This is a genomic window from Exiguobacterium sp. 9-2 (assembly GCF_036287235.1).
In the GTDB taxonomy this organism is placed as follows: domain Bacteria; phylum Bacillota; class Bacilli; order Exiguobacteriales; family Exiguobacteriaceae; genus Exiguobacterium_A.
Window position 1 is genome coordinate 435,707 of sequence record NZ_CP142850.1, and the last position, 57,671, is coordinate 493,377.

Genomic DNA, 57,671 nt, shown 5'->3' on the forward strand with positions numbered 1-57,671 from the left:
CGCTGTAAGCCGGATGATTGAAAATGGGAACGTTGATCTCCGGATCACTTGCCAATTCACGTAAGACGTCGAGTCCGTATGTGAAGGTATTCAACAAGAAAGCAGTTGCTCCAGCGTCAATCAATCGTTTGGCTTGATCCTTGAGCGTAAAGACGGGACCACTAAGTGTGATCGCATACAACGCACGTTTACCGGTCCGGTGGAAATGAGCATCGATAACCTCACGTCCTATCCGTGCCCGATCAATCGTCGGTGTCAACGGATTGTCATATAGGATCTCATCGTCCTTGACGAGATCGATCCCACCAGCAAGTTGTCCTTCGAGTTGATCACGAAGGAACGATAAATCGCGTCCGATGACCCCTTTGAAGATGCTCATTAACAGTGGACGATCTTCGACACCAATCAAGGAACGAACCCCTTGGATCCCGAACTTCGCACCTGGAAAATCCGACGTGAATGTATCGGGTAGTAGCAGTTCTGTTAATTTGATTTCACCGTCGAGTGAGAGTTTCCCGAAGACGGTCGTCAAGATCGCAGAAAAGTCGCGCGATACATTGTGTTCCGGGTAACGAATCGTGATATAGCCTTTCCCGTCGCGCTCTTCCGTATGTACGACTTCTCCTTTGAATGAGGCGAGTTGTTGTTGCTCAAGATGATTCAGCTCCGTCCAGGAACCAACCGTCAGACCAAGCGCGAGTTGTTCGGCGCGTTGCTCCAGTCGATCGCGGGCGGTCAATTGATAAGTAGCTGTGATGTAAGCCATGTCTTTCCTCCTTCAATAAAAAAATGGTCTCTTGTCAGCGACAAGAGACCATGAATGATTCGAACGTGGACTCTTATCTGTCAGCTTAGTAGCTGCAAGAATTAGCACCGTGCCAAAAGGTCGGTTGCTGCGACATCGTAGGGCTTGTCCCTCCGTCTGCTCTTGATAAGAATTGGATGAAATTGTGAAATCTAATTGCAATTTTTACATGAGAGTCACGACTTGTCAAACTATTTTTAGAAAATTTATTTTTTTTGAAAATACTCTTTCTATATATGGAGCGAAAACGATATCCGTTTCTGCTTGATTTCGATTTGACAGCAGGGAAGAGGATTGCGTAAGATTCAAATCAATATCACACACGACAACTACATACGACTCTTATCGCGAGTTGGCAGAGGGAATTGGCCCGATGACGCCGCAGCAACCGACCACTTGGCACGGTGCTACATCCAACAGACGTTTCGTCTGAGAGATAAGAGGACGCAGTGACTTTCCTGCGCCTCTTTTCGATGACGAAAAGAGGCGCTTTTTCGTGTATCACACAGGGGGAACTGAGATGACATACAAAGCATTTACAGAACAGGACGCGATCGAACGGGTCCGCTCACTAGGACTGATCGGCGACGGAGCCGTCGAAGCAGAAGAGATTGGCGACGGCAATCTCAACCTTGTCTTTCGAATTCGAGAAGGTGAACATCGATTGATTCTAAAACAAGCACTTCCGTACGCGAAAGTCGTCGGTGAAAGCTGGCCACTATCACTCGAGCGGGCGTGGATCGAGCAATCCGCACTCCGTGAATTCGCCCGGCATGCCGTGCCGTTCGTACCGCGTGTCTTTCATGCTAGTCACGACGAGGCGTATACGGTCATGGAAGATCTTTCACATCTGACAATCGTTCGAAGCGGTTTACTCGCAGGTGAACAGTATCCGTTGCTTGCGGAACATATTGGTTCTTATCTCGCTCGGACTTTATTCCATACATCGGACTTTGCGCTTGGTCCGGTTGAAAAAAAACGTGTCGCCCGAACGTACTACAATCCGGACTTGTGCGACATCACGGAAAAATTAATCTTCACGGATCCGTTCCATGACGCGGAGACGAACGAGATTGAAGCCGGGCTTGAAGAAGAGGTGGCACGTCTATGGGCGGACGATGAGTTGAAACGCGAAGTCGCAAAACTCGAAGCGCTTTTCATCACGAAAGGAGATGCGTTGCTACACGGCGATCTACATACAGGAAGCATCTTTGCTTCGGCAACGGAAACGAAAGTCATCGATCCAGAATTCGCCTTTTATGGTCCATTCGGATTTGATGTCGGACAGTTCATCGCCCACTTATTCTTTGCAGCATACCCGGATTATTCAGCACTTCGTGATGCCCGGATTCGCGACATCGATACGTTCTGGCTGACGTTCGCTTCGACGTTCCGCGCCTTATGGGAACGCGAAGCCGTCGAACCATTCCGGACATCGGGACTCGTCGACGATGTACTGAGCACGATCTTGCAGGATGCCCTTGGCTTTGCCGGTTGCGAACTGATTCGTCGGACGATCGGACTCGCACCAGTCGCTGATTTAGAAACGATTAGTTCTATGACGGAACGACTAGAACGAAAACAACATGCTTTACGTTTAGGATCGGCGTTAATCAAACGTCGGACCGAATGCCGGACATTTGATGATTTACGAAACTTCGACGTAACGGAGGAACTTAGCCGATGAGTACATTCGTTCAAAGTATTCGTTATGAAGATCGTGCCTTGACGATTCTCGATCAGACACGTCTACCGCAGGAAGAACACTATGAAGTCATTACCGATCTTGCACAAGCGGTCGAAGCGATTAAACAACTGCGCGTCCGAGGGGCGCCTGCGATCAGTTTATTTGGCGGATTCGTACTCGTTCAAGAGGCGTACCGGTTTGAAGCAGAACTGTCGATCTATAAGCAGACTTTGCTTGAGACATCAGCGACGTTACTCGCGACACGACCGACGGCTGTTAACTTACGAAATGTCCTTGATCAATTGAATCCAATCATTCAAGACGGGACGTCGGTAGAAGAGATCCGCGAACGGCTCGAGCAGCGGACGATTGCCTTATACGATCAGGATGCGCAGACGTCACGTCAAATCGGGATTCATGCACTTGAATTGTTCCAGTCAGGTAACCGTATCCTAACGATCTGTAATGCTGGATCGATTGCGACCGCTGCTTATGGAACAGCACTTGCGCCGTTCTATATCGCAAAAGAACGCGGCATTGAATTATCTGTTTTTGCGAGTGAGACGCGACCATTACTGCAGGGAGCACGACTGACGACATGGGAGCTACAACGTGCCGGCATCGATGTCACGCTAATTACAGATAACATGGTCGCCCATACGCTGAAAGAAAAACAGATCGATGCAATCATCGTCGGGGCGGACCGGATTACACGCAACGGAGATACGGCGAATAAGATCGGAACGTTCCAACTAGCATTACTCGCTCAAGCTTTCGGTATCCCGTTTTACGTCGCAGCACCGCTCTCGACGTTTGATTTCTCACTTGTTTCCGGAGACGCGATCGAAATTGAAGAACGTGATCCGCAGGAAGTGACGACTGTCCAAGGTGTTGCGACAGCACCAGAAGGAGTTGCTGTCTTCAACCCAGCTTTTGATGTCACACCACACACATTGATCACGGGCATCATCACCGAACTTGGTATTATCACGCAACCGAATGAAGAAACGATTGAAAAATTAACGGGGCTTCAACCCCTCGGATAAGGAGACAATTCATGAAAAAATTAGCTTACGCCGTCCTAGCACCGGCCTTATTACTAGCGGCTTGTGCGAATGGAGAAGCGACGACGAAAGTCGTCAAGGATGTACCAAAAGGAGTTCAATCGGATGTCAAGATCGCCGTCATCCGTAACCTCGCATCGGACGACCATACGAAGCAATTCCTTGATGGCGCACGAAGTGAAGGAGAAGCGCTCGGCTTTAAAGTCAGCACGTTCATTTCGGAAGGTAACGATGTCAAGTTCAAGGAACTGGTCGCGCAGGCGATTCAGCAAGATTATGATGGGCTCATCATTTCGCACGGTAAGGAAGACTATGCCTATGACATGATCAAACCAGCAGTCGATAAAGGACTGAAGGTCGTGACGTTCGATACGGTCACGAAGAAAAAAGGGGCATCTCTACAAGACGTGACGGAAACGTTCCAAAACGATCATCAACTTGCGAAGCTATCACTCGATGAAGTGACGAAGGTGACGGACAAAAAGCCGGTCCGTGTCATCAAACTCTGGTTCGGACCAGGTTTTGCCCCGCTCGATCGTCGTCAGGAAATCTATAAGACGTACGAAGCAGACGGCAAAATCAAAACGCTTGAGACGGTTGGACCGACGAACTTCCAAGATGTCCAAGGGGATATCGCGACAAAGATGAATGCCATTCTCGCGAAATACCCGAAAGGAAGCGTTGATGCCGTTTGGGGAGCATGGGACGAAGTCGCAAAAGGCGCTTACAAATCGCTCAAGGATAATAAACGTCAAGAAATCCCATTGATCTCGATCGATGTCTCAAATCAGGACATCAACCTGATGCGTGAGAAAGGCAGCAACTGGGTTTCGACGAGTGCGGTGGATCCATTCCTGATTGGACAAACGGACATGCGACTACTGGCTAAGAAAATCGCCGGAGAGAAGACACCAGATAGCTTTGATCTCGATGCGAAACTCGTTGAGCAGAAGGCATTGAAGCAGGACACAACGATGTATAATCTCGATACGATCATCAAAGGTTGGAGTACGTCGGATAAATTCAATGAGCCGTGGATGGACCGGTTGCGTGACGTCCATAAAAAACAATGACGTCTATCAATCATCACCTGGAGATGACCGGGATTTCACTTGCGTTTCCGGGAGTCCAGGCACTCAAGCAAGTCTCCTTTGAGGTGAAGTCTGGTGAAATTCATGCGCTTGTCGGTGCGAATGGTGCCGGTAAGTCGACGCTGATGAAAGTCTTATCTGGAGCGGAAACAGCGGATGAAGGAATCATCCGTCTTGACGGGAAAGAACTGTCAATTCAATCTCCGCGTGATGCAAAACGAATCGGGATTGATCTCGTCCAACAAGAGGTTGATGTGGCGCTTGTCCCGTATTTGACGGTTGCTGAGAATATCTGTCTCGATCTGTTGACGGACGGAACAATGACGGGTTTGGTATCCCAACGCCGTTACATACAGCGTGCGAAAGAAGCGTTAGCAACATTACAGGCGGATATTTCCGTCAAGACACGTGTCGAAGAATTACGTCTTGCTGAAAAGCAACTCGTATTGATTGCACGCGCCCTCGTTCAGGAACGTCGTTTTTTAATTTTGGATGAACCGACGGCACCTCTCAGTCAGGCGGAAACAAGCCATCTCTTTTCAGTCGTGCGTCGTTTAGCGGAACGGGGACTTGGGATCATTTTCATTTCCCACCGCCTACAAGAATTGTATGACATTTGCGACTCCATCTCGGTCATGCGCGACGGTCAACTCATCTCGCGACATCTTTTGACAGACATCACGAAGGAAGCTGTCGTTGAGCAGATGCTCGGGCGTAAGCTTACGTCTGTCGCGAAAACGTCACGGATCAATGCGACGAACGTACTGACGGTCGAGAGTGCCACGAATGCGGACGTCCGCGACATCTCCTTGACGGTTCAAGCAGGGGAAGTCGTTGGTATCGCGGGTCTTGTCGGTGCCGGTAAAACGGAATTATGCAAAGCATTATTCGGTGATCGCCCGTTTCAGGAAGGGGAGGTTCGTATAGGTGGAAAAGCCCATCGCCTTTGCAATCCACAAGCTGCGATTCAAGCGGGAATCGGTCTCGTTCCGGAAGAACGGCGAAAAGAAGGAATTCTTGTTGCCGATTCTGTCGCAGAAAACCTGACAGCAGCGGCAGCTCATGATTTCGTCAACCGCTGGGGACTGATGGATCGTCGTAAAGAAGTCGAACAGGCATCGAAATGGGTCAAGGAGCTGGGCATCAAAGTGGCAGACGTGAAACAGGAAGTAGGTCAACTATCCGGTGGGAATCAACAAAAAGTCGCCATCGGAAAATGGTTACTGACCGATGTTTCTGTCCTCGTCTTAGATGAACCGACGAAAGGTGTCGATGTCGGAGCTAAACAAGATATCTATCGTCTGATTGACGAACTCGCGCAACAACAAAAAGGGATCCTTTACGCGACGAGTGAATGGGATGAACTTTTGACCGTCACGGACCGAATCTACGTCATGTTCGATGGACGAATTGTCCATGAAACGAAGACGGCGGATACATTAGAAGAAACCTTGTTGTGGTATGCGACAGGAGGAGGGCAACGATGAATGAGGTAGTATCAAAACAAATGAATCGGGGGAAAGGTTTACGTCCGGTCCTTGGATTCTTGAACGACTGGGGGATCGTCCTCGCGATCCTTGCCCTCGTCCTGTTTTTTGCGACGACGGCTCCAACATTCCTACAAGGGACGAATTTGATCAATATTTTACGAAGTATCTCCATCGTGACGATCATCGCGATCGGCTTGACGGTTTCATTGACGATCAATGGATTTGACTTATCCGTAGGATCAACTGCAACACTTGCAAGCTCCTTCGTCGTCTCATTCTTCGTCTGGTACAGTCTGCCACTCGGTGTCTCGATTGGTCTAGCACTCCTTCTGTCTTTAAGTGTCGCCTTGTTGAACATCTTACTTATCGTCTGGTTTAAGATTCCGGATTTGTTTGCGACGCTTGCGACGATGTTCATCGTCGAAGGTGCCGCGATGACGTATACTGGTGGTGGTTCAATCAGTGCCGGAATGCCGCGCTTAGACGGTACACCAACAGTCGGCACAATTCCGGAGGCGTTCGCGAAAATTAGCCAGGCGCCTTGGATCATCGTCATCATGCTCGTCGTCGTCGCTGTGACACATGTCTTTTTAAGTCATACGCGACACGGTCGTTTTCTCTATATCATCGGTGGAAATCCAGAAGCCGCACGACTGACGGGAATTCGTGTCAACCGCTACCGGGCACTCGCATATCTGATTGCTGGGTTACTCGCTGCAATCGGTGGGATTTTGCTTGCGTCACAAGTCGGATCGTCGCAAATCAACGCCGGGTCCGGTTACTTGATGCCAGCGGTCGCAGCTGCCTTCATCGGCTCATCGTTCGCAGGGCAAGGGAAACCGAATGCCCTTGGCACACTCGTCGGGGCTTGTCTCGTCGGGATTCTTGAAAATGGTCTTGTCATGTTGTCTGTTCCATACTATTCGTTGAATATCATCAAAGGGCTGGTCCTTGCGGTCGCACTCGCGACGACCTATGCGCGGTATCGGAAAAAATAATTAAAATTCGACGTTTCGTTTATAACATATTCGGTAATATTCAATATATGAAAGGATGGTGATGCACATGAATGATTACCAATGTAGAGGGAACGATCGCATGTCGCTTCTGAAAGAAGAGGATCACCGGACTTGACGAACGTTGTCCATTGACACGGATGTATTCGTGTTTTACGTGCAACTGCACGGTTCAAGAACGGATCACGGCATGTGTTCGTTCCTGAAACAAATAAGGGGAAACGCTACGGCGTTCCCCCTTTTTCACGTGCTTGAAACTGCTCGTATTTCTTTAAAAGTATAGCGGAATATGAGATGATATAAAAAGTCAGAAAATTCAACTACTATGAGAGCAAGGGGCCTGACAATGCGAACATACACTAAGGAGATTCAAGCGATTATCGACAACGTAGAGAAAGTCATCATCGGTAAGGAAGATGTCATCACACAATCATTGGCAGCATTACTAGCGGGCGGTCACGTTCTATTAGAAGACGTACCGGGAGTCGGGAAGACGATGCTCGTCCGTGCGTTCAGCCGATCGATCGGGTTGACCTTCAAACGTGTTCAGTTCACGCCAGACCTACTTCCGTCAGATTTGACGGGTGTATCGATGTATAATCAGAAAACAAGCCAGTTCGAATATAGACCGGGTCCTTTAATGGGAAACATCGTCTTAGCCGATGAGATCAACCGAACATCACCAAAAACTCAATCTGCCTTACTCGAGGGAATGGCGGAAGCGAACGTCACCGTCGATGGTGAGATTCATACGCTTCCGAATCCTTTTTTCGTCATGGCGACACAAAACCCGATTGAACATGAAGGAACGTATCCGTTACCAGAAGCACAACTCGACCGTTTTCTCGTCAAAGTCAAAATGGGTTATCCTGATTTCCAGCAAGAAATGAAGTTGCTCACGCGTTTTGAACGGGATGAACCAATCGAAACACTCGAAGCTGTAATTGGTCGCGAGCAATTGCTCCAAATGAAAGAAGACGTCAAGAACGTCCATGTCTCACAGCCTGTCAAAAAATATATCGTCCATCTCGTTCAAGCGACACGGACGAATGGGTCACTCTACCTCGGCGCGAGTCCTCGTTCTTCGATCGCCTTGATGAAGGTCGCGCAAGCGTGGGCGTACATGGAAGGACGCAGTTTCGTTTTGCCGGATGATGTTAAACATCTCTTGATTCCAGTCCTGTCACACCGCCTGATTTTGACAGCGGATGCGCGTTATCACGGTCAATCGTCGGAACGGATTTTAGAACAGATCAAAAAAGAGGTTGCTGTACCGATCCAACAAGACGTGGAGTCCCTATGACGAAGTGGCAAATTGGTTGGCGTTACGCTGTATTACTTTTGACGACGGCAGCCTTATGGGCATATGCGCGCGTTGATGGCGGAAATGTCGCTTCCTTGCTGTTTTACGTCATGGCTGGTCTGACCGTCTACTGGACGCTCTTCCTCGTTTGGCCCGTCACGCAGGCACTTGCGACGCGCGAAGTATCGAACAAGATGCTCGTTGCTGGAACCGATATCCCGGTTTCCTTACGGGTTCGTCGACGTTTTCCGTTTCTCGTCGGAGCCGTCGAAGTGACGGAGGTGATTCCGAACGAACTCAGTGAAGAAAAACTCGATATCAGCCGTCCACTCCGAGCCCATTACCGGAAGACGGAGCAAATCGATTACACGATACCATCGATTCGTCGAGGGGTGTATCAGATTCCAGGCTGTATCGTCGAAATCACGGATCCATTCGGGTTATTCAAGCGGAAGCGGATGTTTCCGGTCGAGACGTATCTTGCGATTGAACCAGCGCGCCTTGCCGTTCAGCTTCCCCATGAGGAAGACCGTGGCGATGGCGGGATCTCACCGGTGTCACTTGATCTTCGCCAGTCGTCCTTTACCGTCGTCGGGGTCCGGGAATACGTCAGTGGGGATCGGATGAATCAGATTGACTGGAAAGCGACAGCGAAACGCCAAGGGTTGATGACGAAGACGTTCGAACGAGAGCAAGAACGGGAGACGACGATCGTCTTTGATGAGGGAACGGAGGCGGGTGAAGCCTTCGAACGTGTCATCTCGATGCTCGCAGAAACGACGGATCAGTTGAACAAACGACGACTGAGCTATCGGATCCATCTCGTCGGGCATGCCGTTCAATCATTGTCGTTACCACTTGAAGGAGCGAAACTGACGCATTACCTGATGACGGCGCAACCGAGTCGGACGCGGACGTTCATCGAGTCATGGGAGTACTCGTCCAAGGCGCTTCGATTGAGCGGGAATGTCCTCTTTATCACACCGGATCTTGAATCAAACAATGAACTATGGATTTCGAAGATTAATCAAGAAGCCACCGTTCATGTCTATACACCAGAACGGAGGGGAGTGCGATGATACGACGATTAATCTGGAACGCCATCGCAGCAGCCCTTTTGACTTGTTTCATGCCACCACTTCTCGAACTGACTACATTCGAGCATCTTTGGTCCTTCTTACCGATGCTGTTCCTGCCTTTACTGTTATCGCATCTCGCGCGACGTTACTTCTTACTTGGCAGTCTCGCGGGGCTACTATTGTCGTTCTACTTGATTTTGACACCGGGTTCTGCACCGTGGGGAATTTTTACGGAAATCAGCTCGGATATTCGAAGTGTCATCAATGGTGAATTACCGGGACGACCAGCCTTTGCGCTGTCGATTGGTTTGATCAGTTTCTTGATCGCTTATCTCGCGCGCCGGACGTTCCCGAATCGTGGGTTCGTCTTCGGACTTGCCTTCGGAGTCATCGGGTTCATCGCCTATTGCGATACCTGGACGGATTACTCGGGAGAGACGTTCATTCTTTATCCGATCATCTTGTCTTTGGTATTGCTGTATGCGACGGAGGTCAATGAACGACCGCGTGCTTCCTACGTACGCCCACTAAGTGCCTTATTCATCATGGGGGCTGTTATCGTCGCTGCTGTCCAAAGTCCTGTCATCAATGCGACATGGCAAGACAGTTGGTATGATTTGACGTCTGATCTTGAAGGGGAAGGGGAGCCGACAAATGCGATTCAAAAGGTCGGATACGGTAACAACGATGAGCAACTCGGAGGACCATTCCAAATGGACGACCGGGAAGTCTTCCAAGTCGAAAGTGAAGGGAACCGCTACTGGCGAGTCGAGACGAAAGACATCTATACTGGTAAAGGCTGGGTCTTATCGAAGTCAAACCCTGAAATCGATGGACGTGGTTTTTTCTCGACCTTCGGTACAGAGGTCAAGACCCGCGAAGAGACAGCAACATTTGAAATGGCGCGTGAATTACCATTCGTGCCATATAATGGTGACAATGTACGGGTCGAAGTGAATCAACAACGACAAAATGTGTTGGTTGACCCCGAGAATCAAAAAATTTCGTATCTCGACGAGGCGGATCGTCAACGGAACTATCGAATCGACTATTCGTACCCACTCTTTACGGAAGAACAGCTCCAGACAGATGAACCCGTCAATTTATCTGAGAATGAAACGGAGCGGTATCTCCAACTGCCGGAAGGTTTACCGCAACGAGTTCGTGATTTAGCGGAACAAATCGTCGAGGGTGAGGAGACACCATGGGACAAAGCACGAGCGATTGAAAATTATTTCGAAGAAGAAAACTTTGAATACAATACAGAAGATGTTGCTGTACCGAAAGAAAATCAGGATTACGTCGATCAGTTCCTGTTCGAGACGAAACTCGGATACTGTGATAACTTCTCGACGTCAGCCACTGTGTTACTTCGGGCAGCTGGGTTACCCGCACGCTGGGTGAAAGGATTCACGGGGGGCGAATCCGACGTCATCGGAGCTGCCGTGACGAGTTATACAGTACGCAATAAAAATGCCCATTCGTGGGTCGAAGTTTACATTGAAGGACCAGGCTGGGTACCGCTTGAACCGACAGTCAGTTTCGATGGAGCAGGACAATACACGATCGATCGGGAAACGAACAACGAGACGGAACAAGCAAATCCGCAACGTGAGACAGAAGATAATACGGAGACAACGACGCCAAATCGCCCTCAAGAAAATCTTCTCGATGAAGAACAGACGACTAGCGCCGGACAGACGGAGCAGAAGTCAATTCCATTTTGGCCAATCTTCCTGACGGCACTTGCTCTCTTGTTCCTCTACTTGTTCAGAAAACCGATTATTCGGACGCTTGCGATTCTCTTCTTCCGGAGACAGATTGAACGACCGGAAGGATTCCGACGGATGTATCGGTATCTCTTGCGGCGTCTTGATAAAAAAGGATTCCATTATCAAGATGGTCGGACGCTTGCGGAACTTGCTCACGAAGTCGATGGGTACTACGAGACGTACGCGATGCGACCGTTGACGGATGCTTACGAGCGGATGGTTTATGGTGGAGAATCATTATCGGCTGATAAAAAACGTGAATATTTCGAAAATATCATTCGTCATGTAGAGGGTTGATATTTACGAAACGATACAGGTACAATGGGAACAACGTAAATCACACACATGCAATCTCCTTTGTATATACTCGCGAATATGGCGCGAGAGTCTCTACCGGGTCACCTTAAACGACCTGACTATGAAGGAGCAGACCCTTCGTATACATTTTTTTGTGAAGCGGCCTGCTCTTTTTCCATTTTATCCATGGGCGAAGAGCGGGCTTTTTTCATAGGGTACGCATGAAATCAGAAAGGCGGGAACAGATTTGGAAGCACATTTGGACCAGGAAATGATTCTCGTCCTCGATTTTGGAGGACAGTACAATCAATTGATCACACGTCGTATTCGGGACCTTGGTGTCTACAGTGAATTGCATTCGCATAAAATCACTGCAGCTGAAGTAAAAGAAATCGCACCTGCTGGTATCATCTTCTCAGGTGGTCCACGTAGCGTCTACGCGGAGGATGCGTACCGGTGTGACCCGGAAATCTTCGACCTCGGTATTCCAATCTTCGGAATCTGTTACGGCATGCAGCTCATGTCACAACATTTCGGCGGAACAGTGGAACGTGCGGGACATCGTGAATATGGAAAAGCCACATTGACGTTACAAGACCCGTCACCGATGTATGCGAACTTACCGCTAGAACAAACGGTCTGGATGAGTCACAGTGACCTCGTCACATCTGTGCCAAACGGATTCGTTATTGATGGGACGAACGTGTCATGTCCAATCGCTTCGATCAAGAACGAAGAGTTGAAAATGTATGGTGTGCAGTATCACCCAGAAGTAAACCATACGGTCTTTGGAAAAGAATTGCTCAAGAACTTCCTCTTTGAAGTCTGTAAATGTGCAGGCGACTGGTCAATGGAGAACTTCATCGAAATCGAAGTAGCGAAGATCCAAGAACAAGTCGGCGATAAAAAAGTTCTTTGTGCCCTTTCAGGTGGTGTCGACTCGTCTGTCGTCGCAGCCTTGATCCACAAAGCAATCGGTGATCAATTGACATGTATGTTCGTCGATCACGGTTTACTGCGTAAGGGAGAAGCGGAAAGCGTCATGAAGACATTCGCGGATCACTTCCACATGAACGTCATCAAGATTGATGCTCAGGATCGTTTCCTCGATAAACTCCGTGGTATTTCGGATCCGGAGCAAAAACGTAAAATCATCGGCAACGAGTTCGTCTACGTCTTCGATGAAGAAGCTTCGAAGCTGACGGATATGGACTTCCTTGCACAAGGTACACTCTATACGGATATCATCGAGAGTGGTACGGATACGGCACAAACAATCAAATCACACCACAACGTCGGTGGACTGCCGGAAGACATGCAGTTTGAATTGATCGAACCGATCAACACGTTGTTCAAGGATGAAGTCCGTGAACTCGGGAAAGAACTTGGTCTTTCTGATGAAATCGTCTGGCGTCAGCCGTTCCCAGGACCAGGTCTCGGGATTCGTGTCCTTGGTGAAATCACAGATGAGAAACTCGAAATCGTTCGCGAATCTGATTTCATTCTTCGTGATGAGATTAAAAAAGCTGGACTCGAGCGCGAAATCTGGCAGTACTTCACAGTCCTTCCTCCAATCCGTTCGGTTGGTGTCATGGGCGATGAGCGGACATACGACTATGCTGTCGGAATCCGCGCTGTTACGTCAATTGACGGGATGACTTCAGACTGGGCACGGATCCCATGGGACGTGCTTGAGAAGATCTCGGTTCGAATCGTCAACGAAGTCCAGAACGTCAACCGCGTCCTGTACGATGTGACGTCGAAACCACCTTCAACGATTGAGTGGGAATAAGGACTAGACTTGCTGAGAAAATTCGTCTCATGAAGCCTGTCCTACCAATGTGTTAAAGGGGATAGGTGAAATGAAGTCTGTTTCACCTTCAACAATTCGATTTCAAAATGAAGCTCTCTTTTGTTCACATTATTTGTGAATGGAAGTGAGCTTTTTTCGTAACCAATCGCATCGAACTGTTGGATGACATTAGACAAAATCAATTTATTCGAGAGATTCAATTAAGATGTATCGAGATGTTTTGTTAGTTTTTACTGGAATATATAATAAATCATTAAACGGATAGGATGCACGCTCTCATAATAGATTGGGCATGAGCTGAAGTCGATCGACTAGATTATGGTTTAGTCATAAATTTGACCATGCTATGATGTGGCTGTCTTTGTTTTTCATATCAATAAAAAATATTATCGTATAATTCCGGGGACAGGGTTTGAAAGACTTTACAGGAACACCGTAATGATTCCTACTATGGCTCACATACAACATCGTACCTTTATTGAAACGGCTTTTACTTCTTAGGTAAGGGTCTTTTCTTGTTGCGTAGCATGACTAAAACGTTTTAAACAGGAAAAATTTTAATAATGAACATGCTCTAGTAAACAGGATCAATACATTCCAAAAAGCCTTCAATAATCAAAAAAGATGTACAAAAAAATCAGGTTTAATCAGAAAAAAAGTAGGGGAAATTCAAACTGTTGGCATATAAGATTGATTTTCAAGAGCTAAATATTATTTTTTGTGGCATTTATTAAAAAGGAGGAAGAGATCATGACGAGAAAAGAAGATACATTTATCCAAGTATTTAATACCCAAGCGGAAGTACTGAGTAAAGTAAACGAATTGAAAGCGCAGGGATATGACGAAAGAGATATGTATGTCGTGGCTCAAGATAAACATTCCTTCTCCATGGTAGAGAATCAGACAAACGTCAATGTAGATACTGCCGGTGAACAAGAGCACCAAGGATTTATGGGGAAATTCATGGCTGCCTTTTCAGACGACTCTTCTACGGAAGCATTCCGCGGAATGGGCTTATCGCATGATGAATCAGAAGAATACCGTCGTCAGGTAGAAAGTGGCAAGCTGGTTTTATATGTAGACAGCGACTATGGCGATTCTTACGAAAAGCATAGTCAAAGCTACAACCAAACTTCTGGAGTAAACGATAATCAATATGATCGCACGGGAGTCGAAGCAAATCGGGATCACAACGACCATCTCTCTGATAACGGCTCTCTTTCCCGCACAGATCGAGACCAAGGCTACGACAACACTTTAAGTGCAGACCGAAGCCAAGACTATGACGATACTCCAGGGGTCGATCGGTCTGGCGTTACTGAAACGAACAGTGATACAGAAGAAGAACGCCTTCGCCTGCATGAAGAACGGTTAAATGTAGATAAAGAAAGAGTGCAAACAGGGGAGGTAAACGTCAGTAAACACGTAGTCGAAGATCAACAATCGATCGAGGTGCCGGTAGAGAGGGAAGAAGTTTATGTGGAACGACGTAAAGTGGATCATAATGCGTCGGGAACAGATGCTTTTGTAGATGAGAACGACTCCATTCACGTACCGCTTTCAGAAGAAAAGGTAGTAGTATCAAAAGAAGATGTAGTCTCTGAAGAAATTGTTGTTGGAAAACGTAAAGTGCGAGATACAGAAACTGTATCTGAAACGGTACGACGCGAGGAAGCAGATATTGATGAAGGTACGGATACGAGAACGGACGTAGACCGTGACGATCATAAACGACTGTAATGGACCAAACTAAGAGGGAGATGGCGATCAGCTATCTCCTTTTTTACTGCAAATTAAAGACAACTCAAAAATAACGCTTACAAAACCGAACGTTCGGATAAAATAAGTGGTTAAATTTCGTTTTTATGGTTGACCCATGAATTTGAGCATGCTACGATGTGTCTGTTCTTATTTTTCATATCACTAAAAAACATAAATAATGCCGTATAATTCTGGGGATAGGGCCCGGAAGTCTCTACAGGAACACCGTAAAGGTTCCTACTACGGCGCACACGCAACATCGTGCGCTTATTGAAACGGCTTTTACCGCTTAGGTAAGGGCCGTTTTTCGTTTTCAAGGAGACGGCTTATTTGGAAGGAAGGCAATCATGAGCACACAATTGAAACAGCCACACCAACCGAAAGCAAAAGAAAATGCGATTGCGCGTTTCTTTGATTTCAATGGGCTTGGTACGAACATGCGTACAGAGTTCATCGCCGGCATGACGACGTTCTTCGCGATGGCGTACATCTTATTCGTCAACCCGAACACATTAGCAGAGGCAGGCATGGATGCGGGAGCGGTATTCGGTGCTACAGCGCTCGTCGCAATCATCGGTTCCATCACAATGGGAGTATTTGCGAATTATCCAATTGCGCTTGCACCGGGTATGGGTTTAAACGCCTTCTTCGCATATAGTGTCGTCATTGGCATGGGTATTCCATGGCAAACTGCACTTTCGGGCGTTCTCGTCTCAGGTCTCGTCTTCATGGTATTAACGGCTTCAGGCATTCGTGAGGTCATCATCAATGCGATTCCAGAGCCGTTGAAAATGGCAGTCGCAGCAGGTATCGGTTTGTTCATCGCCTTTATCGGCTTGAAAACAGGTGGTTTAGTTGTTGCGAACGAAGCAACACTTGTTTCGCTCGGTGACCTAAGCAAGGGAACAACACTTCTCGCAGTATTCGGTCTTGTCGTATCAGCTGTCTTGATGACACGCGGTGTCAAAGGCGCGATTTTCTTCGGAATGATTATAACAGCCATTGCCGGAATGATTTTCGGATTAATTCCAGTTCCGACTAGTTTTGGTGAAATCGTTTCAGCACCACCAAGTATTGCACCGACCTTCGGACAGGCATTTCTTCACTTTAATGAAATCTTCACGGTCCAAATGATGATCGTCATCCTGACTTTCTTCTTCGTTGATTTCTTTGATACAGCGGGCACGTTGGTTGCGGTAGCAAACCAAGCGGGTCTAATTAAAGAAAATAAAGTACCACGCGCAGGTCGCGCATTAATCGCTGACTCAACAGCAACCGTAGCCGGTTCGATTCTCGGAACATCGACGACGGTTTCATACGTTGAATCCAGTGCTGGAGTCGCAGCAGGCGGTCGTTCAGGGATGACAGCCATCGTTACAGCATTGTTCTTCGGTCTCGCTTTATTCTTCTCACCGTTACTCGCGATCATCACTGCGCCGGTCACAGCACCCGCATTGATCATCGTCGGTGTATTGATGGCAGCTTCATTGCTGCAAATCGATTGGAAAAAATTCGAGTATGCGGTTCCGGCTTTCTTGACCGTCATCATGATGCCATTAACGTATTCGATCGCAACAGGGATTGCATTCGGTTTCCTCTTCTACCCGGTCACGATGATCGCAAAAGGACGAGCAAAGGACGTACACCCAATCATGTACGTATTATCACTTGGATTCCTCGGTTACTTCATCTGGTTGCACTAATTCAAACTGCGTCTTTCTTCTATATAGAAGAAAGACGTTTTTTTGTTAGGGAGAGGGTAAGGGAGAAGAGAGAGGGTGATTCAGATGTTACAGCAGATTACTGGACCTATATTCGAGTACTTGGCTGAGAATAAGTTACTGATTCAATTAGCGAGAAAAGTCGGGTTACCACTTGGTGGAACATTGTTCGTCGGAGGGCAGGGCGCAGAAGAGACACTCGACACAGTCAAACAGTTCAATCAAGATGGACGAGCGGCGACAGTAGATTGTTTAGGCGAATTCATCGAGACTGAACAAGACGCAGTAGATATTGCGAATGAATGCATCAAAGTCATCGGACAAATCAAAGCATATGATCTAGATGCACAAGTATCTTTAAAACTTACTTCAATCGGATTAAGGATTGATCCAGATATCGCCTATCAACAGTTGAGTCGTATTGCAGAGGTTGCTGATCAGAGAAATATGCGTGTGACAGTCAACATGGAAGAAGCAACGATGGTTGAGTCGATTGTGCAAATATTTGAACGCGTGCATGAACGATATCCGAACGTCGGAATTGCATTACAGGCAAATGTATACCGCAGTCGTTTTGATCTAGAACGTCTTCAGGCAACAGTACGTGTCGTCAAAGGCGCATACGATGGAGACGATGAAACCTATATTCAACCTAAAAAGACCGTCGATGAGACGTACCTTCAATTAGTGAAGATTAATTTGTTAGAAGGCAACTACACGCAAATCGCGACACATGATGAACAAGTTATTCAGCAAATCATTGACTTTACTCAAATGAAACAAATTGATCCATCACGGTTTGAATTTCAAATGCTTCAAGGCATGCGACCAAAACGACAACAAGAGCTAGTTCGACAAGGTTATCGTGTCGTCATCTACGTTCCGCATGGTTTGGACTGGTATACGTATTTGATGAGACGGCTAGCAGAACGCCCAGCGAATATCGCGTTTACAGTAGGCGCCATGTTAAGAAGGTAAAGACTTTGCGAAGAGGATTTAAACTCTTTGCAAAGTTTTTTTAAAATAATGCTTGTGTTTGTCGAATTTTGTTGTTATATTAATAAATGTTCCAGCGAGACGCCTTTTATAAACGGTTCGTTGGGGCTGAAAAGTTTTTTTAAAAGCATGGTTGACATAAACAAAACAACCTGTTAATCTATTAAAGTCGCTAAGGCGGCAGACGAACTTTGAAAACTGAACGATGAGGCAAAAATCGTATTCTACGGAATACAAAAACGAATGAAGCGCAAGCTTCGTCAATCGTGACTTCGGTCACAACAACGAGCAAGTCAAACACTTCATGGAGAGTTTGATCCTGGCTCAGGACGAACGCTGGCGGCGTGCCTAATACATGCAAGTCGAGCGCAGGAAGCTGACGGAACTCTTCGGAGGGAAGGCAGTGGAATGAGCGGCGGACGGGTGAGTAACACGTAAGGAACCTGCCTCAAGGATTGGGATAACTCCGAGAAATCGGAGCTAATACCGGATAGTTCAACGGACCGCATGGTCCGTTGATGAAAGGCGCTTCGGCGTCACCTTGAGATGGCCTTGCGGTGCATTAGCTAGTTGGTGGGGTAACGGCCCACCAAGGCGACGATGCATAGCCGACCTGAGAGGGTGATCGGCCACACTGGGACTGAGACACGGCCCAGACTCCTACGGGAGGCAGCAGTAGGGAATCTTCCACAATGGACGAAAGTCTGATGGAGCAACGCCGCGTGAGTGATGAAGGTTTTCGGATCGTAAAACTCTGTTGTAAGGGAAGAACACGTACGAGAGGTAATGCTCGTACCTTGACGGTACCTTACGAGAAAGCCACGGCTAACTACGTGCCAGCAGCCGCGGTAATACGTAGGTGGCAAGCGTTGTCCGGAATTATTGGGCGTAAAGCGCGCGCAGGCGGCCTTTTAAGTCTGATGTGAAAGCCCCCGGCTCAACCGGGGAGGGCCATTGGAAACTGGAAGGCTTGAGTACAGAAGAGAAGAGTGGAATTCCACGTGTAGCGGTGAAATGCGTAGAGATGTGGAGGAACACCAGTGGCGAAGGCGACTCTTTGGTCTGTAACTGACGCTGAGGCGCGAAAGCGTGGGGAGCAAACAGGATTAGATACCCTGGTAGTCCACGCCGTAAACGATGAGTGCTAGGTGTTGGGGGGTTTCCGCCCCTCAGTGCTGAAGCTAACGCATTAAGCACTCCGCCTGGGGAGTACGGCCGCAAGGCTGAAACTCAAAGGAATTGACGGGGACCCGCACAAGCGGTGGAGCATGTGGTTTAATTCGAAGCAACGCGAAGAACCTTACCAACTCTTGACATCCCATTGACCGCTTGAGAGATCAAGTTTCCCTTCGGGGACAATGGTGACAGGTGGTGCATGGTTGTCGTCAGCTCGTGTCGTGAGATGTTGGGTTAAGTCCCGCAACGAGCGCAACCCCTATCCTTAGTTGCCAGCATTCAGTTGGGCACTCTAGGGAGACTGCCGGTGACAAACCGGAGGAAGGTGGGGATGACGTCAAATCATCATGCCCCTTATGAGTTGGGCTACACACGTGCTACAATGGACGGTACAAAGGGCAGCGAGACCGCGAGGTGGAGCCAATCCCATAAAGCCGTTCCCAGTTCGGATTGCAGGCTGCAACTCGCCTGCATGAAGTCGGAATCGCTAGTAATCGCAGGTCAGCATACTGCGGTGAATACGTTCCCGGGTCTTGTACACACCGCCCGTCACACCACGAGAGTTTGCAACACCCGAAGCCGGTGAGGTAACCGCAAGGAGCCAGCCGTCGAAGGTGGGGTAGATGATTGGGGTGAAGTCGTAACAAGGTAGCCGTATCGGAAGGTGCGGCTGGATCACCTCCTTTCTAAGGAAAACGTCCCTTACGGGACATGCCCATCGTTCAGTTTTGAGAGCTCGTCTCTCAGTCTCGCAAGAGACACTCGCACCTTGAAAACTGAAGACATCAACAAGACATCAAACTTTTAATTAACCATGTCATTTAAGACGTGTGTTCTTAGAATACCAACGCTAGATCAAGGTATGAAGGGCGTACGGTGGATGCCTTGGCACTAGGAGCCGATGAAGGACGCGACGAACAGCGATATGCTTCGGGGAGCAGTAAGTATGCTTTGATCCGAAGATTTCCGAATGGGGGAACCCACCATCTGTAATGGGATGGGACATGTTACATGAATACATAGTGTAACGTGAGGCAGACCCGGGGAACTGAAACATCTAAGTACCCGGAGGAAGAGAAAGCAAATGCGATTCCCTGAGTAGCGGCGAGCGAAACGGGAACAGCCCAAACCGGAGAGCATGCTCTTCGGGGTTGTAGGACACTCTATACGGAGTCAAAAAGGAAGACAGTAGGTGAAGGACCTGGAAAGGTCGGCCGAAGAAGGTGACAGCCCTGTAGCTGAAACTGTTTTCCCTCCAGAGTGGATCCTGAGTACGGCGGGACACGTGAAACCCCGTCGGAATCCGGGAGGACCATCTCCCAAGGCTAAATACTCCCTAGTGACCGATAGTGAACCAGTACCGTGAGGGAAAGGTGAAAAGCACCCCGGAAGGGGAGTGAAATAGATCCTGAAACCGTATGCCTACAAGTAGTCAGAGCCCGTTAACGGGTGATGGCGTGCCTTTTGTAGAATGAACCGGCGAGTTACGATAACGCGCGAGGTTAAGCCGATGAGGCGGAGCCGTAGCGAAAGCGAGTCTGAACAGGGCGTTCAGTGCGTTGTCGTAGACCCGAAACCAGGTGATCTACCCATGTCCAGGATGAAGGTCAGGTAACACTGACTGGAGGTCCGAACCCACGCACGTTGAAAAGTGCGGGGATGAGGTGTGTGGGGTGCGGTGAAAATGCCAATCGAACCTGGAGATAGCTGGTTCTCCCCGAAATAGCTTTAGGGCTAGCCTCGAGGTTGAGAGTTCTGGAGGTAGAGCACTGATTGGACTAGGGGCCCCCACAGGGTTACCGAATTCAGTTAAACTCCGAATGCCAGCAACTTATACTCGGGAGTCAGACTGCGAGTGATAAGATCCGTAGTCAAGAGGGAAACAGCCCAGACCGCCAGCTAAGGTCCCCAAGTGTATGTTAAGTGGAAAAGGATGTGGCGCTGCCTAGACAGCTAGGATGTTGGCTTAGAAGCAGCCACCATTCAAAGAGTGCGTAATAGCTCACTAGTCGAGTGGCGCCGCGCCGAAAATGTAACGGGGCTAAACATACCACCGAAGCTGCGGATTCCGTAAGGAATGGTAGGGGAGCGTTCCAAACCGCTGTGAAGCTGTACCGGAAGGAGCAGTGGAGCGTTTGGAAGTGAGAATGCCGGTGTGAGTAGCGAAAAGAGGGGTGAGAATCCCCTCCGTCGAAAGCCCAAGGTTTCCTGAGGAAGGCTCGTCCGCTCAGGGTTAGTCTGGACCTAAGCCGAGGCCGAAAGGCGTAGGCGATGGATAACAGGTTGATATTCCTGTACCGCCGATCCACCGTTTGAACAATGGGGGGACGCAGGAGGATAGTGACGCATGCGGATGGAAGTGCATGTGCAAGTTTCAAGACCGTCTGATTGGCAAATCCGTCAGGCATCACAGTCAAGGAACGATGCGGAGTCCCGTAGGGACGTAGGTCACGATTTCACACTGCCAAGAAAAGCCTCTAGTGAGGGGGAAGGCGCCAGTACCGTAAACCGACACAGGTAGGCGAGATGAGAATTCTAAGACGCGCGGGATAACTCTCGTTAAGGAACTCGGCAAAATGGTCCCGTAACTTCGGGAGAAGGGACGCTCTACACATGTAGAGCCGCAGTGAATAGGCCCAAACGACTGTTTAGCAAAAACACAGGTCTCTGCTAAATCGCAAGATGACGTATAGGGGCTGACGCCTGCCCGGTGCTGGAAGGTTAAGGGGATGGGTTAGCGCAAGCGAAGCTTTGAACCGAAGCCCCAGTAAACGGCGGCCGTAACTATAACGGTCCTAAGGTAGCGAAATTCCTTGTCGGGTAAGTTCCGACCCGCACGAAAGGCGTAACGATTTGGGCACTGTCTCAACGAGAGACCCGGTGAAATCATAGTACCTGTGAAGATGCAGGTTACCCGCGACAGGACGGAAAGACCCCATGGAGCTTTACTACAGCCTGATATTGAGGCTTTGTGCATGATGTACAGGATAGGCGGGAGACGTCGAGCCCGGAGCGCCAGCTTCGGAGGAGTCACCCTTGGGATACCGCCCTTCATGCATAGAGTCTCTAACTCGCAGCCGTGATCCGGCTGGAGGACCGTGTCAGGCGGGTAGTTTGACTGGGGCGGTCGCCTCCTAAACAGTAACGGAGGCGCCCAAAGGTTCCCTCAGAATGGTTGGAAATCATTCGTAGAGCGCAAAGGCAGAAGGGAGCTTGACTGCGAGACCTACAAGTCGAGCAGGGACGAAAGTCGGGCTTAGTGATCCGGTGGTTCCGCATGGAAGGGCCATCGCTCAACGGATAAAAGCTACCCTGGGGATAACAGGCTGATCTCCCCCAAGAGTCCACATCGACGGGGAGGTTTGGCACCTCGATGTCGGCTCATCGCATCCTGGGGCTGGAGTAGGTCCCAAGGGTTGGGCTGTTCGCCCATTAAAGCGGTACGCGAGCTGGGTTCAGAACGTCGTGAGACAGTTCGGTCCCTATCCGTCGTGGGCGCAGGAAATTTGAGGAGAGCTGTCCTTAGTACGAGAGGACCGGGATGGACGCACCGCTGGTGTACCAGTTGTTCCGCCAGGAGCATCGCTGGGTAGCTACGTGCGGACGGGATAAATGCTGAAAGCATCTAAGCATGAAGCCCCCTCCAAGATGAGATTTCCCTTTGAGTAATCAAGAAAGACCCCTCAGAGACGATGAGGTAGATAGGTCACGGGTGGAAGCATGGCGACATGTGGAGCTGAGTGATACTAATCGGTCGAGGCCTTGTTCTAGCAGATGCATTGTTGATGACTTCAGTTTTGAGGGCGCGAGCCCGATCGTCTGGTGACGATAGCCAAGTGGTCACACCCGTTCCCATGCCGAACACGGAAGTTAAGCACTTGAACGCCGAAAGTAGTTGGGGGCTTCCCCCTGTGAGGATAGGACGTTGCCAGGCAAACGGTGGTTCTGGAGCATACGCTCAAGGGCCGCCGCTTTTTTGTGTCTTTTTGTAGAAAGACATGTATCCATTTTAATGAAGGGACTGAACAGGGATATGGCGAAAAAAACGAAACTACGTGTAGCCGTCGAAGAGAACGAGACGATTGGTGCCTGTTTGGATCGTATCGATGCCATGGGATACCGCCCGACGGTCCGACGAGAAGAGCCGATCTTTGGATTAGACGCGAATGGCGAACCGTATCCAATTCGTCAGCAAATCGTCTTCGATTGCAAAGTGAAAGAGAGCGAATAACTACCTCAAGCATCGTCCGATTCATTCGGACGATGCTTTTTTTATACTTTATTTCATTTAATGCCTCCCAAGAAATAAACTCCGAATGGATACTAGATGAAATCAGAAAAACTACTTTTAAAACCGAACGATAAATTTTCAGACAATTAAATTGTTCGCCTTTGGTTGACGCCTTGGGATGGACTTGTTAAGATGAAGTCGTGACAGGATGATTGAATATAAACACCTCGTATAATAGCAGGGATATGGCTTGCAAGTTTCTACCCAACGACCCTAAATCGTTGGACTATGGGGTATATGGATGTTCGTCGATATTTCTTTGGCGTACCTTTTTATACCCTAAGCCACCCTTTTAGCCGTGGTTTGGGCTTTTTTTATGCACAAAGGAGGAAACAGCGATGGGAAATGTAGAAGTCGGCGTCATCATGGGAAGTCAATCGGATTGGGAAACGATGAAACATACATGTGATGTGTTGGAGCAACTTGAGATTCCATATGAAAAGAAAGTCGTTTCCGCACACCGGACACCGGATCTAATGTTTCGTTATGCTGAATCAGCACGTGAACGAGGACTGAAGGTCATCATTGCCGGTGCAGGCGGTGCTGCTCATCTACCGGGCATGGTTGCTGCTAAAACGACATTACCCGTCATCGGTGTTCCTGTGAAAAGTAGAGCGCTCCAAGGAATTGATTCCTTGCTCTCGATCGTTCAAATGCCAGGTGGAGTACCAGTCGCAACGGTTGCCATCGGAGAAGCAGGCGCAAAAAACGCTGGATTGCTAGCTGCTCAAATTCTCTCGATTCAAGATGAACGACTTGCCCGCAAGCTCGATCATATGCGAGTCGAACTAGAAGGAGACGTCATTGCATCTGGAGGGAACCTGCTATGAAACGAATCGGGATATTAGGCGGCGGTCAACTTGGTCGAATGATGGCTTTGTCGGCGCGTGAGATGGGCTTTGAGATTTTGACACTCGACCCAACGGACAACGCACCGTGTGCGCAAGTGGCAGATCAACATATCCAAGCTCCCTTCACGGATGTCGAGGCAGCCAAACAGCTCGCAGCTGAATCAGATGTCGTCACCTACGAATTTGAGAACATCTCAACGGAAGTCGCTGAAGCAATCGGGACGAAACTGATTCATGGAACGAATCTCCTTTTTCAAACGCAACATCGGGTACGGGAAAAAGAGATGATTGAACGCATTGGACACTCTGTCGCTCCGTACTATCCGGTGACGCATCCTTCTGACTTAGAGGAAGCAAAACAGCGACTCGGGTTACCGTTCGTCTTGAAGACAGCACGATTCGGCTATGACGGAAAAGGACAGACCGTCATCCGGACGGAAGAACAGTTCCAAGCGACAATCGAACGATTCGAACCGACAGAGTATGTTGCGGAGCAGTGGTTACCGTTTGATCAGGAAATTTCCGTCATCGTGACGCGAAGCGCAACAGAAACACGCGTCTTCCCAGTCAGTGAGAACATTCATCGGGAAAATATCTTGCATCTATCGATCGTACCGGCTCGCATTTCCGAATCGCTCGAACAAGAAGCAATTGCGCTCGCTGAATCGATCGCGGATGCTGTCGGGTTGATCGGTACACTCGCCATCGAGTTGTTCGTCGTCGGTTCTAGACTGATCGTCAATGAACTAGCACCCCGACCACACAATTCGGGTCACTATTCAATCGATGCTTGCGAAACATCCCAATTCGAGCAACATATCCGTGCCATCAGTGGTCTCCCACTCGGTGATACCCGTCTGACGACACCGGTCGTCATGGCGAACATCCTGGGTCAGCATGTCACAGCATTATACGAGGAACTACCGAGACTAAGCGCTCGGACGAAAGTTCACTTATATGGAAAAGCAGAAGCCAAGACAGGTCGCAAGATGGGACATTTAAACATCCTTGCGGACACGGTCGACGATGCTTTGGCAGAAGTCGAACGCCTGTCGATATGGAAGGAGACAGTTCAATGATCGAACGGTATACACGTCCTGAGATGAAAGCGATCTGGACCGAACAAAACAAATTCGAGGCTTGGTTAAAAGTCGAGATTCTTGCGTGTGAAGCATGGAGTGAACTAGGAGTCATACCGAAAGAGGACGTTCAATTACTTTGGGACAATGCCTCTTTTGATGTCAACCGGATCCTTGAAATCGAACAAGAGACACGTCATGATGTCATCGCCTTCACGCGTGCCGTCTCTGAGACACTCGGAGAAGAACGCAAGTGGGTCCATTACGGACTAACGTCAACGGACGTCGTCGATACAGCACTCTCATATCTGTTGAAGCAAGCAAACGACATTCTTGCTGCGGATCTCGATCGATTCATCGACATCTTAAAGGTCAAAGCGAACGAACATAAATATACGGTCATGATGGGACGAACGCATGGCGTACATGCAGAACCGACGACGTTCGGTCTGAAACTAGCGCTTTGGTACGAAGAGATGAAACGAAACAAAGTCCGCTTCGAAGCAGCACGTGAGACGGTCGAATACGGCAAGATGTCAGGAGCCGTCGGAACATTCGCGAATATCGATCCGTTCATTGAAAAATACGTCTGCGAAAAGTTAGGAACGAAACCAGCTCCAGTTTCCACACAGACGTTACAACGCGATCGTCATGCACACTATATGTCGACGCTTGCTCTGATCGCGACATCGATTGAAAAGATGGCAACGGAGATCCGCGGTCTACAAAAGACGGAAACGCGTGAAGTCGAAGAATTCTTCGCTAAAGGTCAAAAAGGATCATCGGCGATGCCGCACAAGCGGAATCCGATCGGCTCTGAGAACATGACAGGTCTTGCCCGAGTCATCCGTGGACACATGGTGACGGCGTACGAGAACGTCTCACTCTGGCACGAACGGGATATCTCGCACTCTTCGGCAGAACGCATCATTCTTCCGGACGCAACAGGACTGCTCAACTACATGTTGAACCGTTTCGGAAACATCGTGAAGAACTTGACGGTCTTCCCGGACAACATGAAGCGGAACATGGACCGGACGTTTGGGGTCATCTTCTCTGGACATGTCTTACTCGCTTTAATCGAAAAAGGCTGGTCGCGTGAAGCAGCGTATGATTTCGTTCAACCGCGTGCGATGCAGGCGTGGGAAGAACAAATCATGTTCCGTGACTTATTGTGGCAAGAAGAAGAGATTCAACAGCTGTTCACAGAAGAAGAGCTCGATGCGTGTTTCGATCCGACGTACCATACGAGTCGTGTCGATGAAATTTTTGAACGGTGTGGCTTGAACTAATCAACCTGAGACGGGGCATTTGCCCCGTCTACATCTTAGGATCATGGGGGACGAAAGCGATGCAACCACTTTATGAAGGAAAAGCAAAACGATTGTACACGACGCAGGAGCAGGATGTGCTCCGGATCGTCTATAAAGACGAGGCCACGGCATTCAACGGCGAGAAAAAAGAAGTATTTGCTGGAAAAGGCGAATTGAACAACCGATTGACGAGTCATTTCTTTGAAATCCTCGAACAAGCGGGCATTCCGACACATTTCATTGAGCGTGTCTCGGAGCGCGAACAGCTCGTACGTCGTGTCACTATCATTCCACTCGAAGTCGTCGTCCGGAACGTCGTCGCAGGAAGCTTGAGTAAACGGCTCGGTATCGAAGAAGGTACGGTGCTCGAAACACCAATCGTTGAGTTCTACTATAAAGATGATACGTTAGGCGATCCACTCGTCACCTCATCGCACATCAATTTACTGAAGATTGCGACTTCTGAGGAGCTAGAAGAGCTGTCGGACAAAGCACTTCGCGTGAATGATGTCTTGCAACCTTACTTCCGTCAAAACGGAATCACGTTGATTGATTTTAAATTGGAATACGGCAAGACGGCAGATGGAACGATTCTACTGGCTGATGAAATCTCACCTGATACATGCCGCCTGTGGGATCAGGAAACTGGAGAACATCTCGATAAAGATGTCTTCCGACGCAATATCGGTTCACTGACAGAGACTTACCAAACACTATTCAATCGCCTAGGGGGAAACACACAATGAAAAAAGTCATCGTATCGATCGCATTACGGGAAAGCATTTTAGATCCACAAGGAGTTGCTGTAAAAGGCGGATTGCAACAGCTTGGTTTTACGGGTGTCGAGAGTGTTCGAATCGGAAAACAGATTGAACTGCTCGTTGAAACGGAAACGACAGAAGCGATGATTCATGAGATGTGTCAAAAACTACTCGTTAACACGGTGATGGAAGATTATCAGATTACGATCGAAGAGGTGACGCCAGCATGAAGTTCGCGGTCATCGTCTTTCCGGGATCGAACTGTGATTTAGATATGTACCATGCGGTTAAGGATGCGCTCGGAGAAGAAGCCGAATACGTCTTCCATACCGAAACATCACTTGAAGGCTACGATGGTGTCCTGTTACCAGGTGGATTTTCCTACGGAGATTACCTTCGTTGCGGGGCAATCGCACGCTTCTCACCGATTATGGAAGAGGTCAAACGTTTTGCAACAGAAGGAAAAACCGTCCTCGGTGTCTGTAACGGATTCCAGATTCTTGTCGAAGCGGGACTCTTACCAGGTGTCTTGCATCGAAATAACGGTTTGAAGTTCATGTGTCGGACGGTCGAACTGAAGGTTGAAAACACGAAGACACGGTTTACATCAGATTATCTGCCAGGCGAGACGATCTCGATTCCAATCGCACATGGCGAAGGAAACTACTACTGCGACGATGCGACTTACGCGATGCTCCAAACGAACGGGCAAATCGCCTTCACATATGTCGATAATCCGAACGGTTCGCGCGGCGATATCGCCGGGATCACGAATAAAGCTGGCAATGTTCTTGGGATGATGCCACACCCAGAACGAGCAGTCGAGCTATTGACTGGCGGAACAGATGGATTGAAACTCTTTACTTCACTCGTCAAACAGGGGGCACACCATGCTAAAACAACAGTCTGAACCAACACCAGAATTGATTCAAGAGCAACGCGTTTATGCCACGATGGGATTAAGTGATACGGAATACCAGATGGTCGTCGATTTACTCGGACGCCAACCGAACTATACGGAAACAGGATTGTTTTCGGTCATGTGGTCTGAGCATTGTTCATACAAGACATCTAAACCCGTCCTCCGTCAATTCCCGACGACTGGACCACGTGTCTTACAGGGACCGGGTGAAGGAGCAGGAGTCGTTGATATCGGTGATGAGCAGGCTGTCGTCTTTAAGATTGAAAGCCACAACCATCCATCCGCTGTTGAACCGTATCAAGGTGCTGCAACAGGCGTCGGCGGTATCATTCGTGACATCTTCTCGATGGGTGCGCGCCCAGTTGCGCTCATGAACTCGCTCCGCTTCGGTCATCTCGGTACACCACGTGTTAATCAACTGTTCGAACAAGTTGTTGCAGGGATCGCGGGGTATGGCAACTGTGTCGGTATTCCAACGATCGGTGGCGAAATCGGATTTGATCGTTCGTATGAAGGAAATCCACTCGTCAATGCGATGTGTATCGGTTTGATCAACCATGCCGATATTCAAAAAGGTCAGGCAAAAGGTGTCGGGAACTCAGTCATGTACGTCGGTGCAGCGACTGGGCGCGATGGTATTCATGGTGCGACATTTGCCTCGGAAGATCTCGGAGAAGATACGGAAGCAAAACGTCCAGCTGTTCAAGTCGGCGATCCGTTCATGGAGAAGCTATTGATTGAAGCTTGTCTTGAGATCGTTGGTCATCCAGCACTGGTCGGGATGCAGGATATGGGCGCTGCTGGACTAACATCTTCTTCAGCAGAGATGGCTTCAAAAGCAGGCATGGGCATCGAGATGCACCTCGATGACGTCCCGCAACGGGAGACAGGGATGACAGCCTACGAAATGATGCTCTCAGAATCACAAGAGCGAATGTTACTCGTCGTCAAACGGGGGCGCGAAGCAGAGATTGAAGCAATCGTCAGCAAATGGGGGCTCCATGCCGTTCACGTCGGAGAAGTCATTGAAGAGAAAGTCTTACGGTTGATCCATCATGGGGATATCGTGGCGGAAGTTCCGGTTGACGCGTTAGCGGAAGAAGCACCAGTCTATGAAAAACCATCTCGCGTGCCTGCGTATTATGAAGAATTTCAAGCGATGGAAGAGACACTTCCAGTCGTCGAGGACATTGTTGAGACATGGCGAGCACTACTCCGTCAGCCGACGATCGCTTCAAAACGCTGGGTCTACGATCAGTACGATCATATGGTCCAGACATCGACGGTCGTCGCACCGGGATCAGATGCAGCCGTTATCCGTGTCCGTGGTACGAACAAGGCACTCGCCATGACGACCGACTGCAACAGTCGCTTCGTCTACTTGGATCCATATGTCGGTGGACAGATTGCCGTTGCAGAAGCAGCTCGTAATATCGTCGCGAGTGGGGCGACACCACTTGCCATCACGGATTGCCTGAACTTCGGAAATCCGGATAAACCAGAAGGCTTCTGGCAGTTGCAGCAAGCAACAGCCGGTATGGCAGAAGCATGTCGTGTCCTTGAGACACCTGTTATCGGTGGAAACGTCTCGCTCTACAATGAGTCAGCTGGTCAAGCGGTTCACCCGACACCGGTCGTCGGAATGGTCGGATTACACGAGCAAACCGAATGGATCACAACGCAACACGTCAAACAAGCAGGTGACAAGATTTATCTGTTAGGTGAAACAACAGCCGAGTTTGGTGGTAGTGAGCTTCAATATATGCAATTCGGTAAATCATTCGGTCGCGCACCACAAATCGATTTAGCAGTCGAACATGCACGCTTACAAGTTTTACAACAAGCAGTACAAGCAGGTGAAGTCAATGCGATGCATGATGTATCAGAAGGTGGTCTCGCAATCGCCCTCGCTGAGATGACGTTTGGAACGAACTTTGGGTTGACGGTTCAGTTTGATGGACCAACGTTACATCTGTTCAGTGAATCGCAATCACGTTTCGTCGTCACTGTGCCACAAACGCACGTTGCAGCATTCGAACAACGGACCGGTGCTCAAGCGATCGGTGTCGTCACGAACGATGAGCTTCTTGTCATCGAGACGGCAGAGACACGGATCGAAGCAGACCGTTCGACCTTACAGGGAGACTGGGAAGGAGCAATCGCGTGTTATATGACATCAAAGGACTAAATGAGGAGTGTGGCGTCTTCGGGATCTTCGGACAACCGAATGCAGCGCAACTCGCTTACTACGGCTTGCATAGTTTGCAACACCGGGGACAGGAAGGGGCAGGCATCGTCACGAGTGACGGCGACGACCTCTTCCCGCACCGCGGGCAAGGACTGGTGACGGAAGTCTTTTCGGAAGAGATACTGACGAATCTTAAAGGACATCATGCGATCGGACATGTCCGATATTCGACAGCAGGTGGAAACACACTTGAGAATACCCAACCGCTGCATTTCAAGTCGCGGACGGGAGATCTCGCTCTCGCACACAACGGGAACCTCGTCAACGCGGATTCACTGAAGCATCTACTCGAAGCAGAAGGTGCAATCTTTCAGACGACGAGCGATACGGAAGTCGTCGCCCATCTCGTCAAACGCAGTAAGCTCGACACACTTGAAGACCGGATTGCCGACAGTCTCGCGCGTCTTGTCGGGGCATTTGCCTTCCTCTTTTTAACGGAAGATACGTTATTCGTGGCGGTTGATCCACACGGACTGCGTCCACTGTCACTCGGGAAGACACCGGACGGCGGCATCGTATTTGCGTCAGAGACATGTGCCTTTGATATCGTCGGTGCAGAGTTCATTCGTGATATCGAGCCGGGGGAGCTCGTGACGATCACAGAACACGGCATGTCGTCTCGTCAATACATGCAACCACGCGAACGAGCGATGTGTTCGATGGAATACATCTACTTCTCACGTCCAGATTCAATCATTGATGGCGTCAACGTCCATACGGCCCGGAAAGCACTCGGGAAAAAGATGTATGAAGAAGCACCGGTCGAAGCAGACGTCGTTACAGGGGTACCGGATTCCAGTATCTCGGCAGCGATCGGTTACGCGGAAGCGAGTGGTATTCCGTATGAAATGGGATTGATCAAGAATCGTTATGTCGGACGGACGTTCATCCAGCCGTCACAGGAGTTACGGGAACGTGGGGTCAAAATGAAGTTGTCTGCGTTACGCGGTGTCGTACAAGGGAAGCGTGTCATCATGGTCGATGATTCGATCGTCCGAGGAACGACGAGTCGCCGCATCGTCGGTTTATTACGTGAAGCCGGTGCAACGGAAGTTCATGTCCGTATCACGGCACCACCGATTACGAATCCATGTTATTACGGGATTGATACATCGTCAAAAGACGAGTTGATCTCTGCCCGGTTGATGCCGGAAGAAATCCGTCAAGAAATCGGTGCTGATTCACTTGAATTCCTAACTGTACCGGGTATGGTCGATGCAATCGACCGCCCGTTCGATGGACCATTAAAAGGACAATGTACCGCTTGCTTCACAGGAGAGTATCCGACACCGCTCGGTTCGCTCGAGTTAGAAGCTAAACTTTGATAGATGGGGGAAGAACATGAGCAAACATTACGAAGCAGCAGGTGTGAGTCTGACGGCAGGATATGAGTCCGTCACTCGAATGAAAAAACACGTCGCCCGTTCGATGCGCAAAGAAGTATTAACGGGACTCGGTAGCTTTGGTGCGATGTTCGACCTCAGCCAATTGCAGTTGAAAGAACCGGTCCTCGTCAGTGGGACAGACGGGGTCGGTACGAAACTCAAGCTTGCCTTCGCACTCGAACAACACGATACGATCGGGATCGACTGTGTTGCGATGTGTGTGAACGATATCATCGTCCAAGGTGCAGAACCGCTTTATTTTCTCGACTACATCGCGCTCGGTCAGGCGATTCCAGCGAAGATCGAACGGATCGTCGCCGGTGTTGCTGAAGGATGTGTCCAAGCGGGCTGTACGTTGATTGGTGGTGAGACGGCAGAAATGCCAGGGATGTATGCGGATGGCGAATACGACATCGCTGGTTTTGCCGTCGGTGCCGTCGAGAAGCAAAAATTGATTACCGGTGACAAGGTCGCAGCAGGCGATGTCATTCTCGGTCTTGCTTCGTCCGGTGTCCATTCGAACGGCTTTTCACTTGTCCGTAAAATTGTCGCCGAGAGTGGCCTTAGCTACGAAGATGAAGTCATGATGCTCGGTCATACACTTGGTAATGCGCTTCTCATGCCGACACGTATCTACGTCGAAGCGGTCAAAGCTGCCCTTGAGACGGAAAAGATTCAAGCGATGGTCCATATTACAGGTGGCGGTTTCTACGAAAACGTACCACGCGTCTTGCCAGAGGGTCTTGGTGCATCGTTTGATCCGAAAAAGTGGCCGACGTTACCGGTCTTCGACTGGCTCGAGCAAGCAGGTGATCTGCCACGACATGACATGTATAATGTCTTCAACATGGGGATTGGTTTCATGTTGATCGTCAAACCGGAAGATGTCGTGGAAGTAACAGCACGCCTCGCTCGTGAAAATGAGACGGCGTACGTGATTGGTCACGTGACCGATCAAGAAGGTGTCCGGATTCAAGGGGTCGACGCATGAAGATCGCCTGTTTTGCATCAGGAAGCGGTAGTAATGTCGAAGCACTTTTTGAAGCGATCGAGGCAGGGACGTTACATGCCTCGATCGAACTAATCGTCTGCGACCAACCGGACGCAACAGTCATCGAGCGAGCAAAACGACGTGGATGTGACGTCTTCGTCTTTCGAGCAAAGGACTATCCGGATAAACCGAGCTTTGAGCGGGAGATCATCGCTCGTCTTGAAGCAAAAGGTGTTGAACGGATCATCCTTGCCGGGTACATGCGTTTGATCGGGGAAGAGTTGCTCGGACGATACGCAGGGCGAATTGTCAACATTCATCCGTCGCTGCTTCCGGCGTTCCCGGGAAAAGATGCGATCGGACAAGCGTTTCGTGGCGGAGTTAAAATCACAGGTGTTACAATTCATATAGTCGATGAAGGAATGGACACAGGACCCATCATGGCTCAAGAAGCCGTTCGGATTACAGAAGAGATGACGCGTGAAACGTTGCAACAAGCGATTCAGCGTGTCGAACATAGACTGTATCCGCAAGTCATCGAAGAGTGGATGAAAGAGGAGGCAAACGTATGAGAGCGTTAATTAGTGTGTCGGATAAAACAGGGATCGTCGAACTAGGACGAGCGTTTCATGAAGCAGGGATCGAGCTTGTCTCGACAGGCGGAACACATCAAGCATTAGAGGAAGCTGGGCTTCCGGTCATTGGTATCAGTGAAGTCACACAATTCCCAGAGATGCTCGATGGACGTGTCAAGACACTTCATCCGATGGTCCACGGTGGACTACTTGGTCGTCGTGATCTTGAATCCCATCGCGAACAGATGGCTGCGCAACAGATTCAACCAATTGATTTCGTCTTCGTCAATTTGTATCCGTTCAAGCAGACAGTTTTACAAGAAGACGTTGCTTATGCGGATGCGATTGAGAACATCGATATCGGTGGTCCAAGCATGTTGCGATCTGCAGCGAAGAACCACGCGGCTGTGACGGTCGTCGTCGATCCAGCTGATTACGAAACAGTCGTTGCTGAGGTTCGTGAAGGTGGAACAACGTTTGAGACACGCCAACGTCTTGCAGCGAAAGCCTTCCGTCATACAGCGGCGTACGATGCGTTGATCGCGGATTATTTCTTGACGCAAACAGGCGAGAAGTTCCCGGACCAGTTGACGATCACGCTTGAGAAAGTCCAGGATCTCCGTTACGGAGAAAATCCACACCAAGAAGCAGCCTTTTATAAAACACCAATTTACCGTGGGGCTTCCCTCGCTTCAGCGAAACAGTTGCATGGTAAAGAGTTGTCGTATAACAACATCCAAGATGCGAACGCTGCACTCGAAATTCTCGACGAGTTCCGCGAAGCAGCAGCCGTCGTCGTCAAACACATGAACCCGTGTGGTGTTGCCGTCGGTCCAACGATCGGAGAGGCATTCCGTCGCGCGCATGCAGCCGATCCGGTTTCAATTTTCGGAGGCATCGTCGCCTTGAACCGTGAAGTCGACCTAGAGACAGCAGAACAACTAAGCGGTATCTTCCTTGAGATCATCATTGCCCCGTCCTTCACGGAAGAAGCCTTCGCCTTATTGTCAGCGAAAAAGAACATTCGTCTACTTGAACTTGACGTCAAACGTGTCCAAGCGATCCGCTATACAGCAGTTGCCGGCGGTATGCTCGTCCAAGACAGTGACGATGAGACATTAGATGATGCAGCAGCACGTGTCGTGACAGACCGCAAACCGACAGCAGCGGAATGGGAAGACTTGAAACTCGCATGGCGCGCTGTCAAACACGTCAAGTCGAATGCGATCGTTCTCGCGAAAGACGAAGTAACGGTCGGCGTTGGTGCAGGACAGATGAACCGTGTTGGTTCAGCGAACATCGCGATTACGCAAGCCGGAGAAAAAGCAGTTGGCGCGTCCCTTGCTTCCGATGCCTTCTTCCCAATGGGCGATACGGTCGAAGCGGCAGCAGCAGCTGGCATTACAGCAATCATTCAACCAGGCGGCTCGATTCGCGATCAAGAGTCGATCGATGCGTGTAACCAACACGGCATCACGATGGTCTTTACGAACGTTCGACATTTCAAACACTAAGCGGAGGCGATTTGAATGAAGGTATTGGTGATTGGTAAAGGAGGGCGTGAACACGCGCTCGTCTGGAAGCTGGCACAGGATGAACGGATCGAGACAGTGTATGCTGCGCCTGGGAATGCCGGGATGACACAAGCTACATGTGTTCCGATCGCCGAAAATGCCATCGATGAACTCGTGGCGTTCGCACAAGACGAACAGATTGATTGGACGATCGTCGGACCAGAAGGACCACTCGTTCTCGGGGTCGTTAACGCCTTTCAGGCAGCGGGACTGCAGGTTTTCGGACCGACACGGGAAGCTGCGGCAATCGAGGGAAGTAAGCAGTTCGCGAAGGAATTGATGGCGCGTGCCGGTATTCCGACCGCTGCTCACGCCGTCTTTACTTCAGCAGCAGAGGCAGAAGCGTATGTTCGCAAAGCGGGTGCACCGATTGTCATCAAAGCCGACGGCCTCGCTGCCGGAAAAGGGGTCACGGTCGCAGAAACTGTGGACCAGGCACTTGCAGCGATCCACGATACGTTTGCCGGGGAATACGGGCAGCAAAGCCGCGTCGTCATCGAAGAGTGTTTGGTCGGGGAAGAGTGTTCGTTGATGGCGTTCGTCCACGAAGAGACGGTCATTCCGATGGTATTGTCGCAAGATCATAAACGGGCATTTGACGGTGACTTAGGTCCGAACACAGGAGGAATGGGCGCGTATTCACCGTTACCTCAGTGGGACGAGACAGCGTTGACGACAGAAGCTGTTGATCGCATCATACAGCCGCTCGTCGATCAGATGGCAAGCGAAGGAATACCGTTCACTGGCTTCCTCTATGCCGGTCTGATGTTGACGAAACAAGGACCGTTCGTCATCGAGTTCAATGCTCGGTTCGGTGATCCGGAGACGGAAGTCATTCTCCCACGCTTAGAGACACCGTTACTTGATGTCATCAGACCACTGATGGACGGACAGACACCAGAAGTCGTTTGGACGGACCAAGCAGCTGTCGGTGTCGTCGTCGCTGCAGAAGGATATCCAGAAGCGCCAAAAACGGGACAAATGATTCCACTCGATCAGATCGGGGATGACCTTCTCGTTTTTCATGCCGGAACAGCAGAACAATCCGGTCAACTTGTCTCAGCCGGTGGACGTGTCCTCGTCTGTGTCAGTCGTGCAGAGACGATCGAGCAAGCTGTCGAACAGGTCTATGCGAACTTACCAGACGTGACGCATCAGCCATTCTTTTACCGAACTGATATCGCTCAAAAAGCCTTTCGTGCCTCACATGAATCATGATAGTTGAACCAGACGCACTCGACAGAGTCTCGTCTGGTTTTTTTATTTCTTGGCGAAGTGCACGAAAAGATTTGTCTTCCATGGCGAATTTGTGTTATTTTGACCAAATGAATCCGGAACGGGGCAAAACTTCTTGAAACTTACTTAGCAACATTTTAGTATAAGAACTATAAGAAAGCGTTTTCAATAAAATAAAGGAGGTCGAGCTTTCGTGAAAAAAAATTGTGGAAGATCCCCTTGGACGAAATCTGAAGTACGAACACACCAAGCGGTCATCAGCGGAAAGCTTGCACCGACACTTGTCATACAGAATGCTACGTACCTAAATCATGGTGTCAAAGCATGGCGGACGGCGAACATCTGGATCAGTGGCGACCGGATCGTCTATGTCGGTCCAGAGATGCCGGAACAAGCCGATGCCTACCATGATGCGACAGGTCAATATATCGTACCCGGTTACATTGAACCTCATGCCCATCCGTTTCAACTTTATAATCCAGCGAGTCTTGCAAAATTCGCAGCAGAGCGAGGAACATCGACCCTCGTCAACGACAACATGTTGTTATTATTAGAGCCGACGGAGCAAGCGTTTGCTCAAGTCGAGGCGCTAGCGGACTTACCGACCTCGATGTACTGGTGGGCACGACTCGACGCGCAGACCGAGCTTGATGCCGATAGTATCTCGATCGATAATCGCCGGATTCAAGCATGGCTTAAACATCCACAAGTCATCCAAGCGGGTGAGTTGACGGGATGGCCACGTCTCTCGCAAGGGGACGATGAACTGCTCCACTGGATGCAGGATGCGATCAAACTTGGAAAACCAATCGAAGGTCATTTCCCTGGTGCTTCAGCGAAGACGCTGACAAAGATGGCGCTGTATGGTGTGACGAGTGATCACGAGGCAATGACGGTCGAAGAAGCGATGACACGTCTTGAACTTGGTTATACGACGACGATTCGTTATTCATCGATTCGTCCGGATCTACCGGATATCTTTAAGGGGCTTGTCGAAGCGGGATTGACGCAGTTCGATAAGGTACTAGTGACAACAGATGGTTCGACACCGTCCTTTTATAAAGCGGGTATGATGGATGAGACGATCCGACTGATGCTCGAGGCAGGCATTCCGGTCGAAGAAGCATACCGGATTGCGTCATACAATGCAGCACGTCATTTTAATCTCGATCATCTACTCGGAAGTATCGCGCCAGGACGGATTGCACATCTCAATTTCCTTGAGGCAAAAGATGCTCCGACACCTGTCGCTGTACTTGCACGCGGCATATGGGTCCGTCAAGCCGACATTCCATGTTACCCAGCCGAAGCGCTTGATGCTGCTTATGCCCTTATGCCACAATCAGAAGTCCAGATTTCCTTAACGGAGCAGGATTTTTCATTCAGCATGCCGGTTGGTCTTGAAATGGTCAATTCCGTCATCATGAAGCTCTATCAAGTCGAGCATGACACGAGTGTACCTATGCTACCAGCAGGTTGCGATGAATCCTTCCTAATGCTACTGGACCGCGAAGGGAAGTGGCGTTTGAATACCGTCTTGAAGAACTTTGCGACACAAGTCGGAGGTCTCGTCAGTTCGTACTCGATTAGTGGTGATATTTTGATGATCGGTAAATCAAAACGAGATATGCAAGTCGCGTTTGAGCGGATGAAAACATTTGGCGGTGGAATCGTTCTCGTCGAAGACGGAGAAGTCATCGCTGAAGTTCCATTGACCTTAATGGGGCAGACGTCCGACTTACCACTCGAGGATTTGATCGTTCAAGAAACCGCTTTACGGGAGGCATTATTTGCCCGTGGATATGCCTTTGAAGATCCGGTCTATACGTTGCTATTCCTAGCGTCTACACATCTACCATATGTGCGAATCACACCACAAGGTATTTACGAAGTCCTTCGGAAAAAAGTCCTTTTCCCGGCGATTTTGCGATGACGCTTGAATTTTAAAACGTCGCGCTTTAAACTATTAAAGAGCAATTGAATGGGAAAGGGAGTCACAAGATGCAACTCGATAAATTGCGTGGAAAAGAATTAGATCAGTTATTTACAGCCATCATGAAGATGGATTCATTAGAAGATTGTTATACGTTGTTCGAAGACTTAGCGACCGTCAACGAAATCCAGGCGCTCGCCCAACGTCTGGAAGTCGCACGTCAATTACGTGAAGGCAATACGTATCACAAAATCGAAAAGGCGACCGGTGCTTCAACAGCAACGATTTCGCGTGTCAAACGTTGCTTGAACTACGGTTCGGGCGGTTATGATCTGGCGCTTGCCCGCCTAGGTCTTATCGAGCAAGAAGTAGCGGATAACTAATGTTATCCGCTACTTCTATGAAGGGGGGCGTGTTACATTGGATTTTGCGTTACAACAAAGAATTCAACATTTCATTCGTAAGCTGACGCCTATCCAGTCGCTCGTCATCATCTACTTCGTTGCTGTCATCATTGGGATCATTCTGCTCGGCTTACCGTGGTCGACGAAAGGAAATTACGACTGGGACTTCACGGACCTTGTCTTCATGGCGGTCAGTTGTGTTAGTGTCACCGGTCTGACAACGGTCTCGGTTTCGGATACCTTTACGACGTTCGGGTACTTCATGATCATGATTTTAGTACAAGTCAGCGGGATCGGCTTGATGTCGCTTCATATCGCGATGTGGGTCATCCTCGGAAAACGAATTGGCTTCCGGGAGCGTCAGCTCGTCGTCCGAGATCAGAACCAGACGACGATGCAAGGTGTCGTCAAATACATTCGGGAAGTCATCTTGATCATCGTCTCGATTGAATTGATTGGTGCTTTGATTCTCGGGCTGTACTACACAAAGTATTTTCCGACGCTCGGAGAAGCGATGCTTCAAGGGTTGTTCGGATCGGTCAGTGCGACAACGAACGCCGGTTTTGATATCACGGGAGAATCATTACTGCCGTTTCGCGGGGATCTGTTCGTCGTCTTCATGCAAATTCTGCTTTTGACGCTCGGCGCGATCGGTTTTCCGGTACTCGTTGAAGTCCGACGTTATATTTCCTACCGGGCGACACGTCAAGCGACACGTCAACCGTATCATTTTTCACTGTTCACGAAATTGACGGCGTCGACGTTCTTCATTCTCGTTCTCTTTGGAACGGTAGCACTACTACTATTCGAATGGAACCAATCCTTTAAAGGCTTACCAATCGATGAGAAGCTCGTCGACGCCTTGTTCCAATCCGTTACGACTCGTAACGGTGGATTGACGACGGTCGATATCACGTCCTTCTCACAAGCCTCGATTTTCGTCTTGTCGCTCTTAATGTTCATCGGAGCGTCACCGTCTTCCGTTGGTGGGGGGATTCGAACGACGACGTTCGCTGTCGCTGTCTTGAGTGTCATCGCCTTCATACGAGGGGAATATGGTATCAAAATCTTCGGTCGTGAGATTGGTCAATCGGATATTTGGAAGGCCTTTGTCGTCATCGTCGTCTCGACTGGCGTGACGATGGTTGGATTGATCGTCTTGTTGATCGTTGAGGACGCGCCGTTCCTGGTGCTGTTCTTTGAAGCGTGTTCAGCGTTCGGTACGACCGGTCTATCACTCGGCATCACGGATCAATTATCGGATATCGGAAAATGGACGTTGTCTGTGCTGATGTTCATTGGTCGAATCGGTGTCATCTCGTTCGTTCTTCTGTTGAAAGCGAACCAACCGAAACGTAACTATAACTATCCGAAGGAATCCGTCATTATCGGATAAGGAGGCTCTTGTATGAAACGTGCCTTTTGGATCAACTTCGCGTATATCTTTGCTGTGCCTGTCTTACCGTTTTTGGCGCTCGTCAATGGGCGAGCGCTCTGTTCGCCAGATTCACCGTTACTGGACGTTCCGGTACTCGGCTTCTTTTTGGCAGAACCGTGGGCGTTCGTGCCGGTATATGCCGTCTTTGCGTTGTTACTGGCGTCACTGTTGACGAAACGACGGACACACGTCTGACCATCTCGCTCTGCGCGAGATGGTTTTTTGTTTTATACTGAATGTGGAATGAGAAAGAGAGGATGGGACGAACCGTGTTATTACCTTTTAATGAATGGCGACATGTCTTTAAACTAGATCCAGCAAAACCAATTGATGATGCTAGCCTACAGGCGATTGCGACGTCCGGAACGGATGCGATTCTTGTCGGTGGAACAGATGACATCACACTCGATGCAACGCTTGATCTCTTAATGCGTTTGCGACGATATCCAGTCGCGGTGGCACTTGAGATTTCAGAACTCGAAGCCGCAACGATGGGATTCGATACGTATTTGACGCCGACGGTCCTGAATGCGGGAACATTAGAATATGTCGTCGAAAAACAGGTCGAGGCATTAGAACAAGTCGGTCATATGCTGGCGCACGCTGATCTTGTCGGGGAAGGGTATATCGTCCTGAATCCTGATGCGAAGGTCGCGCGTGTGACACAAGCAAAGCCGTTAACGTTGGATGAAACCGTCGCTTACGCACAACTTGCGGATAGCGTCTTCCGCTTACCGGTCGTCTATCTCGAATACAGTGGCGTTTACGGGGAACCGGAACGAGTAGCAGCCGTTCGCGATGTGTTGAAGCAGGCACGCCTGTTTTACGGCGGCGGCATCGACTCCGAGGAGCGAGCGCGTGAGATGTTGCAGTATGCGGATACGATCGTCGTTGGGAACGTCATTTATGAGGATTTAAAAGCAGCGCTTGCGACCGTCGCAGCGACACGATAAAATATAGGAACAAAAGTTCGGAATATAAGAAATGAGGCTATTGATATGTTTAATTTGAGTGAACAGCTCGTCAGTGGACTAAACCCTGAGCAAGCAAGAGCAGTCAAGCATACGGAAGGTCCACTGCTGATCATGGCAGGAGCCGGTTCCGGGAAGACACGCGTCCTGACACACCGGGTCGCTTATTTGATGGCGGCTAAACAAGTCGCGCCGTGGAACATCCTTGCGATTACGTTCACGAACAAGGCAGCGCGGGAAATGCGGGACCGGATTGGTCGTTTGGTCGGTGGTGTCGCAAACGATATTTGGGTCTCGACCTTCCACTCGATGTGTGTCCGGATGTTACGTCGCGACATCGATCAGCTTGGATACGATCGCAACTTCACGATCCTTGATTCAAGTGATCAGCAATCGGCGATCAAGCTCGTCTTAAAGGAACAAAACTTGGACCCTAAAAAATGGGATCCGCGATCGATGCTGACGATCATCTCGTCACAGAAAAATGAATTACGCAGTGCTGAATTCTACGCCTCGATCGTGACGAGTCCGTATGAGAAGACCGTTGCTGAAATCTATAAAGGATACGAAGCGGTCCTACGCCGGAACAACGCGCTCGACTTTGATGATCTAATCGGAAAAACGACAGAGTTATTCAAGAAGAGTCCGGATGTCCTTGCGTACTATCAGAAGAAGTTTCGCTACATTCATGTTGATGAGTATCAAGATACGAACAAAGCCCAGTATGATCTCGTCAATCTGTTAGCTTCGGGACATCAGAATCTCTGTGTCGTTGGGGACTCGGATCAGTCGATTTACCGCTGGCGTGGTGCTGACATTGCGAACATCCTCTCGTTCGAAGAGGATTATCCGAATGCAGCCGTCATTCTACTCGAGCAAAACTACCGTTCCTCGAAACGAATTTTGGAAGCGGCCAACCATGTCATCCAAAACAACTCAACACGTAAAGATAAGAAACTTTGGACGGATAACGACGAAGGCGAGAAGCTGATCGTTCATACGGCAGAGAACGAGCGGGAAGAAGCATTTTATATCGTCCAGGAAATTCGGAATTCACTTCGCTACGGGATGAAACTGAGTGATATCGCGATTTTATACCGGACGAACGCACAATCGCGTGCGATCGAGGAAACACTTCTCAAATCGAACGTTCCGTACAAAATGATTGGCGGCACGAAGTTCTACGATCGTAAAGAAATCAAAGACGTGCTCGCTTATCTCCGTTTAATTTCGAATCCGGACGAAGACCTGTCCTTCGCGCGAATCGTCAATGAACCAAAACGCGGTATCGGCGCGACGACAATTGATAAGCTGCGTGATTTCGCCGATTTACAAGGCGTGTCACTGATGGAAGCGATTCGCGATATCGAATTGTCGAGTATCGCACCAAAAACGGCAGCGAAATTGACGGATTTCCGGACGATGATTCTCGGACTCAGTCAAATGCAAGAATTCATCAGTCTTTCAGAACTGGTTGAAGAAGTGCTTGAGAAATCGGGCTATCGTCAAGTGCTGAAGGAAGATAAGACGCTTGAAGCACAGAGTCGTCTTGAGAACATCAACGAGTTTATCACCGTTGCACAGAACTTTGAGAAGGAGACGGCAAAAGCCGATCCGGAAGACCGGACGATCATCGCCTTCTTGACTGACTTGACACTCGTCGCCGATGTCGATTCACTCGACGAGACGGATCCGGAAGAACAAGTCACGTTGATGACACTCCACTCGGCAAAAGGACTCGAGTTTCCAGTCGTTTTCTTGATTGGGATGGAGGAAGGTTTGTTCCCGCATAGCCGTTCGCTTCAAGATGAAGACGAGATGGAAGAAGAACGTCGCCTCGCGTATGTCGGGATCACACGTGCTGAGAAACGTCTTTACTTGTCACATGCGCGGATGCGCTCCCTGTACGGACGAACGAACGCAAACCAAGAATCAAGGTTCCTAGCGGAGCTGCCGGAAGTCGTCATCGAGCGGACCGGTAAAAAAGCGAAGCCACTCCCATGGGAAGATCGCCCTGTCCCACAAGGCAAAGCGGTCATCGGTCGTTCAATCAGTAAACCGACAGCGATGAAGACGTCAGGTGCGGAAACGCTCGGTTGGTCGGTCGGAGATAAGGCAGAGCATGGGAAATGGGGACTCGGTACAGTCGTCCAGACTCGGGGTGAAGGAGATAATCTTGAAATCGATATCGCATTCCCAGCAGTCGGAATCAAACGATTGCTCGCAAAATTCGCACCGATTAAAAAGGTATGACGGGAGGTCCACAGATGGATGCAAGCCAGCGTATAGATGAGATTCGTCAAACATTGAACCGATATAGCTACGAATATTATGTACTGGATCAACCAACGGTACCAGATGCGACGTACGATCAATTGCTTCGTGAACTGACGGAGCTAGAAACAGCGCACCCGGAACTGATCACGCCAGACTCGCCAACGCAGCGCGTCGGTGCAGCACCGCTTGAAGCGTTCGAGAAAGTGACGCATGACTTACCGATGCTGTCACTCGGAAACGTCTTTGATGAGACAGAAATTCGCGAATGGGTCGCTCGGATTGAGCGGTCGCTCGGACGTTCGACAACTTATGTCGCCGAACTGAAATTCGATGGACTTGCCATCTCGCTGAAATACGAAGACGGTCGATTCGTTCGTGGGGCGACGCGGGGTGATGGAACAGTCGGCGAAAACATCACGCAGAATCTACGGACAATCAAAGCCTTACCGCTTCGTCTACAGGCAGAAGAGACGGTCGAAGTCCGCGGTGAAGCCTATATGCCGAAACAATCGTTCGAACGATTGAATGAAGACCGAGCAAGCCGGGAAGAGACGTTATTCGCGAATCCACGTAACGCGGCAGCAGGTAGTCTGCGTCAGTTGGATTCGTCGATCACGGCGTCGCGTAATCTGTCGTTGTTCGTGTATGGCGTCGGCGTCAATACGTTGACGGCTCGTTCACATAGCGAAGCGATGGCGCAACTCGCTTCACTTGGCTTACCGACCAATCAACATATGCAGACGTGTGAGACGGTCGAAGAGATTCTTGCCTACATCGCACATTGGACAGAAGCACGTGCGAGCCTGCCATATGAGATCGACGGAATCGTCCTGAAAGTCGATCGATACGATGATCAGGAAGAGCTCGGCTTCACAGCAAAAAGTCCCCGCTTCGCGACAGCCTATAAGTTTGCAGCGGAAGAAGTCATGACGACAGTCGAAGACGTTGATTTCAGTGTCGGTCGGACCGGGAAAGTGACGCCGCGTGCCCGTTTTGCACCGGTCGTCGTTGCAGGATCGACGGTGACGTATGCAACACTGCATAACGCTGATTTCATCGCCGAAAAAGATATTCGCCTTCAAGATTCGGTCATCATCAAAAAAGCGGGAGATGTCATCCCGGCAGTCGTACAAGTCGTCACGGCAGAGCGAACGGGAGAAGAGACACCAATCGTCTTCCCGACCCATTGTCCGGCCTGTCAATCGGAACTCGTCCGTCTCGAAGGCGAAGTCGACATCCGCTGTGTCAGTCCGGAATGTCCAGCGCAATTGATGGAAGGTATCATTCACTTCGTTTCGCGTCAAGCGATGAACATCGATGGTCTCGGTGAAAAAGTCGTCCGTCAATTGTATGACCATGAAGCAATCCGGACGATTGCCGATTTATATCGACTCGATCGCGACGAGTTGTTGACGTTCGACCGAATGGGTGAGACGTCCGTCGATAAATTACTTGCGGCGATCGAAGCCTCGAAGCAGAACTCAGTCGAACGTCTCTTGTTTGGTCTCGGAATTCGACTCGTCGGTCAAAAAGCGGCGTATCTCTTAGCGGAACGTTTTGATTCGTTAGCAGGGATTGCGGCAGCTAGCTACGAGGAGATCGTCGCGATCGATGGTATCGGTGGGAAAATCGCGGACTCCATCGTAAAGTACTTCGAGCACCCAGAAGCACAAGCATTGATTCGTGATTTGGAACAACTCGGTGTTAATCAACAGTTCCTTGGTGAACGAGTTGATCAGACGAATGCACCGCTCGGTGGAAAAACGATCGTCTTGACGGGAACACTCGAAAGCCTAAAACGGTCAGAGGCAGGGAAGCGTCTTGAAGCACTTGGTGCCGATGTGACGGGAAGCGTCAGTAAAAAGACAGACGTGCTCGTCGCAGGGGAAAAGGCAGGTTCTAAGCTGACGAAAGCAGAATCGCTCGGCATCGAAATTTGGGATGAAGCGCGTCTGTTAGAAGAATTAGCCAAACACGAGGCTTAAGACCACTGCTATATGAACTAAATAAAGGAAGGCGGGATTCCGCCTTCCTTTATTCGTATTGATCCAATTGTCACGAAGCAATCGTCTCGCTTCGAATTAAGGTACCTTGTTTGATGAGACGATTCGTTGCCGTTTCCGGTGGATCGCAAGTAATCAACGTAATCGTCGGAGAGGCGACGGATTGATCAAGAACGGACAACGTCGTCGGTGTGACGAGACGACTTGACGTGATCCGGTACGTATACCGATGTGTTTTCGTCGTGACGATAACGGTATCGCCTTTCTTGACGTCAGGTAGACGATTGAAGTGAAGACCTTCTGTGAAGCTTCGGTGTCCGGCGAGCGCATAATTGCCTTTTCCAGGCGATCCGGTTTTCGGAATATGACCGATACTTCGATCGAGGACTGCTGTCGTCGACCCCTCTAAGATGACTTGTTCAAAATCAATGCTTGGTATCGAGAGTAATCCGACACCTGATTTTGCAAGAGGTTGTTTGGTTTCTTTTGCATCGACGATTTTTAGACTGTTGGTCCATTGTTTCTTTAAATGTTCAGCTTCTTGTTCGCGCTGATAATCACTGATGAAGGGCCAAACGATGAGAGCGATGCCTGCTAACAAAAAAAGCAGACCGATGAATTTACGGCGTGTCATGATAAAAAGTCCTTTCGGATGCGTGAGGGCGCATCATCTTTTTTGAAAAACAGGGGAAAACTTGTCCTTCCCCGATGGAAAACGATTCTGTTATGATAAAGAGAACGATTTGAAAACATGGGGTGCAAATAGAGATGAACTATAAAAAAGCAGTAGCGTTGACGTTATCGAGCACGTTATTTTTGGGTGCTTGTTCGTTCGACCTTTCGCCAAGTAGCGATACAAAAGAAGTCATTACTGAAAGTGAACAAGGTAAGGAAGTCCAAGCCGTCGTCAGTCCAGCCATTGATACGACGGATTCGTATTACCGGACGGTCTTACCGTTTCGTCCAAGCGTCGCACGTGGAATGACACAAAAGCGTGTCAGTTCGCGTCTTGAACTCGATGAAATCGAAACAGGATTGATGCGTCATTCGACACAATTTTTTGATCCGGAAAAATACTATTACCAAGAAGGTCAGTTACTCGAAGCCGACCAAATCGCAAAATGGTTGTTACGAAAAGGGAAAGCAGGCGATGGCGTCAGCGATCCTGAAGGTTTAAACCCAGCCTACACGTCAGGTAAGTCATATAAAGAAAAAAATCAAAAGTCACCTATGATTCTATCGCATATCTTAGAGCAAGACTACATGCTTGAAGAAGATAAGAAGCTTGAACTCGGTGGTACATCAATCGCTCTCGTCTTAAATAGTGAGTATGTTTTCCAAGATGAAAACTATGGACCGACCTATACCGTTAAACTTGATGAAAAGAAAGTCGTTGCTGAAGGGAAGCGGATGGCAAACAATTTAGTCAAGAAAATGCGTAAGACGCAGGGTATGAAGACGACACCGATTCACGTCGCCCTCTACCTCCAGGAAAAAGAAGGTTCACCGGTTTCCGGTCATTATCTCTCGTCTGCATTCATCGGTCGCGGGAATCAAATCAGCGCGAATGATTGGAAGAACTACAATGAACGCTATTACTACTACCCGTCAGCACGTGCAACGAATGATGTTCGTGATGATGCGGCGAAATTTGATTTATTCAAAGACCGTCTAGAAGACTACTTCCCGAACTACACCGGTATGATGGGGGAAGGCTTCTATCAAGAAGATGAACTTAAAAAGCTTGAAATGAAGATTCCCGTTCAATTTTACGGAAAAGCAGAACTCGTCGCATTCGTTCAGTACGTGACGTACCTGCTTGAGAATCGCTGGGAATATAATCGAAACATTCCGACGACGATCACTGTGACGAACTTGAACGGTGATACGGAAGCGATGCTATTCCTCGATCCGGATACAAAAAAACCAATCGTCAAGATTCGTTGATTTCTCCATTTACTTTATAAAGCGACATTCCTTATTTAGCGGAATGTCGCTTTTTTGTATGACGAACGCTTGAAGATAGAAGTATATGAGTATGAAAGGAAGGGTATGGAAGAAGAATGATATTTTGTTTCACTTTCCCATTTTTTAGATTTACGAAAGTCAGTAGGAGAGAGCATAATGGAAGAAGAACAGTTCTATAAACGGGGACGGCGCGATGAATCGCCAGTTCTTTTAAAGAAGATGATAAAGGAGAGATCTAGATGAATGGCGGTATCTATTCACAAATCGGAGCAGTTCGAGAAGAACTACCATCGTCCTCACGAAAAGTCGCAGACTACGTCTTGACGCATATGAACCAAATTGCGCGCATGACGATCCACCAACTCGCAGAGGAGTCGGATACAAGTGCTGCTGCAGTCGTTCGCTTTTGCCGTGCACTCGGATTAAAGGGATATCCAGAGCTGCGGATGCGGATTTCGGCTGATACGGCACGCACGGATTTAAAAGGATATCATGATATCGAAAAGGATGAACGTCCGGTCGACTTGATTGAAAAAACGCTTAGTAACAGTATTCAAGCGTTGCAGGATACAGCGAAGCAGTTAAATGATGATTGGATTGCAGAAGCAATCGACGTTATCGACCAAGCACGTGCAATCTATTTTTACGGAATCGGGGCGTCACATGTCGTAGCGGAAGACGCTGCTCAAAAATGGACGCGTGTCGGGAAACTAGCGATTCAAGAAACGGATCAGCATCTACTTGCGACGATTTTAGCGAATGCACGCCCAGAAGATGTCTTTTTTGCGATTTCCTACAGTGGTGAGACAGAAGAAGTCGTCGAGTTGATTCGCTTGGCGAAAATCCAAGGGTTAAAGGTTATTAGTCTGACGCGTTTTGGGGACAATCGGATCAGCCAACTAGCAGATATTGCGCTTTGGACTTCGCGCGCACCGGAAGCACCGCTTCGTAGTGCGGCACTCAGTTCACGACTGGCTCAACTGTTTGCGATTGACGTCTTATTCTTGTCCTATGCTGCGGGACACTATGAAGATACACTCGAACGTCTCCAATTTACGCGGGAGAGCGTTAAGACACTGCATCAAAAAAAATAAGGGGGATACATACATGTCAGAACGAACTGCCGGACTAGACGCGTTGTATCCGGAAATGGTGGAGCGTCGTCGTTATCTCCATCAGCACCCGGAGTTATCGTTTCAAGAAGTCGAGACACCGCGTTATATCGCGCAACATTTAAAAACGCTCGGAATCGAAGTCAAGACAGGAGTGGGTGGACGTGGTGTCGTCGGGTACATTCGTGGAGGAAAACCGGGGAAGACCGTCGCGTTACGTGCCGACTTCGATGCTTTACCGATTGCTGACGGAAAAGAGGTCGCATATCGATCGACAGTTCCGGGCGTGATGCATGCGTGCGGTCATGACGGTCATACGGCGACGTTGCTTGCCGTCGCAAAGACGCTCATGCAACAGCGGGAATCGTTACCGGGGAATGTCGTCTTGATTCATCAACATGCGGAGGAAGTCGTCCCGGGTGGTGCACGCGATATGATTGCCGACGGTTGTCTTGAAGGGGTCGATGTCATCTTCGGAACGCATCTTTGGTCAACAATCGATTTAGGACATGTCGGTGTTCGGACCGGTCCGATCATGGCAGCGGCTGATAAGTTCGAGCTGACCTTATATGGAAAAGGCGGACACGGTGCGAAACCACATGAGACGATTGATGCTGTCTTACTCGGGGCAACGATCGTCAAGGAATTACAATCGATCGTCAGTCGTCAACTTAATCCGCTAGAGCCGGCAGTCGTGACCGTCGGAACGTTGCACGCGGGGAATACGTTTAATGTCATCGCAGATCAAGCGACATTAACAGGAACGGTCCGAACGTTTAATGAAGCGACAGCGGACGAAATCATTGAGCGGATGGAGCAGACGATCAAAGGAATCTGTCAGGCGGTCGGAGCGACGTATCAATTTACATACGAAAAAGGGTATCCAGCTGTCGTCAACCATGCGGTACCCACCGTATTGATCGAATCCGTCGCACGAGAAATCTTAGGAGACAAGCATGTATTTGAAATCGAACCGACAATGGGCGGCGAGGACTTCGCGTATTATCTGCAACACGTACCCGGTGCATTTTTCTTTACAGGAGCCGGGGACGCTTCCTATCCACCGCATCATCATCCCCAGTTTGATTTTAAAGAGCCAGCGATGCTTGACGCAGCGCGTATTCTGGTCGAAGCAACGTGGCGGTATTTAGAACAAACTGCTGAAGCATGAAAAAATCGCTCGTCTTGACTCCGAAAAGGAATCAGGGCGAGCGATTATTGTCTTTTTAACTTAAAATTTCTTGAACACGACCAACTTGTCCGTCTTCTAATCGCACTTTGATCCCGTGCGGATGCTGCGGTGATTTCGTGAGAAGGTCTTTAACGATTCCTTCTGTTCGTTTACCTGTTCGTTGATCTTGTTTCAACACGATGCTGACTTTAAGACCAGGTGTGATATTTTTACGTGTTTTACCGTCCATCTGTAGATCCTCCCATCGTTCATTTCCTGTTTGGCTATCAGTATAACATGGTTCAGCTGGTGAAACTTGTTTGTCGCAAGGACGTAAAGTGAAAAGAGAACAGAATGTCAGAAAAAAGTTTGACTATATTTGACCAATTAAGATGTGACTTTTATAATTAAGGTAATGAAGTATAGGAAAAGGAAGTGAACTCGAATGGCAAAAGACTATTATCAAACACTCGGTGTCGCAAAGGATGCATCGAATCAAGATATCAAGCGCGCGTACCGCAAACTGGCGAAGCAATATCACCCAGACGTCAACAAGGAGGCGAGTGCGGACCAGCGCTTCAAGGATATCCAAGAAGCCTTCGATGTGCTTGGGGATGAGGAGAAACGAGCACAGTACGATCGATACGGCAGTAACTTCGACCGGATGGCAGGTGCTGGAGCTGGGGGCGCTGGAGATTATGAAGATCTGTTCCGACAGTTCGGAGGTGGTGGACGGACACGACCTGGACAATCGTTCGGATTTGAAGACATGTTCGGTTCGTTCTTTAGTCAGGAAGAAGTGTCGACCGATGAAGAGCTTGAATTGACGGTTCCACTCAGTCATCTCAGTACGAATGAAAAAGTCACGGTGCGTCTTGCGACCGGTTCGATTCAGTTGACGCTACCGAAAGATGTCTATGACGGCAAAAAAGTCCGCTTACGTGGAAAAAGTTCGATGCGTAACCGACAAGGTGTCGCGGGAGATGTTTACGTGACGATTCACCTGAAGGATGACGATCAGTTCCGACGGGTCGACCAAGACGTCATCTCGACCGTCCGCGTTCATCCGACGACACTTGTACTTGGAGGAGAAGTCGTCGCAGATACACTTGAAGGAAAACGAATTAAACTGAAAGTCAAACCGGGCACAAAACCAGGAGCACGACTTCGCATTCCAAATCGTGGTCTGAGTCAAGCGAATGGTCATCGTGGGGCATTACTCGTCCAACTCGAAGTCAAGTTACCTGAGATGGACCGCGCCTTTTATGAAGAGTGGGAACGTCAACTTGCAGTGAAGGAGTGATCAAGGATGGATTTTGAACGTTTAACGGATCGGGCACATGAGGGAATCGTCTCTGCCCAAGCGATTGCGAAACAACGTCGTCATAGTGAAATCACAGAGTGGCATTTGTTACTTGCCTTACTTGCTCAAGAAGAGGGAATTGCACGGGTCATTTTTGAAAAGTTGAATCAACGGATTGAGACATTGAATGCAGCGATTGACGAAGCGATTGGTAAGCTTCCGGCTCTGTCCCAGGCGACGACGCCACGGATCGGGGGCTCGTTGCTGAACGTGTTGACGGAAGCGGAGACGGAAGCGCGACTCATGCAGGATGACTACGTCTCCGTTGAGCACTTATTATTAGCCCTGATCAAACAATCAAGTCCAGCAGCTCAATATTTACGTCGTCAAGGCATTACGGAAGAGACACTTCGGGAAGCGATCGTCAGTATGCGAGGCAATCGCAAGGTCACGACGAAAAATCCCGAAGAGACGTTTGATGTGCTGAAAAAATATGGACGCGATCTCGTAGCGGACTTCCGGTCCGGGAAAACGGATCCAGTCATCGGTCGTGACGATGAAATTCGACGTGTCATCCGGATTTTAAGTCGGAAGACTAAAAATAATCCCGTCTTAATCGGAGAACCTGGTGTCGGGAAAACGGCAATCGTTGAAGGACTCGCGCAACGGATCGTCCGAGGAGATGTACCCGAGAGTCTCAAAAACAAGCAGTTGTTCAGTTTAGACATGAGTGCGCTCGTCGCTGGTGCAAAATACCGTGGTGAGTTCGAAGAGCGCCTGCAGGCGGTCTTGAATGAAGTCAAGGAAGCCGAAGGACAGATTCTCTTATTCATCGATGAGCTGCATACGATCGTTGGTGCCGGGAAGACGGACGGCGCAATGGATGCTGGAAATATGCTCAAGCCAATGCTTGCGCGAGGAGAATTGCACTGTATCGGTGCGACGACGCTTGACGAGTACCGGAAGTATATCGAAAAGGATCCAGCGCTCGAACGTCGCTTCCAACAAGTCCTCGTCGCGGAACCGGATGTCGAGGATACGATCTCTATTCTGCGTGGATTAAAGGAACGGTTCGAGATTCACCACGGTGTGCGGATTCATGACAATGCACTCGTCGCGGCGGCGATGTTATCCGATCGGTATATTACGGATCGGTTCATGCCAGATAAAGCGATTGATCTCGTCGATGAAGCATGTGCGATGATTCGGACGGATATGGAGTCGATGCCGGCTGAACTCGATTCCCTCGTCCGCCGGGTCATGCAGCTCGAGATCGAGGAAGCAGCATTAAAGAAAGAGACGGATGAAGCATCCCGGAAACGACTTGCCGTCTTACAGCAAGAACTCAGTTCTGCCCGAGAAGATGAGAGTGCGCTTCGGACAAGATGGGAACGGGAAAAAGAGAGTTCGCAAAGTGTCCAACAGTTACGCGCGGATCTTGAGAAAGCGAAACTGGCGTTACAAGAAGCCGAGGGGCGCTATGACTTAAACCGGGCATCGGAAATCAAGTACGGTCAAATTCCAGACCTTGAAGCGCGTCTGAAAGTCGCGGAAGAATCATCTGAACACGTCTCCCACGAACTGGTTCGGGAAGCGGTGACGGAAGAAGAGATCTCCGACATCGTCTCGAAATGGACCGGCATTCCAGTGACGCGGCTCGCGCAGGGCGAACGGGAAAAGCTACTCTATCTCGAGGATACGCTTCATGAGCGTGTCTTCGGTCAAGACGAAGCGGTTCGTCTCGTCGCGGATGCTGTCATTCGAGCGCGAGCAGGTATCAAGGATCCGAATCGTCCGAACGGCTCGTTCTTGTTCCTCGGTCCGACAGGAGTCGGGAAGACAGAACTTGCAAAAGCCTTGGCGGCAGCGATGTTTGATAGTGAAGATCATATCGTCCGCATCGATATGTCGGAGTATATGGAAAAACACAATGTCTCCCGTCTCGTCGGTGCGCCTCCAGGATACGTTGGTTATGAAGAAGGCGGTCAATTGACGGAAGCCGTCCGACGGAGCCCGTATTCGGTTCTTCTATTCGATGAGATCGAAAAAGCGCACGGAGATGTCTTCAATATCTTGCTTCAGTTGCTCGACGATGGTCGGTTAACAGATGCGCAAGGACGTGTCGTCGACTTCAAGAACACGATCGTCATCATGACATCAAACATCGGTGCGCCCATCTTGCTTGAAGCAGCAAAAGATGGTGTCATCGATGCGGCGGAAGAAGAAGCCGTTCGCCAAGAACTGAAGCGTCACTTCCGACCGGAATTTTTAAACCGGATTGATGATACGATTTTGTTCCATCCACTCCACCGGACAGAGATCGAACGAATCATCGACAAAGCGGTCGAGAAGATGACTTCTCGCTTGTCTGGACGCGGCATTACGATTAATGTCACGGATGCTGCGAAGACGCTGATCTTTGAAGAAGCATTCGAACCGCAATACGGTGCGCGTCCAATCAACCGTTATATGCAACGGACGATTGAGACGAAGCTTGCCCGAGCTTTGATTAGTGGGGCGATTCAAGATGGTTCCCAGATTGCGATCGATGTAGCAGACGGTGAACTAGTCGTAAACGGATAAAGCAGATGCTAGAAAAAGGAGTCGACTCGGCTGAAACGAATCGACTCCTTTTAGCGTTTACGGAAGAACCATATCCGCATCCACCAGATGCGTGATAAGCTAGAAAAAAAGAGAAAGAGGGAACGCCATGAATGTTACACAAGCCCAACTCGAGGAGTTGATTGAAGAGTGTCGTCCGTATACGGTACTTGGACAAGTCGCAAGTTACATCCCAGAGCTTGCGAAAGTTGATCCGACCCAACTTGGTATCGCTGTCTGTAATGCCGACGGGACGTTCGTTTCGGCAGGTGATGCGGACACGATGTTTACATTACAGAGTGTGTCGAAGATCATTACACTGGCATTCGTCCTCGAGACATTCGGAGAAGATTATGTCTTTTCGAAAGTTGGGATGGAACCGACGGGTGATGCGTTCAATTCGATTGCGAAACTTGAAGAGACGATTCCGACAAAACCGCTCAATCCAATGATCAATGCAGGAGCACTAGCAGTGACCAGCATGTTGCCGGGAACGGATGCTACGGATAAATTACTGCAATTGCGTCAATTCATCGCAAAACTATTGGATATTAAAGTAGAAATGGTAAAATATGACGCAGATGTCGCTGAATCAGAATTCGAAACGACAGATTTGAACCGAGCGTTGCTCTACTTCATGCGCTATCACGGCGTCATCGAAGGCAACGTCGAAGAGATCATCGACGTCTACACGAAACAATGTGCGATTTTGACGAATTGTAAAGGACTTGCCATGATGGGGAAAATTTTAAGTACATCTGGAAAAACGCCATCCGGGCGTCAAGTCATCTCGCGTCGTAACGCACGAATCATCCGGGCCATCATGACGACATGTGGCATGTATGATGCATCTGGAGAATTTTCTGTCCAAGTCGGACTTCCTGGAAAAAGTGGTGTTTCCGGTGCGGTCGTTGCCTGTGGTAGAAGTGATTTCGATATGGCTGATCTCGGAATCGGTGTGTTTGGTCCTTCCCTTGACGCGAAAGGCAATTCGATTGCCGGAACAAAGATGCTTGAACTACTTGTTCAACGTCACCCGTGAGCGATCTCAACTTGATCGAGTGCGTTACGCAGTTCATCCTCTAAGCGTTTGATCTGATGCAAGCGCTCTGCTTGATAAGCAGTCGGAACCTCGAATGACCGCCATCTTTCCAGTCGCTGATACGTGTCATTGATATGTCCGAGTTGCGTCTGGGTTGTTTTTAGACGATCGACAGCGGACTTCGGCTGATTCGTATAGGGACGCAAGTACTCGACCGTATAGCGGTACGCTTTCGTCGCAAGCCGCAACTCATGCATCCGTTCGATACGTTTTGGACCATCCTTTCGTTGTACTTTTTCAAATTGTTCACGTTTTTTCTCATAGCGTTTCTCCGCGGCATGAATCAGTTCTTTTTCTGACATCCGCTTGAGGCGTTTTGTCATCGGACTCGCTAAAAATCGACGGACGGATCGATCCAGTTCATTTGAGATCAAGAGATGCATCGTCTCAATCAAGGTCGAACGTTTTCCTTGGAGTTGTAAGGCGACATGGTTTGCGAACAATTGGTCGATTTCTGTTTTTTTCGAAGTCGCTTCGAGCTGTACGTCGAGATCGCGCACTTCACCGAAGGCGTGCATCAGACGCTTCCAAATCAAATAGACGGGTTCTTCCGTTAACTCGACCAATCGAGCGAACGTGATCAGTTTCCGCAAGCGAATCCGGGCTTGATGGATATCTTCCGGATTTTCAAACGTTTGTGATTCTTTGGCATAATGATTGAAGGTAGACCAGGTCTCGAGTAGTTCAAAAGTTAGCTTTTCAGTATCTCGATGGTTCATGAGATGAATCCCTCCTTGGATTGATTTCGTAAGAGTTCAAGAATGATGCGTTTTAAAATTAAGGAGGACTCCTCCTGAAATGTGGTGGAAACATGTTAGAAACAGTTACGTTCTCAGGAAAGATGAAACAATTCATGAAAATCTTCTTTCCAATTCTCGTAACGCAAGTCGCGTTTTATTTAATCAGTTTTTTTGATACGGTCATGGCCGGTCGATATGGCTCTGCTGATTTAGCAGGAGTCGGTGTCGGAGCGAGTCTATGGGCACCTGTTTACACAGGATTGACCGGTATTCTACTTGCCGTCGCGCCGCTCGTTTCCCAAGCGATGGGAGCGAAACGCGAGCGGGAAGTCAAACGGATCGTCATGCAGGCGTTGTACGTCGCTGTCGTGATCATCGGTTTGACAGTCGTCATCGGACTTCTCGCTGTCAATCCGATTCTCGAGCGGATGGAGTTATCGGTAGAAGCGCGCGAAGTCGCGCGGAACTATCTCGTGATGCTAGCGCTCGGCATCGTGCCGATGTTCGTTTTCTTCGTCTTACGAACACTCATCGATTCATTAGGAAAATCGAACATTACGATGGTCTTACTACTAATCTCTTTACCCATTAACGTCCTTTTCAATTATCTATTCATTTTCGGAAACTTCGGTTTTCCGGAACTCGGTGGTGTCGGTGCGGGAGTTGCGACTGCCATCACGTACTGGATTCTTTGTTTAGCAATCATCGCTGTCGTCATGAAAGGAGAGCTGTTCCAGCGTCTTGGTGTTCTCCGACGTTTTTACCGTCCGGACATGAAGCGGATCAAGGAATTGATTCTACTCGGTGCGCCGATCGGTCTCGCGATTTTTTCAGAAGTCAGTATTTTTTCAGCCGTCACCTTGTTGCTTGGAGCGTATGGCGACGTCATCATCGGTGCCTATCAGGCTGCCATCAACTTCGCCTCGTTCGTCTATATGATTCCGTTGTCCGCTGCGTCCGCATTGACAATCACAGTCGGTTTCGAGGTCGGTGCTAAACGGATCAAGGATGCGGTTCAGTATGTTGGCATCGGGTTGACGATGTGTGTTGCGGTTTCCGTGTTTTCCGGTATCCTGTTGTACTTAAAGAATGAAGAACTCGCAGCGTTATATAGTCGAGACCCAAAAGTCATCGAAGCAGCTGCACACTTTATGATTCTCGCGATTTTCTTCCAATTGTCAGATGCCGTCGCTGCACCAACGCAAGGTGCACTACGTGGGTTCAAGGACGTCAACGTCACCTTCTTATTGACGATCGTAGCCTACTGGGTCATTGGACTACCATTAGGTTTTTATCTTGAACGCTACACAGCACTTGGACCAGATGGATACTGGTGGGGATTGATCATCGGTCTTGCGGTCGGAGCGACACTATTGCTTGTTCGTCTTATGTACTTAATCCGTAAATCAAGGAGGCTGGCATCTTGAAATTCTCAAAACAACGGCTCATGACGATTGCGAAGATCATCTTGCCGATCGTCTTGATCGGATTCATTTTTTATCAAGGACAAAATGAATTACGCAGTTTGTCTCTAAAGGAATCGATTCAAGCGATCCGCCAAGTACCATCTTGGCAGTTCATCCTGTTGATTCTCGCAGGTCTCGTGGCAGTCTCGACAATGTTCTTTTATGACTTCTTTTTGTTGCGCTCGCTAGAAGCAAAAGCACCAGTCGGATTGATTTTCCGAGCGTCCTGGATTGCGAACTCCTTTAATGGCATCATCGGTTTCGGAGGTCTCGCAGGGGTGGCCATCCGGTCCGCCCTGTATCGACCATTCGTTGAAGGCGGACGCCTGTTGAAAGCGATCGGTTGGATGGCGCCGACATTGATTAGCGGTTTGTCAATCTTATCGACGTTATCCCTCTTGCACGTCTTCCCAGCGTTTGAAGTGCTTGAAATGAAGAAATGGTTATGGCCAGTCATCATCGGTGTTGCCTTATTCTTCCCGCTCTATCTATTGTTCTCGTTTCGACGTGGGAACAGCAGCATTCATCCGAAATCGATTGCCTTATACTCCGTTGTATCGTTTGCGGAGTGGTTTAGTGCCGGTGTCGTCGTCTATCTCATTTTGGCAGCACTCGGAACAGACGTCAGTTTTGCAAAAGTGATCGGTGTCTTCATCATCGCTGCGACAGCCGGTTTGATTTCGATGGTACCCGGCGGATTCGGTTCATTCGACTTAGTCTTTTTGATCGGTATGCAACGTGCAGGAGTCGAGGAAGGCATCGTCTTGACGGGATTATTGATTTATCGTCTCGTTTATTACTTAATTCCATTCTTAATCGGTGTCGTCTTCTCGGCTCGAGAGTTTAGTGGTCCAGTCGTCAAGATGATCGAAGATAAACCCATTG

At 49.2% G+C, this 57,671-nt stretch carries 44 protein-coding genes, 3 rRNA genes and 6 riboswitches (2 of these 53 running past the window's edge); of the genes, 43 read left to right on the forward strand and 4 right to left on the reverse strand.

All coding sequences use genetic code 11. The features are described 5' to 3' along the window. Positions 1-766, reverse strand: partial view of a 2,3-diketo-5-methylthiopentyl-1-phosphate enolase gene (locus VJ374_RS02355; protein WP_329470021.1) — the 5' portion only. 425 nt of this gene lie to the left of the window's left edge; the window shows 766 of its 1,191 coding nt (coding positions 1-766); it begins with the start codon at positions 764-766; its stop codon lies off the left edge, out of view. 70 nt (positions 767-836) lie between these two features. Further along, positions 837-938: riboswitch (SAM riboswitch) on the reverse strand. Between the two features lie 206 nt (positions 939-1,144). Continuing rightward, a riboswitch (SAM riboswitch) is annotated at positions 1,145-1,248 on the forward strand. Between the two features lie 77 nt (positions 1,249-1,325). Here VJ374_RS02355 and mtnK point away from each other — a divergent pair. The 35 genes from mtnK (at position 1,326) to ligA (ending at position 45,305) form a co-directional block, all read left to right on the forward strand. Next, positions 1,326-2,492 (forward strand): S-methyl-5-thioribose kinase, encoded by a 1,167-nt coding sequence (gene mtnK / locus VJ374_RS02360; RefSeq protein ID WP_056063714.1) that lies wholly within the window; start codon positions 1,326-1,328, stop codon positions 2,490-2,492. After that, complete coding sequence (gene mtnA, locus VJ374_RS02365) at positions 2,489-3,538, forward strand: S-methyl-5-thioribose-1-phosphate isomerase (protein WP_329470023.1); 1,050 nt, start codon at positions 2,489-2,491, stop codon at positions 3,536-3,538. The genes mtnK and mtnA overlap by 4 nt, the downstream gene beginning before the upstream one ends. Before the next feature lie 11 nt (positions 3,539-3,549). Further along, the gene (locus VJ374_RS02370) at positions 3,550-4,629 is read left to right on the forward strand and encodes a sugar ABC transporter substrate-binding protein (protein ID WP_290747905.1); all 1,080 of its coding nucleotides are present in this window, start codon (positions 3,550-3,552) and stop codon (positions 4,627-4,629) included. Further along, complete coding sequence (locus VJ374_RS02375) at positions 4,626-6,134, forward strand: sugar ABC transporter ATP-binding protein (RefSeq protein WP_308102132.1); 1,509 nt, start codon at positions 4,626-4,628, stop codon at positions 6,132-6,134. The genes VJ374_RS02370 and VJ374_RS02375 overlap by 4 nt, the downstream gene beginning before the upstream one ends. Continuing rightward, on the forward strand, positions 6,131-7,135 hold the full coding sequence (locus VJ374_RS02380; protein WP_329470025.1) for an ABC transporter permease: 1,005 nt from the start codon (positions 6,131-6,133) through the stop codon (positions 7,133-7,135). The genes VJ374_RS02375 and VJ374_RS02380 overlap by 4 nt, the downstream gene beginning before the upstream one ends. Positions 7,136-7,499: 364 nt before the next feature. After that, a complete protein-coding gene (locus VJ374_RS02385; protein ID WP_035410946.1) occupies positions 7,500-8,456 on the forward strand; it encodes an AAA family ATPase in 957 nt (318 codons plus the stop codon). Next, on the forward strand, positions 8,453-9,535 hold the full coding sequence (locus tag VJ374_RS02390; RefSeq protein WP_035410944.1) for a DUF58 domain-containing protein: 1,083 nt from the start codon (positions 8,453-8,455) through the stop codon (positions 9,533-9,535). Before VJ374_RS02385 ends, VJ374_RS02390 begins: the two co-directional genes overlap by 4 nt. Continuing rightward, positions 9,532-11,604, forward strand: coding sequence for a transglutaminase TgpA family protein (locus VJ374_RS02395; RefSeq protein WP_035410940.1), 2,073 nt, complete (start codon positions 9,532-9,534; stop codon positions 11,602-11,604). The genes VJ374_RS02390 and VJ374_RS02395 overlap by 4 nt, the downstream gene beginning before the upstream one ends. 40 nt (positions 11,605-11,644) lie before the next feature. Further along, positions 11,645-11,746: riboswitch (purine riboswitch) on the forward strand. Between the two features lie 129 nt (positions 11,747-11,875). Beyond that, positions 11,876-13,396, forward strand: a complete 1,521-nt coding sequence (gene guaA, locus VJ374_RS02400) for a glutamine-hydrolyzing GMP synthase (RefSeq protein WP_052019142.1) — start codon at positions 11,876-11,878, stop codon at positions 13,394-13,396. Between the two features lie 390 nt (positions 13,397-13,786). Next, positions 13,787-13,888: riboswitch (purine riboswitch) on the forward strand. A 279-nt stretch (positions 13,889-14,167) separates the two neighbouring features. Beyond that, positions 14,168-15,157: a DUF2382 domain-containing protein gene (locus tag VJ374_RS02405; RefSeq protein WP_329470028.1), complete on the forward strand. Its 990-nt coding sequence runs from the start codon at positions 14,168-14,170 to the stop codon at positions 15,155-15,157. A gap of 182 nt (positions 15,158-15,339) precedes the next feature. After that, a riboswitch (purine riboswitch) is annotated at positions 15,340-15,441 on the forward strand. A 135-nt stretch (positions 15,442-15,576) separates the two neighbouring features. Beyond that, positions 15,577-16,881, forward strand: a complete 1,305-nt coding sequence (locus tag VJ374_RS02410; protein ID WP_035411623.1) for an NCS2 family permease — start codon at positions 15,577-15,579, stop codon at positions 16,879-16,881. Positions 16,882-16,965: 84 nt separating this feature from the next. Then, a complete protein-coding gene (locus VJ374_RS02415; protein ID WP_329471009.1) occupies positions 16,966-17,877 on the forward strand; it encodes a proline dehydrogenase family protein in 912 nt (303 codons plus the stop codon). 319 nt (positions 17,878-18,196) lie between these two features. After that, positions 18,197-19,757 (forward strand): 16S ribosomal RNA (locus tag VJ374_RS02420). Positions 19,758-19,924: 167 nt separating this feature from the next. Next, positions 19,925-22,841, forward strand: a 23S ribosomal RNA gene (locus VJ374_RS02425). 48 nt (positions 22,842-22,889) lie between these two features. After that, a 5S ribosomal RNA gene (rrf, locus tag VJ374_RS02430) occupies positions 22,890-23,005 on the forward strand. The 16S, 23S and 5S rRNA genes sit together here, the layout of an rRNA operon. A 99-nt stretch (positions 23,006-23,104) precedes the next feature. After that, a complete protein-coding gene (locus VJ374_RS02435) occupies positions 23,105-23,302 on the forward strand; it encodes an NETI motif-containing protein (RefSeq protein WP_029340738.1) in 198 nt (65 codons plus the stop codon). 207 nt (positions 23,303-23,509) lie between these two features. Continuing rightward, a riboswitch (purine riboswitch) is annotated at positions 23,510-23,611 on the forward strand. Positions 23,612-23,700: 89 nt separating this feature from the next. After that, complete coding sequence (gene purE, locus VJ374_RS02440; RefSeq protein ID WP_058704939.1) at positions 23,701-24,192, forward strand: 5-(carboxyamino)imidazole ribonucleotide mutase; 492 nt, start codon at positions 23,701-23,703, stop codon at positions 24,190-24,192. Continuing rightward, a complete protein-coding gene (gene purK / locus VJ374_RS02445; RefSeq protein ID WP_329470031.1) occupies positions 24,189-25,292 on the forward strand; it encodes a 5-(carboxyamino)imidazole ribonucleotide synthase in 1,104 nt (367 codons plus the stop codon). Before purE ends, purK begins: the two co-directional genes overlap by 4 nt. Next, positions 25,289-26,584: an adenylosuccinate lyase gene (gene purB, locus VJ374_RS02450; protein WP_029340741.1), complete on the forward strand. Its 1,296-nt coding sequence runs from the start codon at positions 25,289-25,291 to the stop codon at positions 26,582-26,584. The genes purK and purB overlap by 4 nt, the downstream gene beginning before the upstream one ends. 59 nt (positions 26,585-26,643) lie before the next feature. Continuing rightward, positions 26,644-27,351 carry a phosphoribosylaminoimidazolesuccinocarboxamide synthase gene (gene purC, locus VJ374_RS02455; RefSeq protein WP_329470033.1) on the forward strand — a complete coding sequence of 236 codons (708 nt, stop codon included), beginning with the start codon at positions 26,644-26,646 and terminating at the stop codon, positions 27,349-27,351. Continuing rightward, positions 27,348-27,596 (forward strand): phosphoribosylformylglycinamidine synthase subunit PurS, encoded by a 249-nt coding sequence (gene purS / locus VJ374_RS02460; RefSeq protein ID WP_023467069.1) that lies wholly within the window; start codon positions 27,348-27,350, stop codon positions 27,594-27,596. Before purC ends, purS begins: the two co-directional genes overlap by 4 nt. Next, positions 27,593-28,276, forward strand: coding sequence for a phosphoribosylformylglycinamidine synthase subunit PurQ (purQ, locus tag VJ374_RS02465; protein ID WP_035412283.1), 684 nt, complete (start codon positions 27,593-27,595; stop codon positions 28,274-28,276). The genes purS and purQ overlap by 4 nt, the downstream gene beginning before the upstream one ends. Next, a complete protein-coding gene (gene purL / locus VJ374_RS02470; RefSeq protein WP_313491347.1) occupies positions 28,257-30,476 on the forward strand; it encodes a phosphoribosylformylglycinamidine synthase subunit PurL in 2,220 nt (739 codons plus the stop codon). Before purQ ends, purL begins: the two co-directional genes overlap by 20 nt. Then, positions 30,452-31,861 carry an amidophosphoribosyltransferase gene (gene purF, locus VJ374_RS02475; RefSeq protein WP_290754221.1) on the forward strand — a complete coding sequence of 470 codons (1,410 nt, stop codon included), beginning with the start codon at positions 30,452-30,454 and terminating at the stop codon, positions 31,859-31,861. Before purL ends, purF begins: the two co-directional genes overlap by 25 nt. A 16-nt stretch (positions 31,862-31,877) precedes the next feature. After that, positions 31,878-32,912, forward strand: coding sequence for a phosphoribosylformylglycinamidine cyclo-ligase (purM, locus tag VJ374_RS02480; RefSeq protein ID WP_329470041.1), 1,035 nt, complete (start codon positions 31,878-31,880; stop codon positions 32,910-32,912). Then, positions 32,909-33,484, forward strand: a complete 576-nt coding sequence (purN, locus tag VJ374_RS02485) for a phosphoribosylglycinamide formyltransferase (protein WP_035412293.1) — start codon at positions 32,909-32,911, stop codon at positions 33,482-33,484. Before purM ends, purN begins: the two co-directional genes overlap by 4 nt. Next, a complete protein-coding gene (purH, locus tag VJ374_RS02490) occupies positions 33,481-35,001 on the forward strand; it encodes a bifunctional phosphoribosylaminoimidazolecarboxamide formyltransferase/IMP cyclohydrolase (protein ID WP_329470044.1) in 1,521 nt (506 codons plus the stop codon). The genes purN and purH overlap by 4 nt, the downstream gene beginning before the upstream one ends. Before the next feature lie 15 nt (positions 35,002-35,016). Then, positions 35,017-36,279 (forward strand): phosphoribosylamine--glycine ligase, encoded by a 1,263-nt coding sequence (purD, locus tag VJ374_RS02495; protein WP_329470046.1) that lies wholly within the window; start codon positions 35,017-35,019, stop codon positions 36,277-36,279. Positions 36,280-36,490: 211 nt separating this feature from the next. Next, positions 36,491-38,230, forward strand: a complete 1,740-nt coding sequence (locus VJ374_RS02500) for an adenine deaminase C-terminal domain-containing protein (protein WP_308102341.1) — start codon at positions 36,491-36,493, stop codon at positions 38,228-38,230. A gap of 68 nt (positions 38,231-38,298) precedes the next feature. Further along, positions 38,299-38,613 (forward strand): YerC/YecD family TrpR-related protein, encoded by a 315-nt coding sequence (locus VJ374_RS02505; protein ID WP_023467078.1) that lies wholly within the window; start codon positions 38,299-38,301, stop codon positions 38,611-38,613. 37 nt (positions 38,614-38,650) lie between these two features. Further along, a complete protein-coding gene (locus VJ374_RS02510) occupies positions 38,651-40,030 on the forward strand; it encodes a TrkH family potassium uptake protein (RefSeq protein ID WP_290788099.1) in 1,380 nt (459 codons plus the stop codon). A 12-nt stretch (positions 40,031-40,042) separates the two neighbouring features. Continuing rightward, a complete protein-coding gene (locus tag VJ374_RS02515; protein WP_035398958.1) occupies positions 40,043-40,267 on the forward strand; it encodes a hypothetical protein in 225 nt (74 codons plus the stop codon). Between the two features lie 62 nt (positions 40,268-40,329). Further along, positions 40,330-41,025 (forward strand): heptaprenylglyceryl phosphate synthase, encoded by a 696-nt coding sequence (locus VJ374_RS02520; RefSeq protein ID WP_023467081.1) that lies wholly within the window; start codon positions 40,330-40,332, stop codon positions 41,023-41,025. A gap of 45 nt (positions 41,026-41,070) precedes the next feature. Further along, positions 41,071-43,296: a DNA helicase PcrA gene (pcrA, locus tag VJ374_RS02525; protein ID WP_035412308.1), complete on the forward strand. Its 2,226-nt coding sequence runs from the start codon at positions 41,071-41,073 to the stop codon at positions 43,294-43,296. Positions 43,297-43,310: 14 nt separating this feature from the next. Further along, entirely contained in the window at positions 43,311-45,305 is a 1,995-nt protein-coding gene (gene ligA, locus VJ374_RS02530) for an NAD-dependent DNA ligase LigA (RefSeq protein WP_035412310.1), read from the forward strand. Between the two features lie 70 nt (positions 45,306-45,375). Here the strand turns inward: ligA and VJ374_RS02535 are convergent, their stop codons facing one another. Then, on the reverse strand, positions 45,376-45,957 hold the full coding sequence (locus tag VJ374_RS02535) for a class D sortase (protein ID WP_056063411.1): 582 nt from the start codon (positions 45,955-45,957) through the stop codon (positions 45,376-45,378). A 134-nt stretch (positions 45,958-46,091) separates the two neighbouring features. On the opposite strand from VJ374_RS02535, the gene VJ374_RS02540 reads away from it, so the two are divergent. The 3 genes from VJ374_RS02540 to VJ374_RS02550 all read left to right on the forward strand — a co-directional run bounded on the left by VJ374_RS02540 (position 46,092) and on the right by VJ374_RS02550 (position 49,574). Then, positions 46,092-47,270 (forward strand): CamS family sex pheromone protein, encoded by a 1,179-nt coding sequence (locus VJ374_RS02540; protein WP_035412315.1) that lies wholly within the window; start codon positions 46,092-46,094, stop codon positions 47,268-47,270. Between the two features lie 260 nt (positions 47,271-47,530). Further along, a complete protein-coding gene (locus VJ374_RS02545; RefSeq protein ID WP_329470048.1) occupies positions 47,531-48,385 on the forward strand; it encodes a MurR/RpiR family transcriptional regulator in 855 nt (284 codons plus the stop codon). Positions 48,386-48,398: 13 nt separating this feature from the next. Continuing rightward, positions 48,399-49,574 (forward strand): M20 metallopeptidase family protein, encoded by a 1,176-nt coding sequence (locus tag VJ374_RS02550; RefSeq protein WP_329470049.1) that lies wholly within the window; start codon positions 48,399-48,401, stop codon positions 49,572-49,574. Positions 49,575-49,629: 55 nt separating this feature from the next. On the opposite strand, the gene VJ374_RS02555 is transcribed toward VJ374_RS02550, so the two are convergent. After that, positions 49,630-49,824, reverse strand: a complete 195-nt coding sequence (locus VJ374_RS02555) for a YwbE family protein (RefSeq protein WP_290754208.1) — start codon at positions 49,822-49,824, stop codon at positions 49,630-49,632. 195 nt (positions 49,825-50,019) lie between these two features. Between VJ374_RS02555 and VJ374_RS02560 the strand changes: the two genes are divergently transcribed. The 3 genes from VJ374_RS02560 (at position 50,020) to glsA (ending at position 54,520) form a co-directional block, all read left to right on the forward strand. Further along, the gene (locus VJ374_RS02560) at positions 50,020-50,877 is read left to right on the forward strand and encodes a DnaJ C-terminal domain-containing protein (protein ID WP_035412324.1); all 858 of its coding nucleotides are present in this window, start codon (positions 50,020-50,022) and stop codon (positions 50,875-50,877) included. Between the two features lie 6 nt (positions 50,878-50,883). Beyond that, positions 50,884-53,460: an ATP-dependent chaperone ClpB gene (gene clpB, locus VJ374_RS02565; protein ID WP_329470051.1), complete on the forward strand. Its 2,577-nt coding sequence runs from the start codon at positions 50,884-50,886 to the stop codon at positions 53,458-53,460. 127 nt (positions 53,461-53,587) lie between these two features. Next, positions 53,588-54,520: a glutaminase A gene (glsA, locus tag VJ374_RS02570; RefSeq protein ID WP_329470053.1), complete on the forward strand. Its 933-nt coding sequence runs from the start codon at positions 53,588-53,590 to the stop codon at positions 54,518-54,520. On the opposite strand, the gene VJ374_RS02575 is transcribed toward glsA, so the two are convergent. Next, a complete protein-coding gene (locus VJ374_RS02575; RefSeq protein ID WP_035412333.1) occupies positions 54,511-55,299 on the reverse strand; it encodes a CHAD domain-containing protein in 789 nt (262 codons plus the stop codon). The genes glsA and VJ374_RS02575 overlap by 10 nt on opposite strands. A 92-nt stretch (positions 55,300-55,391) precedes the next feature. Between VJ374_RS02575 and VJ374_RS02580 the strand changes: the two genes are divergently transcribed. Further along, entirely contained in the window at positions 55,392-56,747 is a 1,356-nt protein-coding gene (locus VJ374_RS02580; RefSeq protein ID WP_290754199.1) for an MATE family efflux transporter, read from the forward strand. Continuing rightward, positions 56,744-57,671 carry the beginning of a bifunctional lysylphosphatidylglycerol flippase/synthetase MprF gene (mprF, locus tag VJ374_RS02585; RefSeq protein ID WP_035412340.1) on the forward strand. 1,631 nt of this gene lie beyond the right edge of the window, so the window shows 928 of its 2,559 coding nt (coding positions 1-928); it begins with the start codon at positions 56,744-56,746; the stop codon falls past the right edge of the window. The genes VJ374_RS02580 and mprF overlap by 4 nt, the downstream gene beginning before the upstream one ends.

Excerpts from the sequence above, each read along its gene's own strand:
- purQ (WP_035412283.1), top strand. The coding sequence starts at position 27,593 with ATGAAGTTCGCGGTCATCGTCTTTCCGGGATCGAACTGTGATTTAGAT.
- VJ374_RS02395 (WP_035410940.1), top strand. The coding sequence starts at position 9,532 with ATGATACGACGATTAATCTGGAACGCCATCGCAGCAGCCCTTTTGACT.
- VJ374_RS02385 (WP_035410946.1), top strand. The coding sequence starts at position 7,500 with ATGCGAACATACACTAAGGAGATTCAAGCGATTATCGACAACGTAGAG.
- VJ374_RS02390 (WP_035410944.1), top strand. The coding sequence starts at position 8,453 with ATGACGAAGTGGCAAATTGGTTGGCGTTACGCTGTATTACTTTTGACG.
- purD (WP_329470046.1), top strand. The coding sequence starts at position 35,017 with ATGAAGGTATTGGTGATTGGTAAAGGAGGGCGTGAACACGCGCTCGTC.
- VJ374_RS02505 (WP_023467078.1), top strand. The coding sequence starts at position 38,299 with ATGCAACTCGATAAATTGCGTGGAAAAGAATTAGATCAGTTATTTACA.
- VJ374_RS02555 (WP_290754208.1), bottom strand. The coding sequence starts at position 49,824 with ATGGACGGTAAAACACGTAAAAATATCACACCTGGTCTTAAAGTCAGC.
- VJ374_RS02550 (WP_329470049.1), top strand. The coding sequence starts at position 48,399 with ATGTCAGAACGAACTGCCGGACTAGACGCGTTGTATCCGGAAATGGTG.
- VJ374_RS02560 (WP_035412324.1), top strand. The coding sequence starts at position 50,020 with ATGGCAAAAGACTATTATCAAACACTCGGTGTCGCAAAGGATGCATCG.
- purS (WP_023467069.1), top strand. The coding sequence starts at position 27,348 with ATGAAAAAAGTCATCGTATCGATCGCATTACGGGAAAGCATTTTAGAT.
- VJ374_RS02515 (WP_035398958.1), top strand. The coding sequence starts at position 40,043 with ATGAAACGTGCCTTTTGGATCAACTTCGCGTATATCTTTGCTGTGCCT.
- purM (WP_329470041.1), top strand. The coding sequence starts at position 31,878 with ATGAGCAAACATTACGAAGCAGCAGGTGTGAGTCTGACGGCAGGATAT.
- purC (WP_329470033.1), top strand. The coding sequence starts at position 26,644 with ATGCAACCACTTTATGAAGGAAAAGCAAAACGATTGTACACGACGCAG.
- VJ374_RS02520 (WP_023467081.1), top strand. The coding sequence starts at position 40,330 with ATGGGACGAACCGTGTTATTACCTTTTAATGAATGGCGACATGTCTTT.
- mtnK (WP_056063714.1), top strand. The coding sequence starts at position 1,326 with ATGACATACAAAGCATTTACAGAACAGGACGCGATCGAACGGGTCCGC.
- VJ374_RS02575 (WP_035412333.1), bottom strand. The coding sequence starts at position 55,299 with ATGAACCATCGAGATACTGAAAAGCTAACTTTTGAACTACTCGAGACC.
- VJ374_RS02535 (WP_056063411.1), bottom strand. The coding sequence starts at position 45,957 with ATGACACGCCGTAAATTCATCGGTCTGCTTTTTTTGTTAGCAGGCATC.
- VJ374_RS02405 (WP_329470028.1), top strand. The coding sequence starts at position 14,168 with ATGACGAGAAAAGAAGATACATTTATCCAAGTATTTAATACCCAAGCG.
- purB (WP_029340741.1), top strand. The coding sequence starts at position 25,289 with ATGATCGAACGGTATACACGTCCTGAGATGAAAGCGATCTGGACCGAA.
- purL (WP_313491347.1), top strand. The coding sequence starts at position 28,257 with ATGCTAAAACAACAGTCTGAACCAACACCAGAATTGATTCAAGAGCAA.
- ligA (WP_035412310.1), top strand. The coding sequence starts at position 43,311 with ATGGATGCAAGCCAGCGTATAGATGAGATTCGTCAAACATTGAACCGA.
- VJ374_RS02545 (WP_329470048.1), top strand. The coding sequence starts at position 47,531 with ATGAATGGCGGTATCTATTCACAAATCGGAGCAGTTCGAGAAGAACTA.
- purK (WP_329470031.1), top strand. The coding sequence starts at position 24,189 with ATGAAACGAATCGGGATATTAGGCGGCGGTCAACTTGGTCGAATGATG.
- VJ374_RS02415 (WP_329471009.1), top strand. The coding sequence starts at position 16,966 with ATGTTACAGCAGATTACTGGACCTATATTCGAGTACTTGGCTGAGAAT.
- purN (WP_035412293.1), top strand. The coding sequence starts at position 32,909 with ATGAAGATCGCCTGTTTTGCATCAGGAAGCGGTAGTAATGTCGAAGCA.
- glsA (WP_329470053.1), top strand. The coding sequence starts at position 53,588 with ATGAATGTTACACAAGCCCAACTCGAGGAGTTGATTGAAGAGTGTCGT.
- VJ374_RS02540 (WP_035412315.1), top strand. The coding sequence starts at position 46,092 with ATGAACTATAAAAAAGCAGTAGCGTTGACGTTATCGAGCACGTTATTT.
- VJ374_RS02375 (WP_308102132.1), top strand. The coding sequence starts at position 4,626 with ATGACGTCTATCAATCATCACCTGGAGATGACCGGGATTTCACTTGCG.
- clpB (WP_329470051.1), top strand. The coding sequence starts at position 50,884 with ATGGATTTTGAACGTTTAACGGATCGGGCACATGAGGGAATCGTCTCT.
- guaA (WP_052019142.1), top strand. The coding sequence starts at position 11,876 with ATGATTCTCGTCCTCGATTTTGGAGGACAGTACAATCAATTGATCACA.
- VJ374_RS02380 (WP_329470025.1), top strand. The coding sequence starts at position 6,131 with ATGAATGAGGTAGTATCAAAACAAATGAATCGGGGGAAAGGTTTACGT.
- purH (WP_329470044.1), top strand. The coding sequence starts at position 33,481 with ATGAGAGCGTTAATTAGTGTGTCGGATAAAACAGGGATCGTCGAACTA.
- mtnA (WP_329470023.1), top strand. The coding sequence starts at position 2,489 with ATGAGTACATTCGTTCAAAGTATTCGTTATGAAGATCGTGCCTTGACG.
- VJ374_RS02370 (WP_290747905.1), top strand. The coding sequence starts at position 3,550 with ATGAAAAAATTAGCTTACGCCGTCCTAGCACCGGCCTTATTACTAGCG.
- purE (WP_058704939.1), top strand. The coding sequence starts at position 23,701 with ATGGGAAATGTAGAAGTCGGCGTCATCATGGGAAGTCAATCGGATTGG.
- VJ374_RS02435 (WP_029340738.1), top strand. The coding sequence starts at position 23,105 with ATGGCGAAAAAAACGAAACTACGTGTAGCCGTCGAAGAGAACGAGACG.
- VJ374_RS02580 (WP_290754199.1), top strand. The coding sequence starts at position 55,392 with ATGTTAGAAACAGTTACGTTCTCAGGAAAGATGAAACAATTCATGAAA.
- pcrA (WP_035412308.1), top strand. The coding sequence starts at position 41,071 with ATGTTTAATTTGAGTGAACAGCTCGTCAGTGGACTAAACCCTGAGCAA.